This is a genomic window from Saccharothrix sp. NPDC042600 (genome assembly GCF_040647305.1).
GTDB lineage: Bacteria > Actinomycetota > Actinomycetes > Mycobacteriales > Pseudonocardiaceae > Actinosynnema > Actinosynnema mutabilis.
In genome coordinates this window covers 1-57,671 of sequence record NZ_JBEZBW010000051.1, presented here as the reverse complement: position 1 = coordinate 57,671, position 57,671 = coordinate 1, and the positions used below count along the sequence as shown (strand labels likewise).

The 57,671-nt window shown below is 68.0% G+C and carries 42 protein-coding genes (1 of these 42 running past the window's edge); 21 read left to right on the top strand and 21 right to left on the bottom strand.

Features of this window, described 5'->3' with window-relative positions:
• The 10 genes from AB0A74_RS26565 to AB0A74_RS26520 all read left to right on the top strand — a co-directional run.
• On the top strand, nt 1–819 hold the 3' portion of the coding sequence (locus tag AB0A74_RS26565; protein WP_358253517.1) for a DUF4192 domain-containing protein. It extends 201 nt beyond the left edge of the window; the window shows 819 of its 1,020 coding nt (coding positions 202–1,020); its start codon lies off the left edge, out of view; it ends in the stop codon at nt 817–819.
• A 121-nt stretch (nt 820–940) separates the two neighbouring features.
• A complete protein-coding gene (locus tag AB0A74_RS26560; RefSeq protein WP_358253515.1) occupies nt 941–1,609 on the top strand; it encodes a Crp/Fnr family transcriptional regulator in 669 nt (222 codons plus the stop codon).
• A 250-nt stretch (nt 1,610–1,859) separates the two neighbouring features.
• Entirely contained in the window at nt 1,860–2,765 is a 906-nt protein-coding gene (locus AB0A74_RS26555; RefSeq protein WP_358253513.1) for a DNA-processing protein DprA, read from the top strand.
• A gap of 881 nt (nt 2,766–3,646) precedes the next feature.
• The gene (locus AB0A74_RS26550) at nt 3,647–3,859 is read left to right on the top strand and encodes a hypothetical protein (RefSeq protein ID WP_358253511.1); all 213 of its coding nucleotides are present in this window, start codon (nt 3,647–3,649) and stop codon (nt 3,857–3,859) included.
• Between the two features lie 162 nt (nt 3,860–4,021).
• Entirely contained in the window at nt 4,022–4,537 is a 516-nt protein-coding gene (locus AB0A74_RS26545) for a hypothetical protein (RefSeq protein ID WP_358253509.1), read from the top strand.
• A 96-nt stretch (nt 4,538–4,633) separates the two neighbouring features.
• Nucleotides 4,634–5,293: a Crp/Fnr family transcriptional regulator gene (locus AB0A74_RS26540; RefSeq protein ID WP_358253508.1), complete on the top strand. Its 660-nt coding sequence runs from the start codon at nt 4,634–4,636 to the stop codon at nt 5,291–5,293.
• A 90-nt stretch (nt 5,294–5,383) separates the two neighbouring features.
• Complete coding sequence (locus tag AB0A74_RS26535; RefSeq protein WP_358253506.1) at nt 5,384–6,364, top strand: DUF4192 domain-containing protein; 981 nt, start codon at nt 5,384–5,386, stop codon at nt 6,362–6,364.
• A 35-nt stretch (nt 6,365–6,399) separates the two neighbouring features.
• Nucleotides 6,400–7,515 carry a DUF4192 domain-containing protein gene (locus AB0A74_RS26530; protein WP_358253504.1) on the top strand — a complete coding sequence of 372 codons (1,116 nt, stop codon included), beginning with the start codon at nt 6,400–6,402 and terminating at the stop codon, nt 7,513–7,515.
• A 317-nt stretch (nt 7,516–7,832) separates the two neighbouring features.
• On the top strand, nt 7,833–8,297 hold the full coding sequence (locus tag AB0A74_RS26525) for a single-stranded DNA-binding protein (protein WP_358253502.1): 465 nt from the start codon (nt 7,833–7,835) through the stop codon (nt 8,295–8,297).
• A gap of 391 nt (nt 8,298–8,688) precedes the next feature.
• The gene (locus AB0A74_RS26520) at nt 8,689–9,114 is read left to right on the top strand and encodes a hypothetical protein (protein WP_358253500.1); all 426 of its coding nucleotides are present in this window, start codon (nt 8,689–8,691) and stop codon (nt 9,112–9,114) included.
• 78 nt (nt 9,115–9,192) lie between these two features.
• Here the strand turns inward: AB0A74_RS26520 and AB0A74_RS26515 are convergent, their stop codons facing one another.
• The gene (locus AB0A74_RS26515; protein ID WP_358253498.1) at nt 9,193–9,738 is read right to left on the bottom strand and encodes a hypothetical protein; all 546 of its coding nucleotides are present in this window, start codon (nt 9,736–9,738) and stop codon (nt 9,193–9,195) included.
• Nucleotides 9,739–10,481: 743 nt separating this feature from the next.
• Between AB0A74_RS26515 and AB0A74_RS26510 the strand changes: the two genes are divergently transcribed.
• From AB0A74_RS26510 to AB0A74_RS26500, 3 genes are all read left to right on the top strand, one after another.
• Nucleotides 10,482–11,660, top strand: a complete 1,179-nt coding sequence (locus AB0A74_RS26510; protein WP_358253496.1) for a hypothetical protein — start codon at nt 10,482–10,484, stop codon at nt 11,658–11,660.
• 237 nt (nt 11,661–11,897) lie between these two features.
• Nucleotides 11,898–16,751, top strand: coding sequence for a MobF family relaxase (mobF, locus tag AB0A74_RS26505; RefSeq protein WP_358253494.1), 4,854 nt, complete (start codon nt 11,898–11,900; stop codon nt 16,749–16,751).
• 85 nt (nt 16,752–16,836) lie between these two features.
• Nucleotides 16,837–17,889: a hypothetical protein gene (locus AB0A74_RS26500; RefSeq protein WP_358253492.1), complete on the top strand. Its 1,053-nt coding sequence runs from the start codon at nt 16,837–16,839 to the stop codon at nt 17,887–17,889.
• Nucleotides 17,890–17,932: 43 nt separating this feature from the next.
• Here AB0A74_RS26500 and AB0A74_RS26495 read toward each other — a convergent pair whose 3' ends face one another.
• The 4 genes from AB0A74_RS26495 to AB0A74_RS26480 all read right to left on the bottom strand — a co-directional run bounded on the left by AB0A74_RS26495 (nt 17,933) and on the right by AB0A74_RS26480 (nt 22,191).
• Nucleotides 17,933–20,137: a MinD/ParA family protein gene (locus tag AB0A74_RS26495; RefSeq protein WP_358253491.1), complete on the bottom strand. Its 2,205-nt coding sequence runs from the start codon at nt 20,135–20,137 to the stop codon at nt 17,933–17,935.
• Between the two features lie 191 nt (nt 20,138–20,328).
• Entirely contained in the window at nt 20,329–21,084 is a 756-nt protein-coding gene (locus AB0A74_RS26490; protein WP_358253489.1) for a hypothetical protein, read from the bottom strand.
• A gap of 2 nt (nt 21,085–21,086) precedes the next feature.
• On the bottom strand, nt 21,087–21,821 hold the full coding sequence (locus AB0A74_RS26485; RefSeq protein ID WP_358253488.1) for a helix-turn-helix transcriptional regulator: 735 nt from the start codon (nt 21,819–21,821) through the stop codon (nt 21,087–21,089).
• A 187-nt stretch (nt 21,822–22,008) separates the two neighbouring features.
• The gene (locus AB0A74_RS26480) at nt 22,009–22,191 is read right to left on the bottom strand and encodes a hypothetical protein (RefSeq protein ID WP_358253486.1); all 183 of its coding nucleotides are present in this window, start codon (nt 22,189–22,191) and stop codon (nt 22,009–22,011) included.
• Nucleotides 22,192–23,166: 975 nt separating this feature from the next.
• Between AB0A74_RS26480 and AB0A74_RS26475 the strand changes: the two genes are divergently transcribed.
• Nucleotides 23,167–23,502 carry a hypothetical protein gene (locus AB0A74_RS26475; protein WP_358253484.1) on the top strand — a complete coding sequence of 112 codons (336 nt, stop codon included), beginning with the start codon at nt 23,167–23,169 and terminating at the stop codon, nt 23,500–23,502.
• Between the two features lie 803 nt (nt 23,503–24,305).
• Here the strand turns inward: AB0A74_RS26475 and AB0A74_RS26470 are convergent.
• The 11 genes from AB0A74_RS26470 to AB0A74_RS26420 all read right to left on the bottom strand — a co-directional run bounded on the left by AB0A74_RS26470 (nt 24,306) and on the right by AB0A74_RS26420 (nt 35,600).
• The gene (locus tag AB0A74_RS26470) at nt 24,306–25,082 is read right to left on the bottom strand and encodes a hypothetical protein (protein ID WP_358253482.1); all 777 of its coding nucleotides are present in this window, start codon (nt 25,080–25,082) and stop codon (nt 24,306–24,308) included.
• 5 nt (nt 25,083–25,087) lie between these two features.
• A complete protein-coding gene (locus AB0A74_RS26465; RefSeq protein ID WP_358253480.1) occupies nt 25,088–25,672 on the bottom strand; it encodes a hypothetical protein in 585 nt (194 codons plus the stop codon).
• Complete coding sequence (locus tag AB0A74_RS26460) at nt 25,669–27,543, bottom strand: TraM recognition domain-containing protein (RefSeq protein WP_358253478.1); 1,875 nt, start codon at nt 27,541–27,543, stop codon at nt 25,669–25,671. The genes AB0A74_RS26465 and AB0A74_RS26460 overlap by 4 nt, the downstream gene beginning before the upstream one ends.
• The gene (locus AB0A74_RS26455; protein ID WP_358253476.1) at nt 27,540–28,637 is read right to left on the bottom strand and encodes an NlpC/P60 family protein; all 1,098 of its coding nucleotides are present in this window, start codon (nt 28,635–28,637) and stop codon (nt 27,540–27,542) included. Before AB0A74_RS26455 ends, AB0A74_RS26460 begins: the two co-directional genes overlap by 4 nt.
• Nucleotides 28,638–28,652: 15 nt before the next feature.
• Nucleotides 28,653–29,120 (bottom strand): hypothetical protein, encoded by a 468-nt coding sequence (locus tag AB0A74_RS26450; protein ID WP_358253474.1) that lies wholly within the window; start codon nt 29,118–29,120, stop codon nt 28,653–28,655.
• Nucleotides 29,121–29,139: 19 nt separating this feature from the next.
• Nucleotides 29,140–30,492, bottom strand: coding sequence for an ATP-binding protein (locus AB0A74_RS26445; RefSeq protein ID WP_358253473.1), 1,353 nt, complete (start codon nt 30,490–30,492; stop codon nt 29,140–29,142).
• Nucleotides 30,493–30,668: 176 nt separating this feature from the next.
• Nucleotides 30,669–32,174 (bottom strand): SCO6880 family protein, encoded by a 1,506-nt coding sequence (locus tag AB0A74_RS26440; RefSeq protein WP_358253471.1) that lies wholly within the window; start codon nt 32,172–32,174, stop codon nt 30,669–30,671.
• Nucleotides 32,171–33,406 carry a hypothetical protein gene (locus tag AB0A74_RS26435; protein WP_358253470.1) on the bottom strand — a complete coding sequence of 412 codons (1,236 nt, stop codon included), beginning with the start codon at nt 33,404–33,406 and terminating at the stop codon, nt 32,171–32,173. The genes AB0A74_RS26440 and AB0A74_RS26435 overlap by 4 nt, the downstream gene beginning before the upstream one ends.
• Nucleotides 33,407–34,159 (bottom strand): hypothetical protein, encoded by a 753-nt coding sequence (locus AB0A74_RS26430; protein ID WP_358253469.1) that lies wholly within the window; start codon nt 34,157–34,159, stop codon nt 33,407–33,409.
• Nucleotides 34,160–34,212: 53 nt separating this feature from the next.
• On the bottom strand, nt 34,213–34,506 hold the full coding sequence (locus AB0A74_RS26425; RefSeq protein WP_358253468.1) for a hypothetical protein: 294 nt from the start codon (nt 34,504–34,506) through the stop codon (nt 34,213–34,215).
• The gene (locus AB0A74_RS26420) at nt 34,503–35,600 is read right to left on the bottom strand and encodes a hypothetical protein (RefSeq protein WP_358253467.1); all 1,098 of its coding nucleotides are present in this window, start codon (nt 35,598–35,600) and stop codon (nt 34,503–34,505) included. Before AB0A74_RS26420 ends, AB0A74_RS26425 begins: the two co-directional genes overlap by 4 nt.
• Before the next feature lie 233 nt (nt 35,601–35,833).
• Between AB0A74_RS26420 and AB0A74_RS26415 the strand changes: the two genes are divergently transcribed.
• Nucleotides 35,834–36,295 (top strand): XRE family transcriptional regulator, encoded by a 462-nt coding sequence (locus AB0A74_RS26415; RefSeq protein WP_358253466.1) that lies wholly within the window; start codon nt 35,834–35,836, stop codon nt 36,293–36,295.
• A 7-nt stretch (nt 36,296–36,302) separates the two neighbouring features.
• On the opposite strand, the gene AB0A74_RS26410 is transcribed toward AB0A74_RS26415, so the two are convergent.
• Nucleotides 36,303–36,677, bottom strand: coding sequence for a helix-turn-helix domain-containing protein (locus AB0A74_RS26410; RefSeq protein WP_358253464.1), 375 nt, complete (start codon nt 36,675–36,677; stop codon nt 36,303–36,305).
• 572 nt (nt 36,678–37,249) lie between these two features.
• Between AB0A74_RS26410 and AB0A74_RS26405 the strand changes: the two genes are divergently transcribed.
• The 4 genes from AB0A74_RS26405 to AB0A74_RS26390 all read left to right on the top strand — a co-directional run bounded on the left by AB0A74_RS26405 (nt 37,250) and on the right by AB0A74_RS26390 (nt 43,000).
• Nucleotides 37,250–39,682 (top strand): AAA family ATPase, encoded by a 2,433-nt coding sequence (locus tag AB0A74_RS26405; protein ID WP_358253462.1) that lies wholly within the window; start codon nt 37,250–37,252, stop codon nt 39,680–39,682.
• A gap of 196 nt (nt 39,683–39,878) precedes the next feature.
• Nucleotides 39,879–40,235: a hypothetical protein gene (locus AB0A74_RS26400; protein ID WP_358253460.1), complete on the top strand. Its 357-nt coding sequence runs from the start codon at nt 39,879–39,881 to the stop codon at nt 40,233–40,235.
• Nucleotides 40,236–40,531: 296 nt separating this feature from the next.
• On the top strand, nt 40,532–41,905 hold the full coding sequence (locus AB0A74_RS26395) for an NAD(P)-binding domain-containing protein (RefSeq protein ID WP_358253458.1): 1,374 nt from the start codon (nt 40,532–40,534) through the stop codon (nt 41,903–41,905).
• Nucleotides 41,906–42,172: 267 nt separating this feature from the next.
• Nucleotides 42,173–43,000, top strand: a complete 828-nt coding sequence (locus tag AB0A74_RS26390; RefSeq protein WP_358253456.1) for an alpha/beta fold hydrolase — start codon at nt 42,173–42,175, stop codon at nt 42,998–43,000.
• Here AB0A74_RS26390 and AB0A74_RS26385 read toward each other — a convergent pair.
• Entirely contained in the window at nt 42,997–44,634 is a 1,638-nt protein-coding gene (locus AB0A74_RS26385; RefSeq protein WP_358253455.1) for a helix-turn-helix transcriptional regulator, read from the bottom strand. The two genes, AB0A74_RS26390 and AB0A74_RS26385, sit on opposite strands and share 4 nt — an antisense overlap.
• 442 nt (nt 44,635–45,076) lie before the next feature.
• Here AB0A74_RS26385 and AB0A74_RS26380 point away from each other — a divergent pair, with 442 nt between their 5' ends.
• Nucleotides 45,077–45,382 (top strand): hypothetical protein, encoded by a 306-nt coding sequence (locus AB0A74_RS26380; RefSeq protein WP_358253519.1) that lies wholly within the window; start codon nt 45,077–45,079, stop codon nt 45,380–45,382.
• A complete protein-coding gene (locus AB0A74_RS26375; RefSeq protein ID WP_358253453.1) occupies nt 45,325–45,507 on the top strand; it encodes a DUF4209 domain-containing protein in 183 nt (60 codons plus the stop codon). The genes AB0A74_RS26380 and AB0A74_RS26375 overlap by 58 nt, the downstream gene beginning before the upstream one ends.
• A gap of 211 nt (nt 45,508–45,718) precedes the next feature.
• Here AB0A74_RS26375 and AB0A74_RS26370 read toward each other — a convergent pair whose 3' ends face one another.
• The 3 genes from AB0A74_RS26370 to AB0A74_RS26360 form a co-directional block, all read right to left on the bottom strand.
• Nucleotides 45,719–50,167 (bottom strand): hypothetical protein, encoded by a 4,449-nt coding sequence (locus AB0A74_RS26370; RefSeq protein WP_358253451.1) that lies wholly within the window; start codon nt 50,165–50,167, stop codon nt 45,719–45,721.
• 53 nt (nt 50,168–50,220) lie between these two features.
• On the bottom strand, nt 50,221–52,011 hold the full coding sequence (locus tag AB0A74_RS26365) for a hypothetical protein (protein WP_358253449.1): 1,791 nt from the start codon (nt 52,009–52,011) through the stop codon (nt 50,221–50,223).
• A 555-nt stretch (nt 52,012–52,566) separates the two neighbouring features.
• Nucleotides 52,567–57,357 (bottom strand): hypothetical protein, encoded by a 4,791-nt coding sequence (locus tag AB0A74_RS26360; RefSeq protein ID WP_358253447.1) that lies wholly within the window; start codon nt 57,355–57,357, stop codon nt 52,567–52,569.
• Nucleotides 57,358–57,671 lie beyond the last annotated feature (314 nt).

Here is a 57,671-nt window from a genome sequence, read left to right as displayed (position 1 = left end):
CTTCACCGGCGCGTCGTCTCGCACCTCGTCCACAGTGCCCATGATCTGCAGGCGACAAGCGTCGCGGTGGTCATCGTCGGCCCACCGGCCGACGACGGCGCGCTGGCCTGCGTGCGCGACGCGTTCACCACAGCCGGCCTACCGCTCGACCTCTTCGGGACTCCGGACATCGCCGCGGGCGCCCGGTGGTTCGACTACGACAATCCCGCGCGCCGCGGGAATCTCCCGGACCCGACCACCTCCATCGTCGCGGTGCACGCCGTCGCCAGCGGGCTGGCGACTCTGCCCAGCCGCGAAGCGCTGGCCGCACAGGTCGCCCCCGCCCCCGACGACGTGCTCACTCGTCGAGCGGCCCTGTTGGAAGTCCACCGCGCCAACTCGAGGTCGGTGGACGTCGAGGAGGTGGGCGACGGCTGGGTCGACTGGGTCAAGCGCCGCTTCCTCGACCGGGTCGCCGACGGCGACGAAGCGTTCTCCGACGAGGACATCGTCCAGGCGTGCGACGCGCTCACCCGCAGGTACGTCCGGGACGCGTGCCTGTCACTGCTGACCGGCCCACACGCACAAGCGGCGGAGAGGCTGTGGTTGCTGTTGACCCGCCACTGTCCCGCGCCCGCGTGCGCCGAGCCAGCCTGCCTGCTGGCGTTCGGTGCCTACAGCCGCGGCGACAGCGCTTTGGCGTCGGTCGCGGTCGACCGCGCACTGGCCGCCGACCCCGAGCACAACCTCGCCCGTCTGCTGCGAGCCTCACTCGACCACGGTATGCCGCCCCAGCGGATCCGTGACCTGATCGTCGACTCCGTCGAGTGGATCCTGTGACGTCACGACCCGGTCAGGCCTCAGCCACCCTGCGTCGCCGCCCTCCCCCGACCTCGCCGACATTCTCGCCACACGGCCAGCGGACGCCCTGGCCCGTGGCTGAACCTCTGGAGTTTGCACGATGTCCACTACTCGACCCTTTGTCCAACTGTCCCTCGGACACCCGCTGCGGTCGATCCTCGCCGAAGCCGGCGACACCTCCGATTTCCCGCTCGGCCACATCATCTTCGAGCAGGGCGACCCGAGTGACCGGCTCTACGTCCTTCACTCCGGCAAGGTGAAGATCGGTCGAACGTCGGCCGCCGGACGAGAGCACGTGCTCGGGATCGGCGGCCCGTCCGACATGTTCGGCGAACTGTCGATCTTCGACCCGGGGCCCCGCACGTGCACGGCGACGACGTTGACCGAGGTGCGCGCCGCCAGCATCGACGGTCGTGAGCTGAGGCAGTGGATCACCAACATGCCCCAGATCGCCGTGCACCTCCTCCCCCTGCTGGCCCGCAGGGCGCGACACCTCGACTCGGCGTTGACCGACCTGATCACGGACAACGTGTCGGGTCGGCTTGCCACGGTGCTCCTGGACCTCGCCGAGCAGTTCGGCACCGAGAAACGGGGGATGCTCGTGGTCACGCACGACCTGACACAGAGAGAGATCGCGCAGATGATCGGCGCTGCGCGCAAGACCGTGAACGAGACGCTCGCCGACTTCACGCGACGCGGCTGGCTGCTACGCGGGGACAAAAGTGTGCTGATCCTCGACCCGACCGCCCTGGCGAGCCGAGCACGCTAACGGAGTCGAGACCGCTGCCGCGAGACGGATTCGGCTTCCCGACGATCGCGCAGTTCCTTCCCCCGCTCTGCGACTGGGCGGAACCACGCGGCATCAGGAACCGCATAGACGCGCCGATGATCCCGCGCCGTGCCACGTCGAACACCGTGAACTGCGCCCATCTCACACACCCACGTGACCTGACGCCGCGGCGATACAGCCGCCGCTTTCAACGAATTCTCATGTTCGCCGACCTGGAAAGGAATCGAGCATGCCTCTGTACGCATCCGAGCTCAAGGCGTTGCTGTACGTCCAGCGCGCCACCGAACCACCGGCCCAAGCGGTGCATGACTTCGTCGCCACGGTGGGCGTGGTCGAGGCGGCAGCCGCGATCCGAGCGGGCAACGCCCCGGCCGCGGTGACCGCCGAAGTCACCCGGCCCGACGTCGACATCCGGCCCGACCTCGACGCTCTGGACCGAGGCGAGATCCGGCTGCTCACCCCGGAGGACACCGGGTGGCCGGGTGGACGCTTCACCGCCCTCAACGCCGCGGGCCTGACCGTGCCGTTGGCGTTGTTCGTCCACGGTGACGCGTCCCTGGCAACGTTGACCTGCTCGGCGGTGACCATCACCGGCACCCGGGCAGCCACCGGCTACGGAATCCATGTCGCCGGCGAGCTCGCGTTCGGGTTCGCCGAGGCCGGGGTGACCGTTGTGGGCGGTGGTTCCTACGGCATCGAGGGAGCCGCCCACCGCGGCGCCCTGACCGCCGGCGAGCCCACCGTGGTCGTGCTGGCCTGCGGCGTGGACCGCGCGTATCCGACCGGACATGCGGCCCTGCTGGAGAAGGTGGTCAAGCATGGCGGGCTGTTGGTCAGCGAGTACCCGATCGGAGCCGCGCCGGTGCGACACCGGTTCGTCGCACGCAACCGCCTGCTGGCAGCGCTGGGCGGAGCGACCGTGGTCGTGGAAGCGGGTCGGCGCAGCGGTGCCCTCCACCTCGCCCGGACCGCCGCGTCGCTGGGCCGGCGGGTGTACGGCGTGCCCGGGCCGATCACCTCGGCGCTCTCGGCAGGCGTGCACGAGCTGCTGCGCGACGAACACGCCCGGCTCGCCACCGCCCACGCCGATGTCGAACTCGACTCCCTACCGCGCGCCGACCGACAGGAGCCCTGATCGGGTGACTACGAAGGCGTCGACATCGCCATCGAGAAAGAGACCTGCGGGTGATCGAGCTGATGAAGGCGACGGACCTCGAAGTCGAGATCAACCACGGGCAGCTCTACATCTACTCCGACACACCGTGACGTAGCGACCCGACGCAGGCCGAAGTCGTGCTCCGCGCACTGGACGACCCGGCTGTAACTGTGGCCGCGAAGCGCCGACGCCGACCCGGCGCTGCACCGACAGTGGACGGGCTGGTGATCGGGTGGCCTTGCCCAGACGGCCTGGGTAAGGCCACCGGCTCAAGTGCCCGGCACCACGGCCTGAGACAGCCTTGAACAGCTGCGCGGGCCTTGAACAGCCGGCGTGATCACCGCAGCCAGAGCCGGCGAAGTCACGACGCGGTGCGGGATTCGCCCGAGCTGGGCGGTCGGACCCCAAGTCGACGTCGAGCCAGCACCACGTCCGCTCCGCGCTGATGGAGCCGCAGACGGGCGTCGAGTTCGACCCGTCGTAGCCAACGGCAAATCGGAAGCACCCGATCCCGACTGGCATCTGCTTCCACACCTGAAGACGCGCTGCCCTCAGTGCTGTCCGGGCCGCGTGCGCAATCACGTCCACCGCGCGCCACAGCGTCCGCGCTGACCGCGCCGGGATGGCGAGTGCGGAGGATTGTTGCTTCGGCGGCGGGACGCGCCGACCCTGCACGGCCAGCCGTGTGGGGGCAAGCAAACCGCGCTTGCCCCCACACGCACGGCCGTGCGGACGGGTCGCGCCCTGCCGCCGAAGCAACAGCCTCCGGCAGGGCGACCGTCCTATGTAGAGGTCCACGCCATTACCACGGTTCTGCGCTGCGTGGCACGCCAATGACGATCGGAAGGAGACAAACCCGCATGTCCTCGTCCGGGCGGCTCGTCTACGACCCGATCAGTGTGTTCGTCACCGTGTTCAGCGATCCGGGCCTGATCCGCGACATCGCCTTCGCTTTGGACTGCCCAGAAGTCAACGTGCTGACGGGACTTCTGGAATCCCATGGCCGGTCCGACGCCGCAGCGCTGTGGCAGGCCTACCACCTCGGTGACTGCGACGACCCGCGACGGCACTGACAGGTTTCGACACCCCAGGCGTCGAGACCTCCCCCTGCCTCCTGCGCACGACCGTACGCGATGTCCAGCACCCACCGAGTCGAACGAACCCCGCCACTTCCCGTCACGCTCCGACCTGCCTGCCGCACGCCGCAGCACAGGTCTGACCACCAGGAGCACACCATGCTCTTCAAAGCTTCGAGCGGCTTAGTCATCAACACCATCCACTGTGCCGGCAGCCACCAAACCCCGGCGGACAACAGCATCACACCACCACCCGACACCGATACCGACACGGTCTACGGCGGCTGCACGCACTGCCGGCAGACCCTGCCGATCGGACCGGACGGCACCGTCATCGGCCACGACGAACCACTACGCCTGATCGTGTACCCGTGCGTCGCCGGCGGCGCCCAGTGGACTTCCTACGGCAGTCCCTGGCACCCGGCCGAACTCACACCCATACCGATCGAGATCGCGGCAGAACTCGCCTGGCAGCACGAGGCAGAGATCCTCATGACCTTCCACGGCGGCAACGAGCACCACGCCGTCACGGACCTGCTGCACGAGGCCGTGCGCCGCTGGTTGTCGGTCCACCTGAGCTTTGTCGAACAGTGGACCCAAGACCGCGACATCATCGATCTCGTCCCGGCATCCCAGGCACACCTGCTGCCCGTCTTCTCCCCGCTGACCGCCTGACCGCGCACCAGACGAAGGCGTTGTCACGACGCAACATCCACCAGCTTCGTGCGCCGGCAGCCGTGTCCCGTATCCATCCCACCTCCGGAGACGCCCATGCCCCACCCACGCAGTCACCACTCCCCCGCCCCCGCCTTGGCGGACATCGACGGAGAAGAAATCGTCTTCCCGCGCCGCACCGTCATCTTCACCGAAGGTGAGCCGGGCGAGTGCTTCTACATCATCCAATCCGGCAAGGTGAAGATCAGCGCCACCGCACCAGGAGGCCGGGAGAACCTGCTGGAAGTCCTCGGACCGTCCGACATGTTCGGCGAGCTGTCGCTCTACGAACAGGGCCCACGCGCCTCCACCGCCACCACCTTGACCAGCGTCGCCGCCATCGGGATCGACCGATCCGTGCTCCGACAATGGATCACCAGCCGGCCGGATGTCGCCGAGCAGTTGCTACGCGCCATGGCCCGCCGCCTGCGGTGGACGAACTCCATGATGATGGACCTGGTCTTCAACGACGCACCCGGCCGATTGGCCAAGGCCCTGCTGGAGCTGGCCCAGCGATTCGGCGTTCAACACGAAGGACTGCTGCACGTCACCCACGACCTGACCCAGGAGGAGATCGCCCAGTTCGTCGGCGCCAGCCGGGAGACGGTCAACAAGACCCTCCGCGACTTCGCGCGCCGCGGCTGGCTGCACCTGGACGGCAGGAGCGTCACGATCCTCGCCCCGGAACGCCTGGCCCGCCGCGCCCACCAGCCCTGAACCGCGCGGTCCCCCTAGCCACGCCCCCCATGTGTCCATTCAGCACAGCGTGACCACACCCGTCGTCCACCAACGGAGAAACGCCTGCCCATGACCAACCACGCAACGACGTTGAACAGCGCCGGACAGCTCATCGCCGCCATACCGCACCTGTTGGGCTACTACCCCACCGACTCGATCGTGGTACTGGCCCTCAACGACCACAACCTTGCCTTCACCCTGCGCACCGACTGCCCCGCCGAACCCACGCTGTACCCACTCCTCGCAGTCAACCTCGTCCGCGAAATCAACCGCCGGGAAGGACTGAGCGCCGTCGTCGTGGTCGTCGGCACGCCACCCGACGACCACGACTTGGCTCGACACCTGCGCAAGAAGTTCACCCGGGCCGGGATACCCATCACCCTCTTCGGCGTCCCGGTGATCGCCCCGCGTGCCCGATGGTTCCACTACGACGACGCCGACCACCACGGACATCTCCCGGACCCAACCACGTCCGTCCTCGCCGCCCGCGCGGTGGCGGCGGGACTGGTCACCCTGCCCAGCCGCGAAGCCCTGGAAGCCCAACTCGCCCCGGATCCCGACGACGTCCTGGCCCGAAGGGCAGAACTGCTGCACAACCTCCAGCACGACCACGAAACCGAGAGAACCGAACCCACGGCCCGCGAGCAGGTCGAGTGGATCCGCAGGAACTACGTCCACCGGATCGCGGACGGCGACACGTCGTTCTCCGACACCGACATCGTCCGGATCAGCCACGCTCTCACCCGACCCGACGTGCGGGACGAGTGCCTGTCACTACTGTCCGGGCCGCACCCCACCGCGGCCGAAACGCTGTGGACGATCCTGACCCGGCAGTGCCCGCCACCAGCCTGCACCGAGGCCGCTGCCCTGCTGGCGATCAGCGCCTACAGCCGCGGCGACGGCGCGCTGGCCGGAATCGCGATCGACCGCGCCCTTACCGCAGACCCGCACCACGACCTCGCACTCGTGCTCGACGAGGCTTTCAGGTCGGGCATGTCTCCTCACCACATCCGTGCCCTGATCCCGTTCGCGAACGGCGGGAGCGTCTGACGCCGCACCGGCACGGCCCCCTGCGACGACGCGGCGTGTGCGTAGCCGGCAACAAGGCCCGGCCCGCACACGCCTCCTTCCTGCAACCACGAAGGAATACCGCCATGACCGACCACAGCCCCGACACCGCACACGTCAAAGCTCTCCACCACGCCCCGACACAACTCACCGATCCAGGACGGCTCATCGCCGCCATCCCGCACCTGATCGGATTCCACCCGACCACCGCGCTCGTCCTCATCACTCTCGACCACGGCGACATCGTGCTGACCACCTGCTACGACCTCAACGCGGAACCCACCGGCACACGAGGACTGGTCACCACGATCAGCAACGCCGCCCGCAACCTCGACGCGCCAGCGTTCTTCGCCTGCATCGTCGACGACGACCCCGACCAGACCAACACCCGGGGCCGCCGCCTGCTCCACCGACAGCTCACCAGAACGTTCGACACGCAGAACCAGGACATCGACGTGTTCGGCGTCAGCTCCTTCACCACTGGAGCCCGCTGGTTCGACTACTCCCTACCCGACTATCTGAACGGAACCCTGCCCGACCCCGCAACCTCCCCGGTAGCCGATCCCGGACGAGTCGTCCACACCGACTACGAGGTGCTCGCAGCCACCCTCCAGCCGGACGACGCCGACACCATCAGCCGACGCTCCCACCTGATCGACAGCATCCTCAACACCGCAACCGACCCCTGGCCCGCCGACAGGGGCGAGATCCGACGCATGCTCGCCCACGTGCGCCGACACATCGCACAGGCCGGCCACCGCACCGAGCCGCTCACCGACCCGGAGATCGCCGAACTGGCCATCGCCTTGTCCGACCCGGAGGTCCGCGACTTCGCCATGTCCTCCGCGTTGAGCGAGAAGGCAGCCGACGCCGAACGACTGTGGACCGAACTCACTAGGGCCGCGCCCGCACCCGAACGCGCCGAACCGGCCACCCTGCTCGCCTTCTCCGCCTACCTCCGCGGCAACGCCACCGTCGCGGCCCTCGCCGCCCGGCAGGCCGAAGCCGCACAACCAGGCCACCGACTGGCCGGCTTGCTGCGGATGGGAATCGCCGGCGGCCTGCCGCCAGCCAAGGTACGCGACGTGGTCGAACGCGCGATGCGGTCTGCCGCGCCCATGGTCGAAGGCTGACGAGCTCCCCGCTCGACGCCTACAGGCAGACGACGACCGCCAGGCGGAGACAAGAGCAGGCGACCACCGGATGTTCGCATCGATGGGCTGTCGGTCTGCTCCGAGCGCATCAGGTCGGGGCAGGGTCCGCGCCGATGAACCCGGCCCACAAAACGGGCCGGAACCCTCGTCGCCCCTTCGGGCCCTGCCCCCACCTGATCTCCGCTGCGCAGATCGACAGCCCCACGACCCGAACACTTCCGATGGACGCCATCGGGAGTGGGAGGTCGAGTCCGGCTGACGACGACCTGATCACCACTTCCGCGAAGGAGTTCTCCGTGGCAGGAGAAACCGTCATCACCCTTATCGGCAACCTGACCGCCGACCCGGAGTTGCGCTTCACCCAGGCCGGCGCGGCCGTCGCAGGCTTCACCATCGCGTCCACCCCGCGGTTCTTCAACCGCCAGAACAACACGTGGGAGGACGGCGACACGCTGTTCATCCGCTGCTCGATCTGGCGACAGCCCGCGGAGAACGTCGCCGAGACGCTCACCCGCGGCACCCGCGTCCTGGTCCACGGCCGGCTCAAGCAACGTTCGTACGAGACGAACGAGGGCGACAGGCGCACCGTCATCGAGATGGACGTCGAGGAGATCGGCCCGTCACTGCGCTACGCGACCGCGACGATCCGCAAGGCCACCCGGGCGCAGGGTTCGGGCGACAACGGCGCACCGGCCGACGACCCCTGGGCGTCCGCACCGACCGCAGGCGGAGGCAACCCCGCCGACAAGCCCCCGTTCTGACCGATCACCCGAGCGGGCCTGCGACCGAGGCCCGCTCGGCCCGGCCTCGCACCGAACCCGAGCAGGTCAGCCGCTGAGCCTCGCCCCGAGGCTCAGCGGACAACTGCCCGCACCACGCTCGAGGAGATCCGCTCACCATGCACGTCCCCAGCACCGCCGCCGCAGACCACCTATCAGGCCGCACGCGACCGGTCCGGCCTGAAGGTGACACCTCGCCGCCGCACCAGACGGCGGGCCGCCGACAAGCACACGTCCGCAGGGCCGTCCGGCTGGGCGCGCGACGTTCCCCGCAATGACCGTCCCCGCTCGCAAGCCCAGGCGCGGCGGATCACCGCCGAGTAGCCCCTATCGCCGGCAGCCGCGACGGTCAGGTGCCCTAGGCTGGGACGACATGAGGGCCACCACGTTCGTCGTCTTCATGCGATTCATCGGGGCCGCAGGCATCGGCTCCTTCCTCGGTGCCGCCGCTGCGGGACTCGTCGCCGTGGCGACCGGCCGCGTGTTCGCGCCGGCCAGCTCGTGGGTGGCCGCTCTGCCGGTGCTGGCGTTGCTGGGAGCGCTGTTGACGGCCGGCGTCGCCCGGCTGACCCGGCTCTGGCTGGTGCCGCAACTGACGCGCCGGCGACTGTTGTGGGGAGCCGTCGCCGGGGCCATCCTCACGCCGCTGGCCATCGCCGTCGGCCAACTAGGCGATCTGCTCCCCGTCGCACTGGTGATGCCGATCGGCTCCGTGGTGACGGCGGTGCTGTGGGTCCGGTGGTTCCGCCAGAGGCACCGAGTGTCCGACACCCCTGCACATGCTCTCCGGACCGAGTAGCAGCACCGTTCGCGGCCGGCTGATCGACTGACCACGGTCACCCGTGGCCTCCCCACCACCATCGGCCGGTTCAGCCGGTCACTCCTGCACGCTGCTCGCCTCGCTGCCCGACACCGCCGCTCGAGCGACACTGGGAACGCCTTCCCTACCTACCTGCGCTCGACCGTCGCTCGCCACCGTGTCCGATGACGTGCCGGCCCCCGTCGGTGACGCGGCAGTGCCGTTCACCCCAGCCTCCCGTCCCGCCGCGATGAGCCGTCGGGCGTCCTTGACACCCATGTCGAGCAGTTCGGCGACCTGCTCGACCGTGCGATCCGCCTCGTGGATGGTCAGCGCCGCCCGCGCCTGCGCCGTCTCCTGCTCAGCCAGCAACCGGTCCCGCTGCTTACGCGCCTGCATGATGGCGCGCTCGTGCGGCTCGATCCGCCGACGGAAAGCCTCCTCCACCGTGACCTGTTGATCAGCCGCCAGGAAGAACTCGGCCAACGCCTCCTCCACGCGCTGCTCGCGCGCCCGCTGCCGCGCCAACTGTTCGGCATTGCGCCGCCGCGCCGCCTCGAGCTTGCGACTGACCCTGGTCGATCGGCGCGCACGGACGCGACCGGACCCCGCCGACTCAGCCATGTACTCACCTCCGGTGGCATGCACTCCAAAGTCCGCTTCGCCGCCACGGTACCCAAGACGTCAACTCATGTGGACGTTTCCGCAACTTCGAGGCGTTCAGCGCTGGCGGCCAGGCAAGCCGACCCCTAGCGGCGAGTCACGCGACAGATGCCCGCGATAACGAAAGGCGTGCCCCGTCCTTGACGGGACACGCCTTCGTACGCCGATCGCATAAGTCCCGAAGGACTCACCACCCGAAGGCGGATCGGCCAAGACTGCGATCAGCGAGCGTCGGCACGAAGGGCCAGTAGCCAGACCAACCGACGCGGCCAAGTCTAGCCATCCGACCCCGACGGAAGACTTCACGTCCCCGCGATGGTCGTACGCGACCACGTCGACACCCAGCCTCCACCCCGCGCGCCTCGCTGCGTGCGTCGAGTGGTCACCAGAGCCCCCCTGACTTGAATCATCTTATGTCGGATCGATCGCCTCAAGGGTTTCTCTGGGAACATTTTTCCTCCGCAGGCTCCGGCAAAATCTTCCCAGAGAAACCCTTGACCCGACCGCCCCGACACAAGAGCCAGCAGGGACAGGGGGAGCGGGAAGGAAAGGCGGCAAAGCCTAAAACGGATTATCACCGCAGCCGTCCGTTTCCAGTGCACTGAACGCAGGTCAGCGAGTTATCAAGTGTGAGAAATCGCCACAGGAAATACAGCAAAAGGACAGCCACACCCCTTGCATTGAACCACCCACAATAGATAGGCTTGAACTGCAAGAAAAAACCGGGAAGGCCAAGCCCGGAAAATGACGAAGCCAGTAGCGAGGTACATTCAATGCCTGTCATCACATCCGTTCCGGAGACCATCTCCGAGCTGACCACCCTCGTTCAAGCCGGGGACATCCGCGCCGCCCGCAAGCTGGGGAAGAAGCTGCTCAACGTCGCCGACACGCGCGAACTGTGGCTGCTCCGGCGCATCGCCGACGTGTTGGAGAACCGTCCACGCACTGCCGTTGACATCCTCCGGCACTGGTGGAGCACCGCGCCCACCGAGACCGACCGCGCGATCATCGCCGCATGCGCCCCCAAACCCGGCGAGCAGCAGCGGCACCACGCGCAAGCCGAGCCCGACAGTGCGCCCCGATGGAACTCCCGCAACAAGTACCAGGCTCCCAGCACCGTGCACACCGAGCAGCGCGCCGAACTGCGCCGTCGCCGCCGCACGCGACAGGAGCGCAACGACGCCGCCGTGGCCGCCAACTACCAGGCCGAGCGCGCCGGCGTCGCCGAAGGCCCTCAGGTGCCCGACCGCGACGAGCGTGCCCGCGCCGAACAGGTCTACGGCTCCGGCTTCGATTACGACCGCGCCGCTCTCCACGGGACCGACGTCACTTTCCGGTGCCTTGGCTGCACGATCAGCCGTGGCCGCTACGACTTGGACCATGGCCGCATCCGGGAGGGACACGGTGACGACGGACTGTGCGCCGACTGCCGGGAATCCGGTCGCGCTGGCATTCCCGAACTTCCCGCCGGTCACAGCCTCGCCGACGCCGTCACCGCGCGATGCGCGTTCGTCGTCAACGACCTTGGTCCGGCCGCCGCACGGGTGTTCTTGCGCTCGGAGTGGCGGCAGGCGACCGCGCCCGCCGTCCGTGCCACCATCGCGGACTACGTGACCAGCCACCTCCCGCCGGAGCAGCAGCCCGCCGGGCCGGACGCGTGCGGCACCTGCTCAAGCCCGCGCACGCCCCGCGACCTGCGCGGCGTGGTCACGGACGATGGACTGTGCACGGAGTGCCGCGCCGACGCCGAGAGTGCCGCCTTCGAACTCTCCCAGCCGGCCAAGCGCGGACGGCACCGCAAGAGCGTCAAGCACACCACCGGCAAGCGCACGACCAACCGGCGCGATCGCCGCAACGCGCACCGGCACGGGACGGCCCAGTAGCACCTCGTTCGCGTCGCCCAGACCCCGGTCCGCCGGGGCCTGGGCCACGCCGGCCCGCACCGGCCGCCCGCCTTCCCGCCGGGACCGGCAGCTTCCGCGCAACGACCACTCATCGACACAGCACCTCTTGCATATGCCGTGCCAGTCGGCTCTGAATCGCATCAGTTCGGATGACGAACACCCAGAGCGTCAACTAACGTGGACGTCAACTCGTGTGGACGTCAGGAGGAGTCCGCGGTGATCGGAGTGCGCAAGCTCTCGCCCGGCGGGTACGAGTACCTGACCGGATCGGTGGCGTGCGCGGACCGCGACCTGGAGCCCGGCGAGTCGTTGAGCGAGTACTACCTGGCTCACGGCTACCCGCCTGGCCAGTGGTACGGCCGCGGCGCGGCGGCGCTGGGCTTGCACGGCGACGTAACGGCCGCGCAGATGAACGCGCTCTTCGGCGAGGGACGCCACCCCGACGCCGACCGCATCGAAGCGGAGATGATCGCCGCCGGACACAACGAGGCGAAGGCATCGGCCGCGACCAAACTGGGCCATCGCTTCTACCAGTACGACGGTCCGGACGAGCTTCGCAGCAGGGTCATCGAGGCCTACCAGCAGCACAACGTGGACCACGATCAACCGTTCAACGCCCCGATCGACGATGCCACCCGCGCGCGTCTCCGCCACGACGTCCAAGTCCAGGCATACGCCGACGCCCACGAGGGCCGGTTACCCACCGACAACGAGCTGGCCAAGTGGCTGGCCGCGCAGAAGAAGGCGATGAAGTCGGCGACGAGCGGCTACGAGCTGGTGTTCGCACCACCGAAGTCGGTCAGCCTCGTCCTCGCGCTGGACGAGAGTCACCGGGATCTGGTCGTGGGCCTGCACCGTCGGGCTGTGCTTGACACGTTGACTTACCTGGAGAACAACGTCGCGTTCACCCGCCGGGGCGACGGCGGCTACGCCCAGCACGACGTCACCGGCATCACCGCGGCCATCTTCGAACATTGGGACAGCCGCGCGGGTGACCCGCACCTGCACACCCACGTGCCGATCAGCGCGAAGGTGCAGGGCGCGGATGGGCGCTGGACCGCGTTGGACGGGCGCACCATCCTCGCCGCCTCGGTCACCATGAGCGAGTACTACAACTCGCGCATCCGCGACCTGTTCCGAGAGCACGGCGCGTCCTGGACCGAACGTCCCGCCGGCGGCATCGACCTGAAGCGCCCGACCTGGGAACTGGACGGTGTGCCGGACGAACTACTGATCGGCTTCTCGCAACGGGCCGCCCAAGTCGAGCAGGACCGTGCCCGCCGCATCGTCGCGTTCCGCCGTGAACACCGCCGCGAGCCCTCACCCAAGGAGCTCCTCGAGATCTCCAAGCGGGCGCAGTACGGCACCCGCGATGCCAAGCAGATGCCGCAGTCGCTGGCCGAACACGTACGCCGCTGGCGCACACAAGCCGAACAGATGGCCGCTCCCGAGGTGCTCGACCAACTCGGGCACCGGGTGTTCGACGGCGAACCCGAAGCGCTGTCGGAGGTCGACGTGGCCGCACTCGCCGAGGCGACGCTCGCCACCGTCTCGGACTACTACAGCCACTTCAACCGGTGGAACATCGAGGCTGAGGCGCACCGACAGACCGCGCACCTGCGGCTCGCCGACGGCGGCCGAGACCAGTTGATCAGCGACGTGGTGGACGCCGTACTGCACTCGCACGACATCGTGATGCTGCAATCACCGGCGCTGGTCGAGGAACCCGGTGGCCTGCGGCGGCGGTCCGGGGAGAGCGTGTTCGTCGAGCACAACAGCCGGCGGTACACCACCAGCCGGACGCTGCGGGAGGAATCCTCGCTCGCGGCCTGGGGCAAGCTGACCGACGGCAGGCGGCTGAAGCTGGCCACCGTCGACCGGGTGTTGGCCCGGGCTCGCGTGCTCAACCACGGCCAGCGCGCCGCCGTGGCGTCGTTCGCCACCTCCGGTCGCCGGGTGCAGTTGCTCTACGCCCCGGCGGGGGCGGGCAAGACCACCGCGATGCGGGTTTACGCCGACGCGGTACGCGTCGAGGGCGGCCGTGTGTACGCCTTCGGGCCGAGTGCGCGGGCAGCGCACGTGCTCGGTGAGGCGATCGACGCACGTCCGCACACCCTGCACCAGGTCACCACCGCGCAGCGGATGGGCGTGGTCGAGCAGGCGTTCCCCTTCCGGTCCGGTGACGTGCTGATCATCGACGAGGTGTCGATGGCCGGTACCCATACGCTGCACGACGTCGTGGCCTACGCGCTGCGCAGCGGTGCCGACGTGCGGCTGCTGGGCGACGACCGCCAACTGTCCGCCGTCGAGGCGGGCGGCGCGGTTCGCTGGTTTGAACACGTCAATGGCGCCGTGCGGCTCAAGCAGGTCGTCCGTTTCCGCGATCCTGGTCAGCGAGCCGCGTCAGCCGCGCTGCACGAAGGCAACGCCGACGGGCTGGACTACTACTTCAGGCAAGGTTGGGTTCGCGGCGGCAGCCGGGAGACGATCCGCGACGCCGCCCACCGGGCGTGGCGGGCCGACCTGGACCGCGGTCGTCAGTCCCTGCTGATCGTGCCGACCAACGTCGATGTCACCGCGCTCAACCTTGAAGCGCGCGCCCTGCGCATGGCGCGAGGTGACGTGGCCGACGGACGCTGCGTGCAATTGCACGACGGCACACACGCCAGCCGTGGTGATTGGGTCGTCACCCGCCACAACGACCGGCTCAAGACCCTGTTCGGCGGACGCGACTTCATCAAGAACGGCGACACGTGGACCGTGACCGCGGTGCGCGGGGACGGTGCGCTGAAGCTGCGCCACCAGGTCAACCGCGGCACCGTCGTGGTCCCCGCCGACTACGTCGCCGAGCACGTGGAACTCGCTTACGCGGCGACGATCCACCGCGTCCAGGGCGTGACCAGCGCCGGCTCCGCACATGCGATCGCCGCCCAGGGCATGTCCCGCGAGCAGCTCTACACCTTGATCACTCGAGCGGTGGACGACAACCGGATCTACGTCGAGACCCACCAGCACACGATCGACTCCCACCAGGAGACCCCGCCCGAGCGGACCGCCCGCGACGTCTTGGAAGCCGTGCTGGGTCGCTCGTCGGCGGAGACCTCGGCCAACGAGCAGTTGCGCCATGCCTTGGTGAGCGAGGAGTCACTGCACACCCTGGTCAGCCGACACGATCACGTCGCGCTGCTGGGCAGCGACGACCACATCGACGCCGTACTGACCGAACGCGTTCCGGCGGTGTTGGACGAGCCGGCCATGCCCGCGTTGAGGCGGACCCTCCTCACCGCGGAAGCACTGGGCTGGCAGGCCGAGTACCTCGTTCCCGCGGCCGTATCCACGGGCCCACTCGATGGTGACGGCATTGACAATCTGGCAGCGGTGCTGCAATGGCGCATCCAACAGCTCGTTCAGCGCAACGCTCCCCCGCCCCGCAGATCGGCGCCAACGCTCGCCGCCAGGAACCGATGGCGCGGCATCGTCGAACGCCACGAACCCACCGCAGCGGTCGAGGACAGCGTCTGGGAACCCGTGTGGCAACGGGCATCAGCGGCGGCAGATGAGGGTTTGAACTCCGACGCCGCACTCGAGGACGCCGCGCGCAGGCTGGCGTCGCGTCCGACCAACGACCCCATGCCCGACCACCGATTCGTCACGTTCGCGCTCGACGACGCCCTGCACCGACAACGCGAGAACGGCGGCGGATGGCAGCCCGCAGTGCCTTGGCTGGCCCATCCCCGCCACCACCGACTCGCCCAACAACCTGACCTGCAGGACTACCTGCGCCGCGTCAACGACGCGATCAGGGCACGCGTCGACCACCTGCGGGTCGTCACCCTCGCCGAAGAGGCAGCGTGGATACGTGCGCTGGGCCCTCGTCCCGACCACCCTGGGGCAGCGGCCGACTGGGACCGACTGGTCGGACTCGGCGCGGCCTACCGCGACACCTACGGCGTCACCACGGACGACCCGAGACACCCCTTGGGCGAAGAACCCACGGGCGACGAGCTGCGGGCCCGCGCGTGGCGCGACCTCGTCGCGCAGTGGACTCCGCCGACCACCGACCACGAGGCGACGCTGCCGGCGACCGACCACGAGGCGACGCTGCCGGCGACCGACCACACCAGCGCTGTGGATCGACTGCGCGACACCATCGACCCCGACGAGCTATTCGCGGTGCTTGCCGCCGACGAGGTGGTCGCCGTACCCCGGGAAGAACGGTTGTCCGACCTCGTGCGCCGCTACGAACACACCGCCCGGTCCGCTGTCGAACACCACGTCGACCAGCGGATCACCCGGGTACTCGCCTCCCGCGCCCCGTCCACACTCGGTCGCGACGCCGAACCGGCGCTGCGCTGGCTGCTGCACCGCGCTCACGCTCTCGGGTGGTCCATCGAGCGTGTGGTGCCCGACGCCGACAGCCTCACCGGCGTCGACGGTGCCCGAGACCCTGCCGCGGTGCTGTACCGGCGCATCGAACAACGCGTCCAGCACAGCGAACCGCCCGATCAACCGGCGCACCACCGCGGCCCGCTGCCGTGGGTGGACGCCCCAGACCCGACGGCGCTGGCGGACCAGCCCGACTTGGCCCGTCACCTCGACCAGCTCGCGGAAGCCATCACCGAGCGCGCGGCCCGGCTGCGTGACGAGGTCATCGAAACCCCTCCGAGCTGGACCTCCGGGCTGGGTCCACGTCCCAGCGACCCTGCGGACGCGGCACGCTGGGATCAACTCGCCGGCACAGCCGCCGCCTATCGCGAGACCTACGGTGTCACCACTCCCAACCCGGACTTCCCGCTGGGTGCACGGCCAGCCAGTGATGGCGTCCGCTCCGACACCTGGAGGACCATCACCAGCCAATGGAAGCCCATCGCGACCACACCCGCCGACCTTCTCGAGTCCAACCAGCGACGGATCGACGCTCTACGCGACGAGGTCATGGAACAAACGAAGGACGAACGCCACCGCAACCATGACCACCGTCGCGACATCGACCCGGCAACCACCGCCGAGTTGTCGGACCGCTACGGCGACGTGGAAGACATCGGAGAAAACACTGGACTCCGCTACTAAGTGCCCCAACCCGTGGCCGACCCAGCGGTCACGGGACACTGGACGCCCACTGGCCACCGCGACCATCCGAAACGGAACTTCCGCCATGGCCTTCGCCAGGTCCGAGCAACCCAACGCCCGCAAGGCCCAAGCCGTCGCCCTGTCCGCCCGCACCGGTTTGCCCTACACAGTCGCGCTTCAACACATCATCCGCTCGGCCCAGCCGTGGCAGCCGAAACACCGGTGGGTGCTCACGGACGACGTGCTTGCCTGGCTGTCGGGTGAGAGCCGACGCGGTGACGACCGCAACCTGTACCTGTGGTTGGACACCGACGTGTCGCCCACCTTCGCCTGCGATCACTGCGGCATGCCGGGTGACGCACGTACGGCGGACTGCAGCATTTCACCGGTGGTCACCGCCTACGACCCGGACGTCGCGCCGTACACCCGGCACGTGGCGACGAAGAGGTTCCACGCGACTTGTGCGCCGTCTTCGATGCGGTGGACGGCCGAGCCCGAGATCCCGGCCGGGCCGCGGTATCTGAGCCTGCCCGCCAGCGGCACGCCGGCCTTGGTCGGCACGTTCGAGTTCGACGTGCACGCCTTGGTGGACACTGACCCCGACGACGGTTCTCAGCACGCGATGCTGCTGCTCACCGCCCGTGTCGTCGAGGACCACGGACGTGGTGTCTTCGCGTGGCTGACCGAACTGGAGCTCTATCTAGGCAGCCAGGGCGTCGGACGGGTGCACGACCTGGACGACGACGCCGAGATCGCATGGACCCTGCGGATCGCCGATGACCAGGTGGCCGACGCACGGCCCCCGTGGATCGCCATTCGCACCGGCCACACCCGGCAGGACGGGACTCCGCAACACCTGCTGCGGCGCGAGTTTGAGTTGCCCGACGGGTGGGCTGAGGCGGCTCGCAGGACCGGTCACGTCGACATCGCCGTCGGCCCGTGCACCCACCACTGGGACGCTGCCGCGGTGCCCGAGGATCTGGACGATGACATCGCAGAGTTGCTGGGTGACCAACGCTCGACGCCCAAGCGGTGCGGCTGCGCCCATCTCACGTCCGAGCACCTCGTCGAACTTGTCGAGTCCGGTGCGTTTCTCACCGGGTGGCTGCGGGTCGTGGGTGCCGATGGGGTCAGTTGAGTCGGTGCCGGTTCCCGCGAAGCGCGGGTGGGTTGGCCGCTTTTCACGGCCATGATCCGATTGGCTCGTGCGGGTAGTCGGCTGGGTACAGGTCGGTTCGCTGCCGCACGGCGGCGACGATCTCGCAGTATTCGTCGGGTGACAGCGTGCCTTGTGCGAGCCGGGCGTCCAGGACGTAGATCGCGTCTGCGCGCGGCACTTGAGGAGGGGTGTGTCGTCCGAACTCCCACACCCAGTACTTCTTCGTCAGGTATTCCTGTTCGGTCAGGGCGCCCTGTTCCCATGCGGCGTCGAGTCCGGCGGCGGCCTGGCTCGACGTCGGGAATTGCGGGTGGTGGAAGATCAGCCTGGAGATGGTCCTCCGGGGTTCCCCGACGGCCCGGTTGACCAGTGCGCGGAATTCCCTCTCGATGTCCGGGTGGGGGAAGCCCGCCGAGCGGAAGGCCAGGTGCCGGGCGGCGTTGCGGGCGTCCGGCGTCAACTTGTACGCCGCGAACAGGACGTCGATGATCCGGAGCTTCTCGGCCCACGGGATCGTGGTACCCGGGTAGAGGGCGGGTCCCGCGGTGATCCTGATGGGCTGGGTGGGCGGCCCGGTCGGGACGATCATGACCGGTCCGGTGCGGGGGTCGGAGGGGACCGGTACCTGGCGCGGAGCCGCTGCCGGGATGATCGGGATGGGTTGGGTGGGAGGCTCCGCCGGAGGTTCTCGGGGTTCGAGGTCGGTGAAGTCGTCGGCGACGGCGGCGGCGAGTTCCAGGAGTGCGAGCCGGGTCTCCGGCCCGATCCGTGCCGCCTCGATGTCCGGGTCACCGTCGAGGTGCGCGTCGAACGGGATCCGGACGACCGTGCGGCAGCGCTGGGCGAGGTGGTCGGGCAGGCCGCCCGGTTCTGGGTCGCGCGAGGCCGGCTCGCTGCTCCTGATCACCGTGACAGCACGGGCGACCAGGCTGTGGTGACCGCGGGACTGCAGCCCGTCGAGGGTGTCGGCGAGGGCTTGGGCGCCGTCCACCGAGTCGGTCGACACCAGCACGAGCGAGTCCGCCAGGTCGAGGATGCCTTTGATGGCCGGGTTCTTCAGGCCTGTGCCGCAGTCGGCGAGCAGCATGTCGTAGGAGTGTTCGAGCAGCGCGAGCGCGGCAGGGTATTCCCATACACCGAACGACTCGGACATCGTCGGTCCGAGGTCGGACGCGAGGATCTCCAGTTGGCCGGGCGTCTGGAACGTGTAGGCGCGGACGTCTTCGTATCCGGTGATGTCGAACGCGTCGCGCAGGAAGTGGCGGATGGTGGTCTTCGGCTCGCCGGTGGTCTTGGCCGCCAGTGTGTCGCCGTCATCGGCGTTGGCGTCTACGGCGATCACCCGCTCGGGGCGTCCCGCGGCGGCACGGTAGCGCAGACGGGCCAGCGCCGAGCCCAGGCAGGCGGTGATCACGCTTGCGGCGACACCGGTCTCCACGCCGACTACCGCGATCCGGTGGCACCCGGCAGACGGGCGTGTGATGCGAGTGATCAGCTCGCGTCGCCGCGCCTCCGGCAGGCTTTGCTGCGGACTGTCCGGGCCGCCAGTCAGTGCGTGAACGGTCTTGCGCCATCCCGACAACAGTCGATGCAGATAGGGCCGCGCTGACGGGTTGTCCGCTTCCTCAGGGCCGTCTGCCCGGGTCAGGGGGTTGTCCGGTGGTTGTCCGGCTCGGACAACCACCGAGTCTCGCTCAAGGGTCTGGGGATCGTGGACTGTCTGCCGGTGGGCGGACTGGAGACCGACCAGCGCGACGTACAGGACACCGGCCAGATCCCGAAACCGGGTCTCGTTCTCCTGCGCCTTGACGAGTTCCTGCCGCGTGCGCAACAGCTCCTCCTGGGCCGAAGATGTGGTGGCCTGGGCGGAGGGGCGGTGCTTGCGTTGTCTTGTCGGTGCTGCGGTGGCAGCGGGGCCGGCCTGGGCGAGTTGATCACGCAAGCGCAACAGCCGGTCGGTGACCGTGCGGACCTCGGAAGTTGGGCGTTGCGGTGCCCACAGTTCGACAAACGCCTCGACCAGCCCGACCGGTATCGGTCCCTTGGTCATCTTCATCGTCTCGGACAGCCGGCGTCGTTCGATCGACTCGACGCCGCCGTCGGAGACCTTGAGGATGCCGTGCTCTCGCGCGCGCTGCGGATCCTGGTCGGCCCAGTGGCGGGCTGTGTCGTTCCTGGTGAACCCGCCCTCGCGGGCCAGGCGGTCGAGCGAGGAGACCAGGTCCACGGCCGGTTGTCCGTACCGGCTGCGCAGGGCGTGTTCATCGATCGAAGGCGGCGCTCCGCCGCGGGAACGGCCAGGTCTGGACGGTGTGTCGGCCATGGTGACTGGTGCACCTCCCCCCTTGTCCGGGCGTTCGGGGTCCGCGCGGCTCAACGACCGGTGGTGCCTTGTCCGGTTGTCCGCCCGCGGTCGGGTCATTCGCCGATGACCGGTTTGGCGGATCTGACCATGACGTCGGCGGGCTCCTCCCTGACAAGGCTGCGGTGGGGTCGTTCAGGGGGCGGTGGGTAGCGCTGCGCGACCATCATCCACGAGGTGACGCTCAGGGCGAGCAGGCCGTAGACGGCGAACATGATCTCCGTCGGCACCTGGTGCACCCACATGAGAATGGCGCTGGCGGTGAGCACACCGACGACGAAGGTGAACGCCGTGAGCGCCAGGAGCGCGAACCGCAGCCGCCGCCGGTCGCCTCGGTGGCGCGGCCGTTGTGGTGGGGGCGGTGTGGGTGCCGCTGCGGGTGGCGCCGGAGGCTGGGAGGACGGTGCCGGCGGCGCGTCCTCGCTGGTCTGCGGCGTGGCGGCGGGGCTTTCCGTGGCCGCACGCCCCTCGGAGGCGGTGTCGTTCGCTTGCGAGGCGCTCTGGTTGATCCTGTGCCAGGTGTTGATCCAGCGCCGACGTTCCTCGGCGGGGACGTTGCACCCGATGAGGAACAGTTCGAGCTTTTGCAGTGGAGGCAGGGTGTTCCCGGTGAGCATCGCCTGTGCGGTGCTCTTGGCCATGCCCGCGCCGGCTCGTTCCTTGATCTGCCGGTAGGACACTTTCCTGCTGTCACGCATGGCGTTGAGCAGGTCCAGGAACTCCTTGGGCGTCTTCAGGTCACCGCCCACTCCGGCAGCGGGACGCTCCACCGCAGACCGTCTTCGGCGCGCTTCGGCGCGGTCCTCGGCCACGACTACAACCCGATGACCGGCGGAGCGACCCGCCTGTCCGGCCCGAACACGTTGCGGTCCTCCTCCAAGCGCACCTTCCGGACGTAGGGCGTCCCGCGGCGACGTCCGGTGTCGATCCCGGGCAGGTGGACCGTCCACAGCGCCAGGCCGAGGGTGGCTAGGACGAAGAACCCGAGGATGGTGGGTACGGGGATCGCGTACCGCATGAAGAGGATGGCGCACAGCGGTGCTCCGATCCCCGGGACCAGCAACCACGGCAGGTGCCGGTGGACGTGGTCGGGGGCACGCCGCTTGCGGGGATAGGCCTGCCGCACGCTCTGCAGCGACGGCCAGGCGACGTCGTGGCGCGGAGACGGGTCGACGTGGGCGGGTGCGGCCGGAGCGGGGGCCGTGACCTGCGCGGCGGGCAGGGTCGCCCGAACCATGATCTCGGGCTCGGCGGACCGGACGAGCCGGTCGAACGCGCCGAGCCAGCGCAGCCGCTCCTCGGAGGAGACTCCGCACACGACCAGGAAGCCGCGCAGCAGGGCCAGGTCCAGGTCGCGCTTCCCCTTGATCACGGCGTGAGCGCTGGTGCGCGAGATACCGGGGACGGCCTGAGCCTTGCGCCCCAGGCGCGCATAGGACAACCCCCGTTCCCGCCGCAGCTCGTCCAGGGCCTCGACCAGCCTGGGCATCGTGGCGGCGGCGATCGCCGTGTCCATCGCCCGCGACAGCGGTTGCCAGTCGCCCAGCACGGAGTCGGCGGGAGCGGGGTTGGTCTACACCGGCCGCCCCGCGCTGCGCATCGTCGACGAGCGGCGCGGGGACATGGCCGGCGTCGTGGGGCGGGGCGACGGCCCGGGCGCCGTGCGGCGCCCGGGCGACAGACGTGTGGTGATGCTTTCCCGAGGCATGGGCCTGTCGTCCATTCCGGGCGCCCGGTCAGCGGGACAAGCTGACCGACGGTCCGACCCGGAGCGGACGCAGCAGGCCGTGCCCCGTTCTCACCCCGACCAGGCTCAGCACCGACACGAACACCAACGTCGTGTAGGTGTCGTAGCCCCAGCGCAGCAGGACCAGGACGAAGACGTACAAGACGACGAGCACGACGGCTCGCACGAACACCGCCGGCAGCGGTAAGCAAGCAAGCGATCCGCTGTTCGCGGCACCGAAGGAAATGATCACGAAACTCACCCGTTCCCGATGTGGTGTGGCCCGGACACGCCACTCCGACGGGTACACGGGGAGCGAGCGGTTGGCGCCGATCCCTACCCGCGACTGCTACTGGCGGAGTGGTGTTTTCTGCACCACCATGATGGCTGGAACGGGCGGGAATCGCACGAACCCTCTCCTGTCCGGACGTCCACAGGACAATCTGGACACCAGATCGCCCCAGCTCCACCGCAGGTCAGGGGGCGAAATCCGTCCAGGACAAACTTCTCGGGCCCACTTTTCGTCCCGGACGCGCTGGCAGCCTCCGCCCGCTGCACCTATCGTTGAGCACGAGGCAGCAGGTCCTCTGGGCCGAGCAACCCTCACCTCGACTCCGATCGTCCGTGGCCCGGACACGTGAGCGAGCCCGGCGGGTCGCCGTTGGCGCGGCACCCGCCCCCAAACTGCATGCCACGCACCCGACCGCCCGGTACGGCCGGGTACCTGCGAGGAGACGTTGTCCGGTCGTCTGGCCGGACAACGCGTGTTCAGCCATCTCCCCCCGCGCTCGCATCATGTGCGACACCGGCCCAGCGCTTCCCGACTGGCTTCCGTTGCTCGTGCTTGCCCGCGGCACCCAGATGAGCTTGAGCAGCTTGTAGCGTCAGCGCAGCGGGACTGGCCGTGGAGCGTGAGCGTGAGCAGCGTCAGACCCGGCTCCAAGGCTTGTCGTCCGAGTGGGCCGGCCCCGATGAAGACCGCCGACCCGGTTGTCCGGCCAAACGCAGCGCGGACAACCGGCGTGCGCGGATACGAGGGCGCAGAGCATCACCGGGCAGGAGAGGAACCGCTTGCAGGTGGTCAGCGGGCTGCCGACCGCACGGGATCGGCATCCTGCCGGGCGATAGCCTGGTTTTCGGGGCGACTCGGACGGAGGCGTGGACACAGGTGAACGGACCCGATCCGCACATCCACGTCGAGCAGAAGGTGCTTGAGGCCGGGCCCGTTGTCCGCAACCTGGTCTCGTCGATGCTGGGGCGCGCGACCGACGCACCGAGCGCCGTCGCTACCGGCTGCGGACTCCAGGTGCCCTACGCGATGACCTCTGTCCATCCTGAGAGCGTCACCTGCCTCGCGTGCCGGGAACACGCGCGTCGGGAGTGCTTGCGGTTGGCCGGCCAGATCGAGCGCCTGGGTCCGCTGCCCGACATGAGCATCACCGGTATTCAGGTGGCTGAGGCCGCGGAAAGGCTTCGGGGCTTGGCGAAGAGGTTCTCCAGCTGATGCGGTGGCCGCGGGGAGGTCGGAGTAGGGGGAAGAACGTCACCTTGGGCACGTCGATGTCCCCGTCCGCTCGGACGAGCATGACCACTGTCGCGGTCCGGCGCCCCACGTGGCAGCCGTGACCTGTGCAGATGATCACCCAAGTTCGGCTGACCTGCGTATGGGCGGATCGCTCGATCAGGAATCTGTCTTGGCTCATCGATGAACAGTCCGCCGAGGCAGGCGATGACTGGCGCGCCTCCGGACCGACTCGAGAGCGTAGACCCCCTGTGGTTCCCATGGGCGGCGGCGGAGATCAGTCCAGGGTTGTCCGGACTGAAATCACCGCGGACAACTCCGTGACCTGGGCCGATGCACGGAGCGGCGCGGACAATGGGCTCAACTGCTCGGATTTCGCCGAGCACCGAACCGCGGGAGGCGAGCGCGACTCCCACAGGGAGTGCAGCAAAGCCAGCAGATTCATCGCGCGTCGGTGCGACCGGGCACCGAGACGTGGCCGCGGTGCAACGGCAGTCGGGTGGGTGCTGGCGTCCTCTGTCAGGCCAGGCTGCAGGTGTTACCGGCCTGATCGGCGGCGGATCACCAGTCGTGCGACCTTGTCGGTTCGGCGCAGGCAGACGGCCTGGCGACTTGGCATCTAGCGCGCGTGAACAGTGACGTGTGCCGATTGGGGTGGCGGCGCGCTTCCGCGATCGCGATCTCTTGATCGGGCAGCCGCACTTGGTAGCGTTTGCGATCTCGGCTGGAGTTGCACGGGTTCCTGTGACGGGATGTTCCTCCTGCACGCGAAGGTTCCGTACGCCTCAGTACCCCAGGCTGGAGTGGAACCCTTCATCACCGAACAGGGTGTCGTTGAGGTGACCTTCCTCGAGTCCGTGCCAATGACTTCCTTCGAGGCCCGCGGGTTGATCAAGCTGCTGGTCTACGCGTCCTTCACCAGACTGGGTCAAGGGCTCGGCTTCGGAACCCCGCTCGGTCGACAGGTCTGCCAACTGTTGCACCGAATCGACGCCGTAGCCCTGCCCGTCGAGGTGTACCGGGCTCAGCAGGCGCGGTGCGTTGTCGTCGGTGGACCACCCCCAGCGGATCTCGAGTTCTTGCTCGCCTCGCACGTAGGTCTCGGCATGACCGCCGTCCATGGCGTGCATGGTCGCGAGGTCCCATCCGTTGACGGCGAGTACCTCGGCGACGTCGGCACGCTCGAGTGGCGTGACGTAGCCTCTTGGTTTGTCCAGGTAGCTGACCATGATGTCGCGCAATTCTTGCCGCGCAGCCGCCGGCGTCAGGGACCGCAGATCGGTGACCGTTGACCTGTCCGCGGTCCGGCTTCGCTCGAGCAGGGCCGGCAGCTCGTCGGGGATCTCGGCGTAGGGACGCAGGGCTTCGATCACTTCGGCGGCATCGGTGACCTGGTTGACGTCATTGCCCAGGTCCACGGTCAGGATGTCCTCCCCGTGCTGATCAGTTCCGTCGATGACCTGTGCGAAGTATGTCTGCAGGGCGTTGTCCCACCCCACATAGACTTCCCTGTCGGACGACGGCCCGGACATCGGCTGAAGTCGTATGCGGCTGTCTGCCATGATCGTCACCCTTCCGTGTGCGGATCGGCGCGCTGCATGGTTCGTTCGTCTTCGGGCTCGAAGCGGCTTGTGCGGGGCGGTGGGCCTTCGTCACGGTGGAGGCCGTCGAGGCAGTCGGGGTGGACCCAGTCGCGGGCGAGTCGGTCGCTGAAGCCGGGACGCCATTGGTGGAGCCAGAACTGGGCGTCTCGTTCGTTGGCGCGGGATCCGATGTTGGCTGCGCGCCAGGTGTAGGCGAGTGTGGCGATCTCCATCGAGAGTGCCGGATGCCGTTGCCAGCACGCCGGTACGGGTTTCGACCGGCCACCGGTGATACCGACGAAGGTCAGGTTGTACCAGGCCACGAAGTTCTCGACGGTGGCGCGCGGATCTTCTCCGCCGTCGGGGTCGTCTTCGGCGGCGGCCGGTGGGCTGAACCACACCCATGGGGCTGGTTCCGCAGGGTCGTACTCAGCCGCTTTGGTGTCCTGCTTGAGGTTTCCTTCCACACGGCGCAGGTTGCGTGCGAGCGCTCCCACGATTTCGGTGAGCGCTGAGATCTGCGCGTGAAGGCCGCGGGTGTCCGCCGAGTTCGTCGCGGGTTCGGTCACAACGGGAGTCCCTCGGTGGGCTGAGCGCCGGCGTGGGCGATGGGCGGTAGGGCTAATCCGTCCGGCCCGAGTGGGATTTGACCGGACCGAATGGCGTCGACGTGCTCGCGGATGAGTCGCCAGTCCTTGCGCTGGCGCACGTCGACGGTTCGGGCGAGGATCGGGTCGAGGTGGCGGTGGATGACCAGGACACGGCCGCGGCGCAGGCGTCGGATGTCACCGGGTCGGTAGGTCGGTACGGTTTCCATGCCTACGGACGTCCGCCCGGCGCGGAACAGGCCATCGTTGTGTTGTTGGTAGCGGCGACGTTCGTGGTGTGCGGTCAGCAGCGAGATCCATTCCAGGGTGGCTCGGTCTTTGATGCCGCCCCAGACGCTGAGCGTGGTGGTGTTGTCCAGCAGTTGTCGGGTGCGTCTCGGCGTGAACGCGTTCTCGAGAGCGGCCACCGACTGGGCGCCCCAGTGGATCAGCACTCCCCGGCCGGCGGAGTCGGAGACGATGTCGGGGATCTGTGGCACGGGTGTGGCGTTCGTCAGCTCGTCGAGGATGGCGGTCGCCGGTGGGTCGAGCCTGCGGTGCGGGGTGTGCAGGGCCATGTCCTGTGCCGTGGTCAGCCAGTGCTCAACCAGAGCGGTGAGGATGGGCGCGGCTTGGGCTGCTTGGTGTTGACCTGCGATCAGGTAGAGCGAGCCGTGTTGGGCGATGAACGCTCGTGCGTCGAAGTCGCCGCCGGGTGGGGGTGAGCACAGCGTGCGGATCTGCGGGTCCATGAACGGCTCGATGACGCGTCGCACGCTCATCCAGACGGCGTCGGAGGTTTCGGCGACCATGCCGATCTCCGCGCGGAGGTTGCGGGCGTGTTCGGGGTAGCCGGCCTGTTGGAGCAGTCTGACCGGTTCTTGGTCGACCGGTTTGCTCATCGCCCACCGGACGAGGTCGTCGACACCGCGGCGGTGGATCGCGGCGGCGAGGAAGTACGCCTGGAGCACGACTTTTGCCCTGTCGCGGAAGACCTTGTCGTTGCCGCCGATGTCGGTCAGCTCGACGGAGGCGGCCTCGACCATCGTGTGGGCGCGGCGGAAGGCGACGGCGGTGTCCTCGCACCCTTGCACCGGCGACCACTGCACCTGCGCGGGCCATGCGACCGCGCCGGTGGCGTCGGCGACCTTGACCGGCCCTGCTTGGTGGCGCTGGGCGCGGAGCAGAGCGCTGAACTCGAGCAGGTCCGGCTTGGTCGTAGAGCACAGCAGTGCTCCCGGTGCGGCGATCGCCTTATAGACCAGGTCTCGGCGGCTTTTGCCGGATTGAGTCGGGGCGAGGGTGCCGGTGGGGTTCTCCAGCGGAGTGCACATCGGTTGCCGGTGCGGGCTCAGGTGCAGCGGTGCGGCTACCTGTTCCAGCGGAGCCCGAAGGGCTGCGGAGCGTGGGAGGCCGGGTCGTGTCCATTGGGCTGTGCGTCTGGCGGCGTTCAGGGACAGCTCGTCGCGGATGTCTTCACGGCTGGCGTGTCCGGGCTGAGCAGGGCCGAATCGCCGCCATGACGGCACCGCGATCACCAGCACCAGTGCGACGGTGAGGACGATGAGCAGGGCCGTGACGGTCCAGTACCAGCCTGCCCGGCCGGTCAGGGCACTCGCCCATGGTTCCCCCAATCTGCTGCCGGGCTGCGTGGGGTCGGCGAGGACTCCGAGCACTCCGCTCAGCCACGTGTCGGCAGGTGGAACCGCCCAGGGCCCGCCGAGCAGAGCGGTCGTGGTCGCGGCGGCGACCACCAGCACGGCAGCGAGAGCCGTGAGTGCGCCGAGCAGGCCGACGACCAGGGCCGCCAGGGCGAGGTCACGGTCGGTCGTCGGTGAGGGAGCGCCTCTCACAGGTCACCCCCGGTGGGAGGTTGGTCGGCGCCACCGACCGCGATGCGGCGGATGGCCACGACTCGGGGTGCCCAGGTTTCCAGCGTCGTGAGGATGACGCCGTGTTGTTCGTCGTGGGCGTCGACCATGTAGCCGTGGCCGATGTACATGCCGACGTGACCGGGATTGGCCGCGGTGCCGTCTGCGCCGGGGATGAACACCAGGTCTCCTGGACGTAGTCGGGACAGCGAGCCGACGGCGACCCCGTCGTGGACTTGGCTGTAGGTGGTGCGCGAGATCCCGACGCCGGCGTGGGCCCACGCGGCTTGCATGAGGCCGGAGCAGTCGAAACTGCCCGGTCCTTCCGCGCCCCACACGTACGGCTTACCCACCTGCGCGAGGCCGTAGGTCACGGCGGCGTTGAGCCGTGGATCGGTCGGCAACGCGAAGCTCTCGGGCAGCGTCCTCGGGTCCAGTCCGACGAGGTCGCTGCGGCCTTTGTCGGGGCAACCGGCGACGCCTGCTTGGCGAGCGTTGACGTCCTGCGGTGGCAGCAGGTTGTCGGGTCCCTGCCAGTACCGCTCGACCAGAGCGGCAGCCGCGGGCTCGCGTGGCCCGTACCGCTCGGGGAAGGCGGACCTCTGCACGGCTTGCTCGGCGACGCCGGACGGCATCGACGACCAGCCCGGAAGCTGGGTCAGGCGGTCGTAGAACGCGTTGGCCGCGTAGACGGGGTTGAGGATCTGTCCGGGAGTTCCCCATCCCTGGCTGGGGCGTTGTTGGAAGAGCCCGAGGCTGTCGCGGTCGCCGTAGTCGACGTTGCGCAGGTTCGACTCGACCATCGCCGTGGCGAGCGCCAACACGGCGGCGCGCTTGGGTAGTCGGCGCTCGATGGCGACGGTGACGATGGTTCGGGCGTTGGCGAGTTGTTCGGCGGTGTAGGTCTCGTCGCCGATCTGCTGGGCACTGCCGCCGGGACCGTAGCCGGCGGTCTGGGACGGTGCGCACTGGGCAGCGGTGGATCCGGTCAGGGTGGCGGCCATCGTGGTGCCGACCAGCAACGCCGGGGCGGCTGCCACGAGGTAGACGCTGAGGCCGACCAGGGCGGAACGCATGAGTGGCACCATGGCTTAGATACCCAGCCCCGCCTGGGACCCCAGGTCGTCATCGTGGGGTAGCGCCTCGTACAGGTCGTCGTAGGCATCGTAGGCGTCGGGTCCTGGCTCATAGACGAACGGAAGATCGGAGATTGCGCGTTCGGTGACGTCGAAGATGTGGACGTGCTCCTCACCCGCGTCGAGGATCGCCGGGTCGTCCAAGTCGTCCAGGTCGGCGCCCGCCCAGTGCGCATCCATGTGCGCGGCTCCGGCGAGTACACCGGCTACGGCATCGATTTCGGCGGAGTCGACGTAAGGTCGTAAAGCGTCCAGGACGATCGCGGCGTCTGCTGCCTCGGCGTGTGAGGCGCGGACGTCCAGGATCAGCCCTTCCGGTCCTTCGACCATGGCGTAGAAGATGCCGAGGTCGTCGCGCCAGCCTGCGACTGCGCGCAGTTCGGCAGGCCTGATGTCGGATGCCGTCGAAAACTCGATCTCCATCGTGCTCACCTCCTGTTCGTCAGTAGGTCCGGCGGGCGCGTCCAGTGCCCCGTTTCGCGGGGTCGGCGCGTAACTGCGCGTTGGTGTCGAAGACCCTCCGTTCGGTTCGCGACAGGACGGTCTGGACCTTGTAGCCGGGGTTGTTTTCGATCTTCCACAGTGCGCGGCCGGTGCGTTCCATGGCCCAGCCGGTGGTGACCTCCTGCTCCCGTTCGGAGAGCGCGAAGTCCTCGGCCAACTCGTCGGCAACTCGGGTGGATTGTCCGAAGAGGATCCGTGTGCTGCACAAAGCCAGGAGGTCCTTGGCGATGGCCACCTCCTGTGAGCCGGCGGCACCGACCGAGAGTGGGTCGCTCGGCTTGTGCATGACCAGGATCTGGATCTTGCGCTCGGCGCGGGAGAGCCGGAGGTCCGAGTCGACCGCCTGCACGGCGCGCAGGCCGAGTCGCATCTGCCGCCACACTTCGTCACGGACGACGATGCGGATCTCGCCGTCGTCCTGGAGGTCGGTGACCATGGACGACCAGGAGCCCAGGCAGGTCAGCGCGACGGCGATGGCTTGGTCTCCGCGTGAGCGCAGCAGTGACAGGTCCATCGACTGCACCGGGGCGTCCCAGTCGAGGACGAAGTTGGTTTCCTCGTCGAACAGTCCGGCGAGTGGCCCGTGGACGAGGTTTCCCAGCGCATCGGTGATCGGGCGCAGGGTGTCGAGGAACTGGCGGCGGTCGGCGAACCTGGTGGTCTTCCACAGCGTGTGGTCGGGCTCGGCGAGTTCGCGCTGCACGTCCGGGATGGTGACCGGGCGCAGGTCGGTGTAGCCGTCGTCGACTCCGACCAGTCCGCGCAGCACTGCCGACAGCACGGCTTCGTCGGTGACCGTGGGCCGGTAGCCTTGTGCCTCGGCGAGAGCGACGAGCAGTTTGACCCACCTGCCCAGGACACCGGTGAGTTCCTCGCGCTGCCGCGTGACCGACCAACCGCGCCAGCGTCCGCGCAAAGGGCCGAGGTCCAACGCGTTGAGCCGGGCCGGGCTGCCGCGGCCCAGGGCGATCGGGGTGATGCCCAGCGCCCGCAGCAGCGGGCTGTACTCGCCCTTCACGTCGCCGCTGATCAGGGTCTTCATCCCGAACAGCATCATCCGCAGGAGGAAGGCGACGACCGTGGAACTCTTGCCCCGCCCCGGTTCGCCGAACACGACGAGGTTCGGGTTGGTCGCCAGGCCCCGCAGTACCCACTCGATGGGGTGGGCGTAGAACGCGCCGCCGGAGAGGGTGTCGTAGCCGATTCGTGCTCCGACCGCGGGGATGCCGTTGGCCGCAAGGAGCGGGAACAGGCCGCCGATCTCGCTGGTGGCGGCCTGGTAGACGGCCATCGGCGGCTCTACCGGTGACCAGCCCTCGCCTGGCCGGGGACGGCCGCGACGGGGAGCGATGGCACGATTGACCCGGTCCCTGTCGCGGCGGCGTGGCTCCGGTGGCTTGGCGGCCGGGGGCGCGCCGAAGTCACCGAGGAGTTGCGCGGCGCTGCGTTCACGGGGATCTCGTCTGGTCACCACAGCCCTCCTCGTTGGCGGGGTAGTCCGATGCCGATCGGGAGCACGGCGACGACGAACGTGGAGTCCTGTGCGAGGTCGAGTCGCAGCAGCCGGAACTTGCCGGAGGCGTCGTTTTCCAGGCGCGCGGCGTGGTCCTCGACGTTCCAGGTGCTGGGCACGGTGACCGAGGCGGCGACGGTGAACCGCACCACCGAGTGGCCGGCGGCGACGGCGCGTTCCTGGGCTCGAACTCCGCCTGCCTCGCGTTCGTCCATCGCTGTGGTGTTGAAGCCTTTGCTGTGCTTCCAGTCGGTCATGACGTTGGCCCGGTACCGGTTGCCCCGCACGGCTCGGTGGGCGCGACGGGCGTCCATGACCTCGTAGTGGATGGCCAGGGTCCGCCTCTCCCCTGCGGCCCGCACCGCCAGCAACGGCCCCAGCGAGCCGAAGACGGTGCCTGACTCCGGCATCAGGGCGGTGTAGGAGACGGTGGTGAACCCGTCGTGGGTGTAGGACCTGGCCGCTGGCGGCGGTGCGGCGGTGGGTCCTGCAGCCGCCATCTCCAGGCCGCGTCCTCCCGTGCCTCGTTCGTGGGCGACCGCGAGCACGGCCCGTGCGGCCGGGTTGAACCCGGTGCGCAGGGCTTCGGCCATGCCCGGGCCGTCCAACCACTCGACGGTGCGCGCGCCGAGCGCTTTGAGCGGGTCTTCCAGGCCGTCGAGGACCCGGTAGAGCGCGAGGGCCCGCCCGGCGACGCCGCCTCCGGCGGCTGCGGCGGGTTTGCGGAGCTTGCTTTCCGGGCCGGAGATGGTGACGAACAGTTCGTGTCGGACCGAGACGTTGCCGATGGTGAGGTCGAGTTCGTCGGTGGCTTGACGGGCCAGTGGCGGGGCGTCGCGCACCTCGTGGTCGCTGCGCCACACCTCGTACTCGGTGCCGTCGTCGGGGATGGTGCGCACGAGCAGGCTCATCCGGTCCACGACTTCGCGGTGGCCGAGCGAGAGCAGCAGGGTGCCCAGCCGGTTGGCCAGGCGTTCGCACTGCTCGTCGGAGAGCATGCCGACGCCGGAGTGGGTGAGGCGGGCCGTCGCGCCCCAGCGCCCGTCGCCGGTGTCGTGGATCAGGCACACCCGGCCGGTGTCCTTGAACTGTGGCCCGTCCGGGAAGCTGACGCGTTGCAGCACGCCGGGCAGGTCTGCCTCGCTGGGGTCGACCGGTGCGCCGGCGGCGGCCTTGGATTGCCAGCGCGACCATCCGGTGAGGATCCCGATCTGGTGGAGCGTCAGGTGCAGCAGCCATCGCAACGCGGGTCGCCCACGGACCGGTACGACCACCAGCGCGCCGGTCGTGCCGCAGATCAGTAGCAGAACAGCGGCGTCGGCGAAGCGTCCGTTGGAGACGGCCCACAGCACGGGCACTGCCAGCGCGACGCAGACAAGCGCCTGGACCGGTGTCATTCCCATGATCCAGCCCGCGTGTTCGCGTCTGTTGAGGCCGCGGTAGATCCGGGGCGCGGTCATGGCATCACCGTCGCTTCTCCTGCGTCGGGCTCGCTTCGCCCGCTCTCGTCGAGGTCGTTGTATGAGCCGGACGGTCCGGTGTGGACGCTGGAGGCCACGACTCTCCCGAGGTTCGCCGCTGGTTCCGGCGTCGAGTCGCCGTTGAGGTCGTGATCGACGCTGCCACTGCCGTGGGTGTCGTCCTCGTTCTCGGACGGGCTTCGGTCGTGGCCGATATCGGAGTCGTCCATGGTGTCGTCGGCGTGGCCGGCGATCGCGGTGTCGAACCGGTCGGTGTTGGCGTCCTCGATCGCCCCGCCTCCGCCTCGGCCACCGACCGCGCCGGCGGCCATCGTGGCCGGGTTGTTCGGACCGTAGGAAGTCACGCCGAGGCCTGCGAGGGCATCGCGGAACGCCGCGCCGGCATCGCTGTTGGGGTCGACGAAAGCGAACAGCCGGAACAGCACCATCGGGCAGAACAGGGAGATGACCAGTACACCGACACCGGCAAGCAGACCGGAGAGGCCTTGGGCGCCGCCGGCGATCGCCACGCCGAGGGTGAGCGCCATCGCCAGGACGGGCTTCATGGCGACGCAGGCCAGCAGCCAGCGGCAGGTGACCCAGAACCAGTGTGCGGTGATGTTGGCGAGCAGTCCTGCCGCGGTGACCGGCACCGTGGCCGCCAGGAGGTGGATCGCCGCCTCGCGGAACAGCATCTCGACGGTGAAACCGATCGCGGCGGGGATCACGCCGGTGAAGGCGCAGATGCCCAGCACGACGGCTTTCACGCCGTCGACGGCTCCGTCACCGAAGGTCGTGTGCTTGAGCGCGTCCTCGAAGTTCTTCGATTGCAGCCCGTACTCGAGGATGCCGCTGGTGAGCCCGTCGACTGCGGCGAGGAAGCCCGCGACCATGCCAATGGTCACGGCCAGGGCGATGCCGTACTGCACCGGTCCTCCAACCAGGCGCATGAAGCCGCGGCCACCCCGGAGGTTGGTGAGCACCAGTTGCCAGAAGAACAGGCCGAGCGCGATCACGCCGCCGATCCACAGCATCAGGGGCCACAGGGCCGCGATGGGGCCGCTGCGGGTGTCGATGGTGAACATCGAGAACCGGTCGGCCAGGCCGAAGCCGCCACGCAGGACGAGGAGACTGGCGTCCCAGATGGCCCGCATGGCGAGCTCGAAGCCGGTGACGATCATGGCCAGAAGCTCGTAGCCCATGGCGTCGCCGATGTCGTCGAAGGGCGGCATCTAGACCAGCTCCCGGTAGCCGGCTTTGACCGCGTCCGGGCTGCCGGGCCAGGCGCTCGGTGCGGGCGCGGCCAAGGGGCCGGAGGCGATGCGCCACTGCGTCCCTGTCCAGCGCATCGCTTGGCAGTCGCCGACGCCGCGGCTGACGACGTTGCCGTTGATGCTGACGGAGAACTGACCGAGCACGCACGCCACGACGTAGCGTCCGTTCGAGGCGATGCCCTTGATCTGGCCGTGGGTGATGTCGTAGGTCGCGGTGAGCCCGGCGACAGGGCCGCGCTCAGGCAATTGCGCCCTCGACCGCAGGCTGGTCAACAGTGATGTGAGCCCGGTCGTGCTGGGGTCGGGTGCACCGGGTTCGGCGGTCTCCCGGTAGCCGCGGGCGTAGACCTCGGGGTCTGCCGCCGACATCGTGGTCTGGTTGAGTGCCTTGAGTTGGCCGAGCGCGCCCTCGGGGGTGGCGGGGAAGCCTTCCGGGACCCAACGGTCGGCCGTGGTGGTCGGCTTCGGCACCTCGATCGGTGGCCCTGCGGTCCAGGCGGTCAGGGCTTGGGGCTGGGCCGCCTGGGCGGGCAGCGCCAGCATCCGCCTGGTCGCCAATGCGTGTTCCTCGGCCGTTCCTTGCCTGCTCGTCGGCCCTGGTGCCGTCGGTGTCGTGTCGGCGGCAGGCGGTGCGGCGGAGGTTGGGGCGGTGACGTTGTGGGAGACCACGACCGCTACCGCGCCGCCGATGAGAACGAATGCGGCGACCACGACTGTCAGCGTCAGTCCGGCCCGCTTGCGGGCTTCACTGTCCGGCCCGGCCACTATTGGCCTCCGGCGAAGTGGTTGATCAGCTGCCAGCCGATCCCGTAGAGCAGGCCGCCGCCGACCGCACACAGCATCATGATCACGCCGACGCGGCCGGCGCGGTGGTGGTCCACCCAGCGACCGCCCGACCACACCAGCAAGCCGACGAAGAACGCCACCAGCAGGGCGATTCCGGCGCCCCACTTGGCGTTGCCGACCACTTCGAGGATCTTCTCGTTGCCGGGAGGCGCGACCGGAGCCGGATTCGGGATTTGAGCGAGGAATGACACGGCTTCGACGTGCTCGATCACGACTGCCTCCTCGAGCTGGACCGCAGGCTCCGGTGGGCGGCGTCAGGCAGCAGGCCCCAGCGGCGCAGCACCGGTGTGATGGCTCGCCGCAGCCTGGCCGGCGTGACCGCCGCGGTGATCCCCGCCGCGGCGACGTCCGGGTCGTAGGGCACGAAGACCGCCTCCGGGACCAGGGTGTTCACCCGTCGCCCCGCGGCGCCTGCGACCCCGCGTGGCCACCGCCTCGCGCCCATGACCACCAGTTGTGCGGGCGGGACCATGGTGGCCGAGGAGACCCAGGGGTCGAGCCGGCCGAGAACCTGCTCGGCGTGCAGCAGTGCCGGGCGGCTGGGCCGCACCACCAGCACCGGGCGTGGCTGCGGTGTTCCCCGTCGCAGCCACGCCCCGGCACCGGCGAGCGGGTGCGCCGCCACCCGCCAGGGATCGTGGCCGAGGTCGACCACGGTGGCGTTGAGGTGCCGCAGCGGCGGCTGCCAAAACTTGGGCGGCGGGACCATCCCCGGCGCGACGACCGGTAGGTCGGTCTCCAGTCGTGCCAGCAGCGCCTGTGCGCGCCAGGAGACGCGGATGTGCACGCGCGGGTGCGGGCGGATCAGCCACGGGCCGTTCGACCGGGCCGCGGCAGCCAAGCCCGACCGGGAAGGGTCTGCCGAGTCGACGATCAGAACGCGCTGCCGCTCGAGCTGGAGCACATCGGCGATCAGCGCGGTCAGCACCGAGGCTCCCGAGCCGGGCGAGGCGGCCAGGACCGGGATCACCGTGCCGAAGTCGCTCCAATCCACCGGAGCCGAAGCGCTCGTCGGCAGGCCTCGGCGCTGCATCGCCGCCGCCGCGGCCCCCGTCTCGGCGGCCGTGGCTTGGGCGATCTCGCCTGGATCAGCGCGGCTGGGGTCGGTGGGCTTGGCACGGGCTGCCTGCGCCTCGGAGGCCGCGAGCATGCCCGCGTCCACGGCGGCGTCGACGTCCGCGACCGGGAGGTGCTGCCACTCTCGCCGAGCCGCGTCCATGAGTTCGGCCTCGAGGGCTCGGATGTCGGTGGGCTCGGACGTTGGTCCCCCAGTCCGAGCCGTGATTTGCGCGCTCGTGACGGCCATGTCCTTCTCCTCCCCTGAGTTGATGCCGTTGCCGGCCACTGGCAGTTAGGCACGTCGCCTCCGCACGTCAGCCGCCATCACGTCCATACCAGTTGACGCCTTGCCTTATGGCTAGGTTACGACCCAATTTCCGGATGTCAACTGATGTGGACGTGTCGAGCGTGCTCTAGATTTGCGCCCGGACGGGTTCCGAACTCCGGAACTGCCCCGAACCGGGCGAGAGGCGGGCTGTTGTGGCGGAGGCTTCCAAGCCATCCACGCTGGCAGAGGTCATCGACAACCTCTTCAAGACGATCAAGCGCCCAAACGGCCGCGAGCACTCCATGGAGGAGGTGGCCAAGTGGGGTGCGGAGTGGCTGCGCGAACGCAACCAAGCGAAGTCCTTCTCCAAGGAGTACGTGCGTCAGCTCCGCTCCGGGCTCGCCACCAACCCCACCAAGTCGCACCTCGAAGCGCTCGCCGCGTTCTTCGAGGTGGACCCGGCGATCTTCTTCGACTCCCAGCGGTCACGGCAGATCCAGGCCGACCTGGAACTGGTGGCGGCCATACGTGACGCCGGCGTACACGCTGTGGCCTTGCGCGCCTTGAGCCTCACACCCGCGCAACGAGCCCAAGTGCTGGAGCTCATGCGCAGTCTGCAGGCTGAGCGAGCGGACGAGTCCGGGGAAACGCCTCTCTCAGGAGCGGAGTCGTAGCCTCCGATCAGGGCCGTGCCCCCGCCGCCCCGTGGCCAGTGCTACTCGCGCCTTCGAGCCTGGCCCATACCGGCCCGATCGAGAACCGGGTGTCGTCGAGTCGCCGAAGCGCGCCGACCTTCACCAGATCTGTGGCATAGCGGTGAGCCGTCGCCTTCGGCAGTTCGGCCGCTTTGGAGATCTCGGTCAACGTCAACGCGCGGTTCGCGAGGAACAGTTCCAATACTCGAAACACTCGCACCACGACACTCGAATTTACTCTGTCGTCGGCCACTGTTTCGTCGGCCACTGCGTCGCCGGCGACCGCTGAACGGTCGTGGCGGTCGACCTCGTGGCGCCCTCCCGGAGGGCCGAGGACGAACGGAGCGTCACGTCGGTTCACTGGCTCTTGCACTCCTTCCACACTGGCGGAACCGGAGCCGGCCACTCGCGCGTCGGTACAACTGCTCCGGCTACCCGGCTGACCATCCCATGCGGCGTGGACTTGTGGTACGCGGGAGAATCCCCCGTTTTCCATTTGGTGATCCGTGTCCAAGTAGCCGTGTAGCCGGAGTACTGATCACCCTCGCACCGGCGTCGCGTTCGACGAGTGGGGGCGATTCACGCATCTGCGCCCCACCCAAGGTGGATGACATGGGGGAATCGCCGACGCCGCCCAACAGCGCGGTGCGCCGAACGGGCGATCTTCGCGACACACTCCGCATAAATACGGACACCGTTACGATTGATGCATATACTCCCCTGTGCTCGCGGTAAGCGAGCTGATTGCGCAGTTCAGCCTTGGTGGCAGCGAGGGGGCGCCAGCTGAGGTGTGCCGTTCGAGGCAGCTCGGACCGGGGGTTACGGGATGCGCGTCGGCGCTTCGCTCGACGACGCGCGGGCGAACCCACGGCACCGGGGTCCAAGCCGCCTACGCGGAGTACTGCGAATGGACGGCTGCACACGACTCGGGGGATGGGATTGAACACCGATTCGACGGACGACCGCACTTCGGACAGTTCTCGCGGCGCGACCAACTTCATCGGCCGCGGCGAGTTGCTGAAGACCGGCGAAGCGGAGTTGGCAGACGGAGTACGACTGCTGACGCTCACCGGCCCGGGCGGTGTGGGCAAGACCCGCTTGGCCGACGAGATGGCGAGGCGATGCCGCGACCGCACCGGCACGGTGGTGACCGTCGAACTGGCCGACGTCCGGGACGCCGACGGCGAGGTGGAGAGCGAACTGGCCAGGGCGCTCGACCTCGTACACAACGACTCGGACACGCCGTCACTGGACTTCGTCGTCGAACACTTGCGCGCCCACAGGACCCTGTTGGTCCTGGACAACTGTGAGCACCTGATCGGCGTGCTCGGGAGGCCAGGCCGACTCCAGGATGTGTTGTGGCAGGTGTACAAGGGCCACCCGTCGCAACAGATCATCGCCACGAGCCAGGCCGCGCTGGAGATGATCGGAATCGAGCGCGTCCTGGAGGTTCCGGGGCTCGCGTGCACCAGCGAGGACGGCGAAATCCTGCCGGAAGCGGTGCAACTGCTCATGGACAGGATCGACGCACTCCAGACGCCCGCGCCAGACATCGACGTCGCGATAGCCATCTGCACAGCGGTCGACGGGTTTCCGCTGGCTGTGGAGATGATCGCGGGACTGGCGAAGTACTGGTCCTGGCCCGAGGTGCAGGAGCTGTTGTGCGTCGAGCCGTCGCCGCACGAAGAACCGAAGGTGGTGGCGGGGGGCGGCCCGCTCGAACTGGTCGGCAATGCCGAGAAGCCTGCGCACAGGACGCTTCGCGCCGTGATGGAAGCCTCCTATCAGCGGCTGGACGGCGACAGGCAACGGTTGTGGTTGGCGTTGAGCGTGTTCGGAGGGGGTTTCGACGCCGACGCGGCACGGACGGTGTGCTCGGCGGTGGGCATCCGCGCCGCCACGGTCACCACCGGGCTCGCCCGTCTGGTCCACCACTCCGTCCTGACTCGCACCGAGGTCGACGGCCGGAGCTGGTACCGCATGCATGCTCTCGTGCGAGCGTTCGGGATCCAAGTCGGCTCTGAACAGCACCGCGAGTTGCTGGAACAGGCCCGCCAGGCCCACGCCGACTACTTCTGGGACTTCGCTCGTGCCGCCGGGGATGACTGGTTCCGGCAGAACGAGGTTCTCGGGCAACGGCGGATCGAGGACCGGTGGGGCAACCTCAGGGCAGCGATGACCCACCTGCTGCGCACCGACGCGGCACCGCGCGCCTTCCAACTGGTCATGAACCTGTGCCGAAGCAACTACTTCATCTACCGCGGTCGGTTGTCGGAGGCGCTGCGCCTGCTGGACATGTGCCTGTCGCCCATCGAAGGCCCCGACATGCTGCTGGTCGTCGGGCGCGCCTACCACGCCTGGACCACTCTCCTCCAGGGCACGGGCCACGTGGCGGCCGAGATGCTCGCGCAGTGCCGCGCGATGCTGAAAGAGCTGCCCGGCCAGGAACCTCCCACGATCCTGCTCTTCGCCGAACAGAATCACCGATGGTTGACGGAGACCAACCCGTCTCGAGCGGCCGAAGCCGCCTCCGCCGTCTACCACCTCGTGCACCGCGAAGAGGAATACAGCACCGACCAGATCCTGATCCGGGTGTTCTCCGCCCTGGCCGCCGCGTTCCATTCTGACCGAGAGACCGCGTTCCGGATCACCAAGGAGACGTGGAACATCTGCGAGGACCGCGGTGCTGAGATGACCGGCGCCTGGGGTATGTACAGCTACGCCTTGGCGCAGTTCCGGCACCGGACCACGGATCGCGATGTTGCTGCCGCGCTGCGATTAGCGCAGCAAGCCCTGCACAGCCAGAGCGCGAATGGTGACCTCTGGGGTCAGCAGTGGAGCGTGTGGTTGATCGCCGTGATCGCCGCAGCTCAAGGCCACCACGCCGTCGCGGCGCGCCTGTTCGGCCAGCTTCGGGCAGTGCAGCACCGCTCAGAGGTTTCCATCGACGGCCTGAAGCCGTTCTACCGCGAGCAGACCACCGCAGTCGCCGCCTGCCAAGACGCCCTCGGCTCGAACTTGTTCGACGTCGAGGCCGCCCAGGGCCGTAACCTGCGCTTCTCCGAAGCCGTGGACCTCGCCCTCGGCCTGCCGCACGACACGTCGGTGCCGCCGGCAACACTGACTCGGGCCGAACCTTCGTGCCCGGAAGAGCTGACCGAGCGCCAGTGGGACTGTGTGAAGGCGCTCGTGGCCCACCCGCGTGCGAGCTACACGAAGATCGCCGCGATCCTCAACATCAGTCCACGGACGTTCGAGAAGCACGTGATGGGTGCCCGCGAGAGAACCGGTCTCGCTACGGACGCCTTGGTGGCGTGGGCGACGACGAAGCTGGCCGCCGAGCGGCCTGATCGGGAGCACGAGTGAACTACCTGTCGGGGTGTCCCCGCATGGGGTTGATTCACCCATCCGGGATGCCGGCTCTCCGTCACCTCGAGTGGAGTGGGGGTCTCGACCAATCGTGCGGACGGTCCGGTGGCCCGCGCGGCAGAAGCAGCGCCTCGGGGAGCAGAATTGCCTCGTGCCGCATGCGCAACCACCGACTCCACCACGGATTTCCACGGTGCCGGTTTGGCTCGACCGCCCCACACCGACGCGCCGCTACGGGGCCATGCTCGGCGTTGGAAGCCTGCTCGGCGGCGAGATCGATCACATGTCACCTCGTCCGGCACCCGCGGCCACCCGGCGAGTGCAAATGGAGCGCTACCTGCACCGCGGTCCTGATCCGGCGGGTGCCACCAGGCTGGTACGGGAGTGGCAGGGTGAGCTGAACAAGCGACAGCTCAAAGCGGTGACGCTGCTCGTCAACACCTTTGACCAGCTCGCAGCGGAGCTGGAGCGACTGCCGACGGCATTCACGGTCGTCGAGAGGACCGAGGTGATCGCCGCTTACCATCTCGCGCGCTTGAACGCGGGGTGAAGACGTCCGAGCGAGGAGGTGTGCGCCTCGATGCCCTGCCGGCCGGGATGGGTGAATCGCCCCCATGGCCCGCCACGCCGATCGCGCCCATGGGTGAATTTCCCGCTCCCATCACCTCGATGATCACCCTTAGCGTGTTCGGCAGCGGTGCCCGAGTACCGACGAAACCCGTTACCCGGAGGAGGATCCGCTTTGATCGCGAGAGATGTGCTTGTCCCTTCTCTCCCCCAGCAGACAGCCACTGTCCCGCCGGCGCCCGTACCGGCTAGCGGGAATGTCAGCGATTGGGGGATGGTATGAGCGACGGCCTCTCCACGAACTTGCGGTGGGACCAGCGCGAAGGCAATCGCACGTGTGTCATCGGTGCGGGTATGTCAGGCATCGCCGTGGCCGCGGAGCTGCGCGCCCGAGGCGTGCCCGTCACGGTGTACGACCGACGCGACGCCATCGGCGGTCTGTGGCACCACCCCGACCCCGCCACGCCGGGCCCCGCGTACCGGTCTCTGCACCTCAACACCGCTCGTGGACTCACCTGCTTCCCCGACATGCCCATGCCGGCAACCCTGCCGCGCTACCCGCGGCACGACCAGGTCGCGGGCTACCTCCGCGACTACGCCGCCCGGAGAGGCGTGACCGAGTTAGTCCGGCTGGGCACCGAAGTCATCAACGTGAACCGGTCCGCGGAAGGCACGTGGCAGGTCACGACACGCCCCGCTGAAGGCGACGGCACACAGCACACGCAGACCTTCGACCACCTCGTGGTCGCCGCCGGACACCACTGGTCGCCCAAGGTTCCCGCCCTACCCGGCGACGAGACCTTCCCCGGCCGGAAACTCCACTCCTTCGACTACTCCGACCCGGTGCAGCACGCGGGCAGGCGAGTGGTCGTCGTCGGGTTCGGCAACTCTGCCGCGGACATCGCGGTCGACCTGTCCCGCATCGCCGCGCGAACCGTGATGGCGCAGCGCCGCGGAGTCCATGTCGTGCCCAAGACACTCATGGGCATCCCGATCGACGAGATCGCCGGGATGCGGTGGTGGAGCAGGCTCGCGTTCGCGGACCAGCGCCGATTGGTGGAACTGCTGCTCCGTGTCATTCGCGGCCGGCTCGCCGACCACGGGGTCGCCGAACCGGACCACCCCCTGTTCGGTGGCGCGATCACCGTGTCCGACGAGCTGCTCAGCCGGATCAGCCACGGCGACATCACGGTGAAACCGGCGATCAGCCACATCGACGGCTCGGAGATCCATTTCAGTGACGGCACCGTCGAACTTGCCGACGACCTGCTCTACTGCACCGGCTACCACGTCGAGTTCCCGTTCTTGCCGGCCGAGTGGGTGTTCGACCAACACGGCAGGGTGGCCCTCTATCACCGAGTCGTGTCTCTCCCCCACCCGAACCTCTACTTCGCCGGGCTGATCCGCCCGTTCGGCGCCGTCGCCCACCTCGTGCACGCACAGGCGGCATGGATCTCCGACCTCGTCGAGGGTGTCGCCAACCTGCCTTCACAGGAGAAGATGCGCGCGGAGGTGAACGAACGACTGACGGCGTCGTCGGCACGTTATGGCTCAGCGTCGTACGCCTCGATCCAGGTCGACTACGCCCAGTACCTGGAGACGGTTCGGAGGCAACGCCGGTCCTCGGCAACGCTGTCCACTCATCTCGACTAGATCGAGTGTCGCCGTCGCAATCAGGGTCCGACCCGAAGTAGCCTCCGGAGTCGTGATGCCCCGCCCCGTCAATCGAAGGCGCGTGCCCTGGCACTCCGTGCGCGGTGTCAGCCATGCCGCGTTGACCCGCGAGTATCCGGCTTGATCGAGGAATCGGGAGGTCCGGTCGGGTGCATCTCGACGAGTGTCCGAGCGTCGAATCCGCGATTCTGCCGGAGGTGCAGTGGCTCTGGATCATGGGAGCGTCGGCGAGCGTCAGGAGCGAACATGCCCGTTGAGAGCGCTGGACGCGCTGAGACCACCATTCGAACCCTCGACGGCCTCCAACTTCGCGGCACCCTCGTCACCCCCGTTTCCCCGACGGGGCGGGCGATCGTGCTCGTCCATGGTGGTGGGGTGACTCGCGAGGAGGGCGGCTTCTTCGGGCGTCTTGCGGCCGGCTTGGCCGACGCCGGTATTGCCAGCCTGCGCTACGACCTCCGTGCCCACGGCGCGAGCGACGGCACGCCGCAGGAAACAACACTGTCGGCCCATCTCAACGATGTCCGGACGGCGCTGGAGCATGTCGGTGAGGTGACAGGTGCCCGCCGGATCAGCTTGCTGGGGACCAGCTTCGGGGGCGGCTTGGCCGCCTATTTCGCGGCAAAGCGGCCAGGCGAGCTCGACCGTCTGGCGCTTCTCAACCCTCAGCTCGACTTCAAGAACCGCTACGTCGAGCAGAAGCAGTACTGGGTGGGTGACCGTCTCAGCGACGAGATGGCGCGGAGGCTCGCCGAGCAGGGGTTCATCGCTCACTCGGAGACAGTCAAGCACAGCCGGGCGTTCTTGAACGAGGTCTTCTGGGTCAAGCCGGTTGAGGTGCTGGACGAGATAACCGTGCCGACCCTCATCGTGCATGGCACCGAGGACACGTTCGTCTCCATCGAAGGCTCGCGAGCCGCCACGCGGCAGCTTCGAGTCGAACATGAGCTGGTGGAGATCGAGGGGGCACAGCACGGCTTCGCGGTACACGACGATCCGACCTATGCCGACCCTCAGAGTCAGACGTGGCAGGCGTTCGTCATCGAAACCGTTGTCGCCTGGATCGCGGGTTAGCTTGTGGCGAGCGCTTCGCGGAGCTCACGCGGCTTCGGTCGAGTGCTCCAGGGCCGCAACGTGCTGACCGCGCGTCCGAGTTCACGCCTGGTACGGGTTGAGCTGGTGATATCGGCCAGATGGATCGACCGGAGTCCGACCGCTGCCGCGTCGTCCGGCTCACCGGACAATGCAAGCGCGGAGGCGCGCCGGGCAAGGAAGTAGCCCTGGTCCCGCTGTGACAGGGTGCTGGTCTGCAACACGTCCTCGTAGAGTGCTGCCGCCTGTTGCGGCTTTCCGGCTTCGATGTAGCAGCTCGCCGTTTGCAGGGTGAGTGACGAGGCGCTGTAGTGGGTGCCGAGCCGGCTGCCATCGTCGTCGGTATGGCTGGCGAAGTGCCGCTGGGCCTCTTCAAGCTTGGCCTCCACTGCGGCCATCGGTTCTCCGAGCATGGCCAACCCTCGCGCTTCTTGCTGGGTGACCTCGGCCCGGACCTTCGGCGGTAGTCGCCACGGGCCGTCTTGAGCAGCCTGCGCCAGCGTCAGCACCCGGACGGCGTCGCGGTTGTCGTACGCCATCTGGGCCCTTTTGAGCAGGACGTATCCCTGCATGGGGAAGTCACCGGCCTCCTGCGCCCACTCCATCGCCCGGTCGTGCCAGTACGTGGCAGTGGCTTGGTCGTGCACATCGCGGTACAACCATCCGGCGAACTCCGCGCCGCGGGCGCCGACAGCCAACAACTCGCGGCGGACGTCGGTCCGGGCGTCGCTTGCGCTCTGCTCGATGGCTCCCAGGATGCCGCGCACCAGAGGCAAGGTCTTTCTAGGACCGAGCCGGCCGTCATCAGCCTTGGCGATTTCGAACTGTCGGTAGAAGTACTCGATCACAGTGCCGTCGAGGTAGCGCCGCGAGTCGGCCAAGGCCTTTGCGACGTGCTCGACTTCACCCAGACCGAGTGCCGGAAGCGCGGCAGCCGCGACTCCACGCGTGAAAAGCGAGCGGCGGCTGATCGGCATGGCGTCCCGTTCGGTGGCAGTGGCAGCCGATCCCGTCGGGGCCGCGCAGCCCACGGCCCGCCCTCTCTGCAAGAAACCGAGACCACTTTGCGCGATGCTCGCGGCGTCGACCGGCACGAGCACCGAGTACCCGTCGACCAGGACTGGCAGTAGTAGGCCGCCCTGGGAGGGCTGCGGCAACTGCTGTGACGACCCGGGCAGACGGTCTTCCGACGGCGGCGTCACGAGCTCACCTCCGGCGGGCATGCGGAACCAGAGCAGGTGGGGCGGAATGCCGAAGGCGTGTGCCCAGTGGGTGAGTCTGGTGAGGTCGTTGACCTGTTCGCCGTTCTCGATCCTGCTCAGTCGTGAGCTGGACAGGTTGATCCACGTTGCGGCGGTCTTCTGTCGGATGGGCTGACCGTGGTAGGGGTGTGTGCGGTAGGCGCGAATCACGGCGCCGAAGTCCCGGGCGGCCAACGCGGCGCGCAGGTCCGGGTGGTCCCAAAACTCGGCAGGTACCTCCGGCGGCTGGGCAGGGTGACGGCGTCCGGCACGGACGCACGCACTACAGCGGTCGCCGCGGTTGTCCCGGGCGAGCCGAGTGCCACAGGTGCAGCGGCGCACCACCTCGGCAGTGCCCATGATCACCGCCTCCATCCCGGAACCGACCATCCACGCTGCGTCTTGAGTCACACTACCGGCACAGAGCGTAGCGGTGAGGCCGCCCCGACTGACCACGACGCGGGAATCTCGCCAGGGCCACCGGGTGGATCAGGGTTCGGCCGGACCTACCCGGACGAGCCACTACCGCCGGATTGGATCACACCGCCATGGCGGCTGATCAGAGTTGGCTCGGCATGCTGCCACGCCTGCGATGTAGATACGAAGTCGTGAACGACTGGGACGGCTATCCGGTTCACCCTCGGCGCCCAGGCGCCCGTCAAGCGCGTTCCGTTCGGCGGAAGCCGCTCGCGGGCTTGCACGGCAGCCGACTCGTCACTCCAATCGAGGGCATCTGCAATGCACAGGAACAAAAGGATGATCGGCAAGATGATCCTGGCGCCCGGAGCCGTTACCACAGGATCTGCTGCGACTTGGATTGCGCCACCACGCCACTCCGACTGACAGGTCTACCCCCAAGGCTCACACCGGTATCGGCCGTGCGTTCGCCCGGTTCTGGGCAGGCGACACAGAAGGCGCGGCGTTCACGATCACCCCGCGCATCGAGGCCCTGGCGCGCAACCTGTTGGTCGAGAGCGATGCGGGCATCTACCGGGTGCAGCGCAACCAGGCACCGGGCCAGTACCCGGGCTTGAGGTTCCTGCTCGACAAGCTGCTGGCTTTGGAATGGATCCCTCGTGGCACCGGTTCGTCCTGGTGCTCTGCGCCCATACAGTCGGCTTGAACCTCCGCAACGAGCTCGCCCATGGCTTCGTGGACCGTGTCGGCGAGACCGGAACTGCCTTGCTTCTCCAAGCCGCCGCCTATCTGGCCTCGCTGACACCGACTCAACTGACGTCCACGAGTTGAGTGCGATGAGGCTCGATGATCTGCCGGTGTGGTTCGTATGTCTCCAGCACATGGAGGTAGACGAACTACCAAGTCGTTGATCGGTGCTTGCCCGAGGTTGGTGATCTTACTTGTCTTGCGACAGCCTGGGGTCGCGAGATGGTCAGGATGAAGGGCGTTGTGTGTACGTTCAGCTCGTCGTTGAGCTGGCGCGCCTGGCGTCGTAGCTGCATTAGGACATCTTCCGGGGTTTTCTAGCATGGGTCTTCCGGTAGTCCTGGGCGGTCCATTGATCCAGCGGGTAGTAGCCGACGAGGTAGATCCCCGTGTCGGTGTTCGCCTCTGGCAGGTAGCGTCGGACGAGTTGTATCTCTTGGGATTGTAGGAGATCACGGTTCCAGGTGGGTTTGATTTCGATGACGACGGTGGACTGTCCGGCGGCTTGGTCTCCATCGGTACTGGCGGTGTGTGCTGTGGTTTGGACCAGGATGTCGGTACGGTCGCCGGCGCCGTAGGCGTCGCGCGGGAGGATGAGGACTTCGCGGTTGACGACGATGCCGCGGCCATGGAGTCGGATCGTGAGTTCGTGCGCGAGGTAGGAGGACAGTGCGGCTTCGAACTTGGGAGCCCAGGTCTCCGGGATCTCGCCGTTGCTCCCGCCGCGCCGGGTTCGGGTGTGGTTCCACAGCAGCTCGCCGTGGGCCGGTAGGTCGTGGGCGATCTCGACGAGTGTGTCGAGCAGGAGTTTGGCCAGCTCGGTGTTGGAGCGGATCAGCCTGCGGCTGGAATCGTTGAGTATCGCGGTGATGTTGCCGACGGACGTGTTGTCGGTCCACCGGGTGGCCTGGACGCGGCGCCGGGCGTTGATGAGTGCGGCGGTGATTTCGGGGTCGTCCGGGTAGTCGTTGGCGAGGTTGTGTAGTTGGTCGATGGAAGCCCTGGTGGCTCGCTGACCGAGGGCGCGTACGCACTCTAGGCGCCAGGAGCGGATCTCGTCGCGAGGAGTGATCCGCCCTGGTTCGTGCTGCTTGGTGTCGGTCGTGGGAGGGAACAGGGTGGTGAGCCATCGATGGTTGTCGGCTAGTTGTTCCTCGTCGAGGTGGGCGAGGATGGGTTCCCGGATGTGTCGGGAGGCGCAGGCCAATGCGAGATCGCGGCCGAAGTTGTCGTCCGCGTGGGTTGCGGCAGCGGGCTGCCAGAACCGGTTCGGGTCGTGTTGTAGCAGGATGCAGCCTGCGCGGATCGAGAGGTCACGTTGAGCTGGGCTGCCGCTGACGAGAGAACCGGTGGCGATGTCGGTCGCCCTCGGGTCTTCTGCCGCGATCAAGGCAGCCAGAAGTTCGCCCCAGGTGTCGATCGCGGCGGTGCGTGATTCGGGTGTCGCGTTCAAGTCGGCGTCGGGCCATGCCGTCGAGGCGTGTGGGGTGCCGAGTGCGGTGGCGATCTGTTTCAGCAGCGTCACCATCGTGTCGGCAACCTGTGGTGAGCGGCTGGGGTCGAAGTATCCGAGTTCCAGTGGGCGCTCCCCTCGTGGGAGGTCGTTGTGCACGACGTCACGCAGTAGTGCGGCGACCACGACGGGAACACGCTGGGCGGCGATGCACAGCAGGTGTTTCCTGAGTTCTCGGTCTTCTGTGTCGTCGGCGAAGCCGAAGGGGCTGAGCAGCGCGCCTGCCCATGCCGTCCAGTGGTCGTCGGTCATGTGGTCGAGCCCGCCGGTGTGGTGCAGCAGGATGAGCGCCCGGCAGCCGGCCCAGGCCGGATAGTGGATCTTCCCTTGGCCGAGCCAGTCGTCCCGGTGGTCGTGCCCCTGGTCTAGGTAGGCCAAGGCTGCGGTAGTGAGCTTGATATCGGCGTCGTCTCCGAGGATGCCGACACCGGCGAAGGCGCGTAGGTCACTGGTCTTCGGGCGGACTTCTTTGCCGGTGATCGGGTCGAACCTGAGGTTCCAAGCCAGCAGCCAGAACGCGTTGGGGTCGTCGGTGAGGGCGAGGCGCAGGCGTTCGCGCTGAGCTGCGATGAATTCCGCCGACTTGTCCCAACGCCTGGGCCTGTTGTGGCGGTCGGACATGCGCATGGCTTCGGCGAGGTCGCTGTCCAGTGGTATGCCGTCGTAGAACCAGCGGATGTGCTTCCACGCCGGGTTGTCCTGGCGTTCATAGGCCAGTACGAAGACGTCCGGGTCGTAGCCGTTGAACAGGTGCTGGGCGAGTCGCCCCATTGCTGTGGCCAAGTCGTCATGCCCGGCATGGAGTGCCTGGTCGGCCTGATCGAGCACCCAGGTGAAGTCGGCGCTGTCGAGCAGTGAAGTGCGTTCGGCCGCACGCAACCCTTCTGGGGGTGAGTATTGACCTATCGGGTCTCGGTTGATCTGCCAGCCCATGGTGATGACTGACACGTCGGTCCTGTGGCGGCCGGACGCTTCGGTGATCGTCTGCTGCACCAGGTGGGTCACTAGTGCTCGACGCAGCGTCATGGTGGCTTCCGGCTCGACGCCAGCGGCATCGACCAGGTCGAGGGAGGCGGGGATGGACGGATGCGTGTACTCGCGCAGCTGTGACCACAGCAGCGTGGCAACTGGGCCGAGGTGTGCGTGGGCGACCGGTGAATCGAGAACGCGGTTGACGATGGAGGGCAGCAGTTGGGAGGGAAGTTGGCCGATCGGCCCGTCGTCCGGAGTCGGCATCATGGCGCTGTCGTCGGCGTCGGCGGACATGATCGGCTCGATACGGGATATCGGTGCCGGTTCGACGACGCGGTCGCAGGCCCATCGCAGCAGTGCGCCGAAGTCATCGACGTGCACGCCGGTCGTCATCTCTGACAAGAAGTACTTGTACTCGCCGTAGTACCAGGTGCGGCGTGGTGGGTGAACGTGGCGCAGCATCTCGTACAGCGGCAGGTACCGTGGCCACAGCAACTGCAGAAGTGTGCCCTCCAGTTCCTCCATCTCGTCGGAGAAGGTGGTGTCGGCAGACCTATGGAGGGAGTGCAGGAGTGCGCGTAGACGGGGTGCGGCGACCTCGGGTGCCGCTTCCATGGCCGTCATCGCGGCGTGGCGGCGTTCGTCGACGTGCCATCCGTCGTGTTCGGCAATGGCCAGCAGCGGATCGGCCAGTTCGGCGACGGCAGCGTCGCGCGCTAACCGCACGGCCAAGCGTACACGCGCGCGTCCGGACCATTCCGAAGTCGGCGCATGGGCGGCCGCATCGAGCACCGGCCGGAGCTGCTCGGCCAAACCAGGATGGGAAACTTGCCAGCGTCCGGGCATCCACACGGTCTCGCTGAGCTCCACTTCCACCGCGTGGTCGAGCAGGCGGTTGACTACCAGTGCACGGATCGGCCCGGAGTCGACGATGATGCTGTGCGCGACCAGACTCTCCGCGTCGGCCGCAGCCAGCCACTCGGTGTTGGTTGGGTCGAGGGCGACCAGCCAAGCCGCGGTCTCCCGCAACGGCACCGGGATGCTGGCGGTGTCGCGATCCGGCGCGTCGACCAGGAACAGGCTGACCAACTGGTGCCGGGGCAAGCCTCTGTCATGGACGTAGCGAGCGGCCATGTAGGCGGCCAGGGATGAATGCCGGAATCCCAAGCGGTCCTGCCCGTGCGCGGTGAACAGCGCCGTGCCCAGCGTTTCCTTGACTGCGCACTGGCTCACCGGGAAGGTTCCGCTGATCGTCCGCTCTTGTCCTCCGGCGAGGTTTCCGGCGATCAGGTCGGTTTCTTCCCGGGCGTCCAGGCCGCTGCCCAGCCAGATGCTGCGGCGGCCCGACAGCAGCAGCCGGGCAGCGATACGTCCGGCCACGGCCAGGCGCTGCTCGGCGCTGAACGTCTCCGAGGTGCGATATCGGTCGTGTTCCTCGGCCAGCAGTTGCGTGCCTTGAGCGAATAAGGCGGACGGGCCGTCGGTCAACCGGCCTTGGCGCTTGTAGATCCGTGCCAGCAGTTCCAACGTCAACGGGACACTGGCCAGCCCGCCCGCTCCGGCCGCCACGGCCGCAGCCACCAGGGCTTCGCCGTCAGGGTGCACCGTGCTGGCCAGTTCGACTGCCTGTGCTCTGGTCAGCGGCGCCAAGTCCGCGAGGACGTGGTTGTCGACGTGCCGTGCCAGCACCTCGGTCATGGCGAGCGGGTAGTCCCCGGTGCGACACGCGATGAGCAACTGGACCGACCCGCGCGGTACGCGCTCCAGAGCACGGTTCAACCGGCCCGGCAGCAACTCCCGCATAGGACTTTCGTCGAGTTGATCGACGATGAGGATCAGCCGGGGGTGGCTCGAACCACGGATGGATCGTTCGGTACCGGTCAGTTGCTTGAGGTGGATGCCGACCAGTTCGTTGAAGGTGGTATCCGACAGGTCACCGCCGTCGACCCACAGCATCGCCGAAGAGCTATCACCCTCGGGTTGCTCGCTGATGTCGGGCAAGCTCTCGACCAACTGGCGGAACGCCGAGCTCTTTCCCACACCCGGCTCGCCCAGCAGCACCAGCGCTCCGCCTTCAGCCGCGACTGTCGGAGTGACCAGCCGACCCGGTGCCGTGTCGTGACCGGCGCTCCACCACGGGAGTGAAGCGTCGAGGAAGCCGTCGACGTCGAGGTCGAAAGGCTGGTCGTCGTCTTCCGGCCCGCCACGTACTCGGCACAGCCGTTCGATCTGCAGTGGGAAGAAGGGAGTCCGGCTCATCGGTGCATCATCGCCCATCGTGATCTTGCTCGTGCGGGACGAGCCGTTGCCGATTACTGGTCATCTGTCTCGCCTTCGCGGTGTGCCTTCATCCGGGCTGTCGTGGCAGCCAGGGCTTTCTCCCACAAACGCACCTGGCGCGCCGGGCGATGGTGACCGCCGAGGTAACCTACGAGGAAGTCCCGCAGGTTCATTTGGGCCATCGTGGAGCGGGCATGGGCATCGAGCAGATCGACCAGGCTGCCGCGGCCGGTGGTCACGGCGTGTTCCAGCAGTTCCAGTTCATGCATGCCGATGATGTGCAGCGGCTGGGACTGCTCGTTCTGGAGCACGTTGGAGCGGCGGAGACGATCGTTGATGACTGCCCGGGTGACAGGTCCCAGAGGGAAGCCCTCGCTGATCAGCAGGATCGGTACAAACCGTCGGCCTTGTTCAGCGGCGCGGCCCGTCAGCCGGCTTTCGTCCTCGCGCAACCGGGTCAGTGTCGCCTCCAGTTGCTTGGCCTTGTCCACCACGCCACGCAGGACGTCATCCAACAGTGCTTGCGGAGATGCGGCGGAAGCCAGTTTCCGCTGCACGCTGCGCGAACTGACCTCGACAGCCACCCAGGCCCCTGGCTCCTCCAGGACCGCGTCGCAGACCTTTTTGGCCTGCTTGCCGGGGTAGGCGGCCTGGAGCTCCAGTTCATCCCACAGCCGCTTGAATGGTCCGCGCCGCGGAGCTATCGATTCAAGCACTTCCAAGGCGTATCGCTCGGTGTTGGCTCGCAGGTAGTTCGTGATGGCACTCATCGGAGGCACGTCCCCTCGGGCTTTCTCGCCACCAATGGATGCAGCGTGTTCCAGCGCCGTGGCGATGTCGAACAGTGGAAGCCATCCGTAGGCACGGCACAACACGTAATCTGGATTTACCGCGACTACAGTTTCGGCATCGAGGCGCAGGATGGGGAAACGCTCGAATGCGTTGAACGACCACGTCCCTGAATATTCGTCCTGATCGATCGCGGCCACCATCTCGGCCGGATCGCGGGCCATCAATTCCAGTACAGAGTCGAGTCGCTCGGCATCCCAGGAAAGTGCGCGACACATTTCCGCCGTCTTGAGCACAACGGAGCCTTGTGCGCTCATACCCCACACCATGGTGGCCACGGTGACAAGATCTTCGAATGGAACGCCGACCGTGGTGAGGTAGATCCCGTCCAGGTCGATGCCGCAACCGGCGGACAGGTCGTCTGCGGGCATCTCCCGCCAGCGACGTTGAAAGCGGGCGATCAACGACGGCAGGTCGACCTCAGCGTGAAAGTACTGGTTGGCCACGGTGTCGGCAGCGAGCGTGGAGGCACGGGCGACCGGTTCGCCGTCGATGTACAACCCCAGGTCGGGAGCGGCGTCGTCGGCATCGTCTCCGACACCGAGGTGGTCGTTGAGGACCAGCATCATCCAAGCCAGGTACTCCACCCGCGGAACGACATGATTGCCGGTATAGCAATGCCGCAACGCGTACTCGATGAGTTTGAGGACACTGTGTTCGGTGACGAGGCGGTCGCCCCGTTCGATCCGTGACACCACTTCGGCGAGCAGCTCCTCGGTGAGGGCGGCTCGCGCGAAGTCCAGGTCGATCCGTTTGTGGTCGGCGCCGCGCTCCCGTAGTCGGGCCATCAGCCCTGTCAAGGCCGTCACCGTGCCCGCCAGCGGACAGCGCGACATCTCCCGCGCTACCTCCTCCAACGTTGACGCGCCCAGCCCCACGTCACTAGAGGTGATAACCAGACTGACCAAGTCGATGGGATGACGCTGGGCAATGGACGACTCCGGGACCACCAGGCCCGACGCCCGCCGCACCATCCGACGGACACCTAGCGCCGGCACGGTGGTACCCCTGTGCACTGGCCCGCCTGGTGCCACTGCAAGGTAGGAACCGGGCACCGCAGGCGGCTCTGCACCGGTCCACGCCTGCACGATGCTGTCCAAGACGCCATCTGTGCCGTCCGGCCCGCGCCCAGGACCGCGCCTTCCATCCTGTGCCATCGCGGCAGGATACGTCCACACCCCGCTATCCGTCGCCATGCTGACTGGCCCGCGGCGGCCTCGTCGCGTCCGAACGCATTGTCCTGCTGGCGGGGTCACGCGTTCGGACAGCCGCGCGTGGGTTGCGAGAGCTGCCGCCGTCGCGCCACTGCTCGCTGGTGACCGGGCGCATGGAGCAGTCGCAGCGCGAGGTGCCGCAGGAAGCCGGTGGTGAACCGGTATGCGGCCCGCCGGTAGGATGCAACGCCCGGTTCGTTCGCAGTCCAGATGCGCCGCAAGCCATAGGGCTTTCACCGGCCTTCGGCTGCTGTGACCTGAACGTCTCGATCTATCCCGTGCAGCGTCGCTTGCACGTTCGCGGCCCGCTTGCTTTCAGACGTCGCTGGAGGTGCTGGGCGCAGCTTGTGTGTGCGGTGGACGCGGTGCGTATTGCTGGTCGTGTTGGAGAGATCCTGTGAGGTTCCAGCCCGTAGGGGTGGGCTGGTGGATGTGGAGGCTGGTGCGGGTGTTCCATCCGGGCCAGGGGTCGTGTTTGTGGGCTTCGCCGGATCGGCGTTCTTGGTAAATAACGCGGCCGAGGGCGAGGTGGGCTTGCGTGAGCGCGGTGTGGAGGATGTCGGCGCGGACGAGCAGGGCGTGTTCTCCGGGTTCGAAGACGTTGGGGGCGAACGCGATCACTTCGCCGTCTGGGGCGCGTACGGCGCCGTCACGCACGTAGGCGTCGAGGGCGAGTAGGCGGAGAAGGTGGGCGCTGGGCAGGGAGACGGAGACCGCGTTGGTCAGTGAGCAGTCGTAGTTGCTGCCTTCCCAGGTGTAGTGGTCGGTGGCGTGCAGGACTGGTGCGGGGATGTTGGTGTCGGTGGTCCAGCCGTCCTGCTGTTCGCGGTCTTCGAGCAGGTCGGTGAAGGCGGGTTGGTCGGGGTACTCGCCGAGGAACGCGCTGTTGGTGAAGTCCTGGTTGTAGTGGTGTGGGTCGTAGGCCTTCAGCGGGGAGGCGAGGATGCCGGTGACGTCGGCCTGGCGGATCAGGACGGTGTGGTGCACTGCGGCGTGGTCGGCCCACACGCCCTCGCTGGCCAGATGTGGCGCAGGGCCGTAGGCGTCCCAGTACCAGGCGACGATGCCGTCCAGCAGTATCCATTCGTGGTCGTCGCGTAGCTGCAGTGTGCGGCCAGCTGGTGAGGCTGCGGCAACATTGCCGGGGATGGTGACGAGTTGGCTGGTGTCCAGCAGTGCCGTGTGGTCGGCGACCCAGGCGCACTGGAGTTCGAAGCTGGACAGGTCGGGCGCCTCGGGGGTGGGCAGTGGCAACCACCAGGAGGTGGTGGTGTCGGGGTAGTCGTCGTCGGTGGGGTCTTCGGGATTGCCGGAGAGCAGGTGTGAGGGGTCGAGGTCGCGGGTGGAGGGGATTCGGGCGGCCGTGACGGGTTGGCGCTCCGGGTGGTCCTGGAGTAGGTGGGTGTCGGCGAGGCGGGCCAGGGCTTCGTGCCATGCCTGCCACTGGTACTTCTTGCCGATGCGTTCGCGCTTGTGGGGAGCGCGTCCGACGGACTGTTCGGCGTAGAGCTCGCGGTCGAGGTCGCGGAAACGTTCGGGTGTCCAGCCGCGGTCGGCGACTCCCAGGATGACGAACCTGGTCACCGCATCCGCGTCGATGGGGTCGTCGCGTCGTCGGCGCGGTGTGGTTTCGGCCGTGGCTTTGGCGTAGGCGAGCAGGTCGGTGAAGCTTGCGTGGAGTGGGTCGTCCTCGTCCAGTGCGTCAGTGAACTGCTGGAGGAGGCCGGGCCGCGGAGATCCGGTGTCGTCGGGCACCTCGACGTCGCCTGGTGCCGCCTGCTGCTCTTGGTCGCTGCGTAGGCGGGTGGTGAACGGGAAGCCGTGGGGGTGGTTGGTGCCGACGACGTAGCGGCCGAAGTCTCCATCTTCGCCGGCGCTGAGGTGGACGGAGGCCCACAGCGAGCCTTCTCGGGCGGGTTCCTCACCGGCGAACAGCGGGTAGAGCCGTTCCAGCTCGTCCTGGTCGGGGATGTCCCGACCTGGCCACGGGCTCGACCAAGGGCCTGCTGCCCGGGTCCAGTCGGCGTCATTTACCAGGCTGCGTCTGTGGGCAAGCCGAACAATACCTTGGGCGTAGTCGCGGATGAGGATGTGGACCGGCGGTTCGGCTCGGCCGAACACGGTGTCGAGGGTGGCTGCGGCGAGAGCGCGCAGGACTGCGTCGGGCAGGTGGCGTAGTGCGACACCGTAGGAGGCTGCACAGACCCGTTCCAGGACGTAGAGGTCGTCCACCTCTGCGGCACGGTGGATCAGTGTGGGCAGGACGGTCGGGTGCACGGAGGCGATTTTGACCAGGCGGCGGGTGGCGGTGTCGCGCACGAACCGGTCGGGAGTGGTGAACGCCCACATGAGCGTGACAGCACTGGCCAGGGCCGACTCCTGGCTCAGGTGGGTCAAGGCGGGTTCGTCCTCGGCGTTGATCCACGCGAGCAGCCCGGTGTAAGGACTCGGCTGTCCTCGTCGGCCGACGGTGGCGGCGGTCCAGGTCATGTCGCGGCGCCACATCGGCATCGCCGCCAGCGTTGCATGCAGCCACCGGTAGTCGAGGTCGTGTCCGGGCAGACATGCCAGTGGCACTGCGACGTGCGCGGCGGCTCGGGCGACCTGGCGGTCGTCGCTCAGCAGCCGTTCCTCCAGCAGCCGGGCCGCGGTGGCGGTAATCGCGTTCGGCGCGCGCAGTGGCAGCGAGGCGATCACGCGGTCGGACAGCATGCTGCTCGTCTGCCGTGCCACCGCGTGGACGAGGTCGATCAGTTCGATCCCGACGCGTTCGGGCACCAGCACAGTGAGCGCGTCGAGCGTGGTGTCGCCTGCGGTCAGGCCCGCCGCGATCCGGGCCAGCGCGTCGTGGTCGTAGCGACCGTCGCGATGCGTCGAGTTGATGAGAACGGTGGCGATCAGGTGGTCGGCGAGGCGTTCGTAGGCGAACTGCACCGGTTGCGCGTCCGGGGTCGCCTCTAGCGCACCGACGAAGCTCTGGATCAGCACTCGCTCGGTGAGCAAGGCCAGGAACAGTGACTTGGAGTACCCACCGGTCGTCTGCCACACGCGTTCGGTGATCTGCTTGGCTTCTTGCCTGCTCAGCCAGCGCCTGCCCAGGCTGAGCATGGCCTTGGCCAGTTCACGGCAGGCGGTGATCACCACAATGTCGTGAGGGTCGATATTGAGCTGTTCGGAGACCACCTTGTCCCTGGTGGTGAGGAACGTGTCGAGAGCGGCGCTCAGGCCCGGTGCGGCGCCGGTCAACAGGGCGGAGTGTCGTTGTGCTGCGCGGCAGAACAGGTCGAGGAACAGCGGCTCGCGGAACTCCCGTTGCAGGAGCGGTGTAGCGGGGCCGATGAGCTTGTAGTGGAGGAAGAACTCCCGCACGGCGTCGAACTCCACGTCGGCGAACCCGCGATGGTCGACGACCACCGCCGTCTCACGGACGTTGCCCGGAACACAGGCATCCCGTGCGATGGTTCGCACGGTCAAGACCACTCCGATCCACTCGAACCGGCGTACCTCCCTCAGGAAGCCCGCCAGTCGTGTCGACCAGATCGTCCTGCCCTCGCCCTCGTTGAGGGCATCGAGCATCAGCAGCGCCCGGCGGCCCGCGGCCTTGGCGAGACTGTTGAGCGCGCCGAGGAATTCCTCGGCGGTGCCGGGCCATCGCAGGTTGGCGGTCGCCTGGGTCCACGGGTCGCTGGTGTCGAGGAAGTGCTGGCCCAGCAGCAATACGGCGGGCTGGCCGTCGTGCATGGCGGACAGGGCCGTGTCCGCCAGCAGGTGGCTTTTGCCTCGCCCCTGCTCTCCGGTGATGAGCAGAACCGGGTTGTTCCACGCCTTCGGGATCCGCCCGTCCAGCCACATGACGGCCTGTTCGAGGTGTTCCCAGCACGAATCGACAGCGTCGCGGAATTTCGACGATTCGCGATCACCGACAGTAGGATCGTCCGGGATCCGCCCGAGAGATTCGATCATCGCCGAGCATCGGGAACGCCACGATTCGATTGGCAGGACGCCGGGACCGGCAGCGGCGTCAACCGACCCGCGCAGTTCAGCCAGTTCCGTCAGCATGTCGGCCAGCCGCTGGTGACCGGACTCGTTGGCGGCGGCTCGGCCCAGAGCGGCGTGCGCTTGGCGAAGCTGCACGCGCAGAGGCGACAACGCGACGTCGCGGCGCGCGAAGCCCGCGATCACCTGTCCTACGGGCACCTTGACGGTCAACTCGCGGTTGTAGCGAGGGCCCAGGTCTTCGACGGCTTCGTCGAGCCGATGACGCAACCACTCGAACGAGACGTGCCCTCGTGGCCTGTTCGGCGTACTGACCCCGGACTCGGTCGGAATGTCCAGCGCGGCTCTGAGTTGGTGGGTAAGCCGCCATGACCGTTCGTGACCGAATGTCACCCCGAACTTGATCAGTCGGTCGAAGGATCCGTCCGTCGCACCGGCGTGCTCCAGCAGGCTCACCGCCTGCCTGCGGTGGGTTCCGACGTCAGTGAAATCGAGCCGTTGGACTCCCAGGACGCGGCAGAACCGGCGCAGCTCCTCCTGGGTGGGTGCCGTACCCGACGTCTCGGCCCATCGCTGCTCCACGATGCCGCGGAAACGGGTCCAGGCAGCCACTTGCTGGTCAGTACCTGCGGCATCCTCCAGCGGCAATGTGTCGGGATGGCCTCGAAGACGGGCGAGAACCGTCGCGAGATCATCGAACGCGCCGCTCGATGTGGCATCGGTCGCGATCACCAGGCGATCTCTGACCAGGTCGACGGCACGCACCTCGACCCTGGTGCGCAGGCCACCGCGGAACGCATCGATCAGCTGGTCGACGGCCTTGCGCAGATCGCCGGAACTGGAATCGAGCCGACGCATCCCGCGCTTGGCCTGGATGAGGATGAAGCCCCCGTCGTGCAGCGCAACCCCGACATCGTCAACAGGGAACCCCGTCTCGCAACCGACAGCCAGCACCTTCCGCGCCGGAACCAAGTCGAACCCCGGCCCCTCGCCGGATACCGCGAGGGCTGCCCACCAGGCGAAGACCTCGGCCTGGAAGCCGATGCCTCCAGCGGCCCGTGACCCGCCCGAGGAGGCGGATCCTCTGGCGTTGTCATGCCGACCGGCCACGGCCTCGTCCCTCCATCGCCAGTGCACAGCGCTCCGTGACGACGAATCCTAGCCGCACTGGCCTATGAGGCGCGGCATGTGTTCGAGGGTACGCGTCGATGAGTAAGCCGACTCCCGGTTAGCAGTCGATTGCAGTCACTGCGGCATGCCAGTGTCAGTCTCTCGCTGGTAAGTATGTGTCGGCGCCTCGCTTTAACTTCTCCGTAGGGCATGGTTTTCAGTGGCTGTTTGGGAACCCGGTGGGTGGTGTGGCTTTGGTGCGCGGACAGGGGAACTCCTGGTAGATCGGGTGTTGTCTAGGCATCCGGTCGACC

Excerpts from the sequence above, each read along its gene's own strand:
- AB0A74_RS26560 (WP_358253515.1), top strand. The coding sequence starts at position 941 with ATGTCCACTACTCGACCCTTTGTCCAACTGTCCCTCGGACACCCGCTG.
- AB0A74_RS26555 (WP_358253513.1), top strand. The coding sequence starts at position 1,860 with ATGCCTCTGTACGCATCCGAGCTCAAGGCGTTGCTGTACGTCCAGCGC.
- AB0A74_RS26550 (WP_358253511.1), top strand. The coding sequence starts at position 3,647 with ATGTCCTCGTCCGGGCGGCTCGTCTACGACCCGATCAGTGTGTTCGTC.
- AB0A74_RS26545 (WP_358253509.1), top strand. The coding sequence starts at position 4,022 with ATGCTCTTCAAAGCTTCGAGCGGCTTAGTCATCAACACCATCCACTGT.
- AB0A74_RS26540 (WP_358253508.1), top strand. The coding sequence starts at position 4,634 with ATGCCCCACCCACGCAGTCACCACTCCCCCGCCCCCGCCTTGGCGGAC.
- AB0A74_RS26535 (WP_358253506.1), top strand. The coding sequence starts at position 5,384 with ATGACCAACCACGCAACGACGTTGAACAGCGCCGGACAGCTCATCGCC.
- AB0A74_RS26520 (WP_358253500.1), top strand. The coding sequence starts at position 8,689 with ATGAGGGCCACCACGTTCGTCGTCTTCATGCGATTCATCGGGGCCGCA.
- AB0A74_RS26515 (WP_358253498.1), bottom strand. The coding sequence starts at position 9,738 with ATGGCTGAGTCGGCGGGGTCCGGTCGCGTCCGTGCGCGCCGATCGACC.
- AB0A74_RS26500 (WP_358253492.1), top strand. The coding sequence starts at position 16,837 with ATGGCCTTCGCCAGGTCCGAGCAACCCAACGCCCGCAAGGCCCAAGCC.
- AB0A74_RS26470 (WP_358253482.1), bottom strand. The coding sequence starts at position 25,082 with ATGGCAGACAGCCGCATACGACTTCAGCCGATGTCCGGGCCGTCGTCC.
- AB0A74_RS26455 (WP_358253476.1), bottom strand. The coding sequence starts at position 28,637 with ATGCGTTCCGCCCTGGTCGGCCTCAGCGTCTACCTCGTGGCAGCCGCC.
- AB0A74_RS26450 (WP_358253474.1), bottom strand. The coding sequence starts at position 29,120 with ATGGAGATCGAGTTTTCGACGGCATCCGACATCAGGCCTGCCGAACTG.
- AB0A74_RS26445 (WP_358253473.1), bottom strand. The coding sequence starts at position 30,492 with ATGGCCGTCTACCAGGCCGCCACCAGCGAGATCGGCGGCCTGTTCCCG.
- AB0A74_RS26440 (WP_358253471.1), bottom strand. The coding sequence starts at position 32,174 with ATGACCGCGCCCCGGATCTACCGCGGCCTCAACAGACGCGAACACGCG.
- AB0A74_RS26435 (WP_358253470.1), bottom strand. The coding sequence starts at position 33,406 with ATGCCGCCCTTCGACGACATCGGCGACGCCATGGGCTACGAGCTTCTG.
- AB0A74_RS26420 (WP_358253467.1), bottom strand. The coding sequence starts at position 35,600 with ATGGCCGTCACGAGCGCGCAAATCACGGCTCGGACTGGGGGACCAACG.
- AB0A74_RS26405 (WP_358253462.1), top strand. The coding sequence starts at position 37,250 with ATGGGATTGAACACCGATTCGACGGACGACCGCACTTCGGACAGTTCT.
- AB0A74_RS26395 (WP_358253458.1), top strand. The coding sequence starts at position 40,532 with ATGAGCGACGGCCTCTCCACGAACTTGCGGTGGGACCAGCGCGAAGGC.
- AB0A74_RS26390 (WP_358253456.1), top strand. The coding sequence starts at position 42,173 with ATGCCCGTTGAGAGCGCTGGACGCGCTGAGACCACCATTCGAACCCTC.
- AB0A74_RS26385 (WP_358253455.1), bottom strand. The coding sequence starts at position 44,634 with ATGGAGGCGGTGATCATGGGCACTGCCGAGGTGGTGCGCCGCTGCACC.
- AB0A74_RS26375 (WP_358253453.1), top strand. The coding sequence starts at position 45,325 with ATGGATCCCTCGTGGCACCGGTTCGTCCTGGTGCTCTGCGCCCATACA.
- AB0A74_RS26370 (WP_358253451.1), bottom strand. The coding sequence starts at position 50,167 with ATGAGCCGGACTCCCTTCTTCCCACTGCAGATCGAACGGCTGTGCCGA.
- AB0A74_RS26365 (WP_358253449.1), bottom strand. The coding sequence starts at position 52,011 with ATGGTGCGGCGGGCGTCGGGCCTGGTGGTCCCGGAGTCGTCCATTGCC.